General features: G+C 70.8%; 57 protein-coding genes (2 of these 57 cut by a window edge). 21 read left to right on the top strand and 36 right to left on the bottom strand.

The window, feature by feature from the left end:
- Together M1203_RS17770 and M1203_RS17775 are read right to left on the bottom strand one after the other, a co-directional pair.
- Positions 1 to 1955 carry the 5' portion of an endo-alpha-N-acetylgalactosaminidase family protein gene (locus M1203_RS17770; protein WP_249950708.1) on the bottom strand. Its footprint begins 1189 nt before the window's first position, so only the first 1955 of its 3144 coding nucleotides appear in the window; the start codon lies at positions 1953 to 1955; its stop codon lies off the left edge, out of view.
- A gap of 174 nt (positions 1956 to 2129) precedes the next feature.
- Positions 2130 to 2957 carry a trypsin-like serine protease gene (locus tag M1203_RS17775; protein WP_249950709.1) on the bottom strand — a complete coding sequence of 276 codons (828 nt, stop codon included), beginning with the start codon at positions 2955 to 2957 and terminating at the stop codon, positions 2130 to 2132.
- 372 nt (positions 2958 to 3329) lie between these two features.
- Here M1203_RS17775 and M1203_RS17780 point away from each other — a divergent pair, with 372 nt between their 5' ends.
- Complete coding sequence (locus M1203_RS17780; RefSeq protein ID WP_249950710.1) at positions 3330 to 4232, top strand: hypothetical protein; 903 nt, start codon at positions 3330 to 3332, stop codon at positions 4230 to 4232.
- A 73-nt stretch (positions 4233 to 4305) separates the two neighbouring features.
- Entirely contained in the window at positions 4306 to 5835 is a 1530-nt protein-coding gene (locus M1203_RS17785; RefSeq protein WP_249950711.1) for an ankyrin repeat domain-containing protein, read from the top strand.
- A 64-nt stretch (positions 5836 to 5899) separates the two neighbouring features.
- Here M1203_RS17785 and M1203_RS17790 read toward each other — a convergent pair whose 3' ends face one another.
- From M1203_RS17790 to M1203_RS17800, 3 genes are all read right to left on the bottom strand, one after another.
- A complete protein-coding gene (locus tag M1203_RS17790) occupies positions 5900 to 6286 on the bottom strand; it encodes a barstar family protein (RefSeq protein ID WP_249950712.1) in 387 nt (128 codons plus the stop codon).
- 39 nt (positions 6287 to 6325) lie between these two features.
- The gene (locus M1203_RS17795) at positions 6326 to 6715 is read right to left on the bottom strand and encodes a ribonuclease domain-containing protein (protein ID WP_249950713.1); all 390 of its coding nucleotides are present in this window, start codon (positions 6713 to 6715) and stop codon (positions 6326 to 6328) included.
- A gap of 86 nt (positions 6716 to 6801) precedes the next feature.
- Positions 6802 to 7260 (bottom strand): Lrp/AsnC family transcriptional regulator, encoded by a 459-nt coding sequence (locus M1203_RS17800; RefSeq protein WP_249950714.1) that lies wholly within the window; start codon positions 7258 to 7260, stop codon positions 6802 to 6804.
- Between the two features lie 62 nt (positions 7261 to 7322).
- On the opposite strand from M1203_RS17800, the gene M1203_RS17805 reads away from it, so the two are divergent.
- Both M1203_RS17805 and M1203_RS17810 read left to right on the top strand, forming a co-directional pair.
- Entirely contained in the window at positions 7323 to 8063 is a 741-nt protein-coding gene (locus M1203_RS17805; protein ID WP_249950715.1) for an AzlC family ABC transporter permease, read from the top strand.
- Positions 8056 to 8385 carry a branched-chain amino acid transporter permease gene (locus tag M1203_RS17810; protein ID WP_249950716.1) on the top strand — a complete coding sequence of 110 codons (330 nt, stop codon included), beginning with the start codon at positions 8056 to 8058 and terminating at the stop codon, positions 8383 to 8385. Before M1203_RS17805 ends, M1203_RS17810 begins: the two co-directional genes overlap by 8 nt.
- 90 nt (positions 8386 to 8475) lie before the next feature.
- On the opposite strand, the gene M1203_RS17815 is transcribed toward M1203_RS17810, so the two are convergent.
- The 5 genes from M1203_RS17815 to M1203_RS17835 form a co-directional block, all read right to left on the bottom strand.
- Positions 8476 to 10029, bottom strand: a complete 1554-nt coding sequence (locus M1203_RS17815; RefSeq protein ID WP_249950717.1) for a DEAD/DEAH box helicase — start codon at positions 10027 to 10029, stop codon at positions 8476 to 8478.
- Positions 10030 to 10135: 106 nt separating this feature from the next.
- The gene (locus M1203_RS17820; protein ID WP_015607926.1) at positions 10136 to 10339 is read right to left on the bottom strand and encodes a cold-shock protein; all 204 of its coding nucleotides are present in this window, start codon (positions 10337 to 10339) and stop codon (positions 10136 to 10138) included.
- 217 nt (positions 10340 to 10556) lie between these two features.
- Positions 10557 to 11060, bottom strand: coding sequence for a pyridoxamine 5'-phosphate oxidase family protein (locus M1203_RS17825; protein ID WP_249950718.1), 504 nt, complete (start codon positions 11058 to 11060; stop codon positions 10557 to 10559).
- Positions 11061 to 11111: 51 nt separating this feature from the next.
- On the bottom strand, positions 11112 to 11546 hold the full coding sequence (locus M1203_RS17830; RefSeq protein WP_249950719.1) for a DUF4180 domain-containing protein: 435 nt from the start codon (positions 11544 to 11546) through the stop codon (positions 11112 to 11114).
- 27 nt (positions 11547 to 11573) lie between these two features.
- Positions 11574 to 12020 (bottom strand): helix-turn-helix domain-containing protein, encoded by a 447-nt coding sequence (locus M1203_RS17835; RefSeq protein ID WP_249950720.1) that lies wholly within the window; start codon positions 12018 to 12020, stop codon positions 11574 to 11576.
- Between the two features lie 253 nt (positions 12021 to 12273).
- Between M1203_RS17835 and M1203_RS17840 the strand changes: the two genes are divergently transcribed.
- Together M1203_RS17840 and M1203_RS17845 are read left to right on the top strand one after the other, a co-directional pair.
- On the top strand, positions 12274 to 13518 hold the full coding sequence (locus tag M1203_RS17840; RefSeq protein ID WP_249950721.1) for a hypothetical protein: 1245 nt from the start codon (positions 12274 to 12276) through the stop codon (positions 13516 to 13518).
- Between the two features lie 125 nt (positions 13519 to 13643).
- Entirely contained in the window at positions 13644 to 15134 is a 1491-nt protein-coding gene (locus M1203_RS17845; RefSeq protein WP_249950722.1) for a sensor histidine kinase, read from the top strand.
- Between the two features lie 15 nt (positions 15135 to 15149).
- On the opposite strand, the gene M1203_RS17850 is transcribed toward M1203_RS17845, so the two are convergent.
- A complete protein-coding gene (locus M1203_RS17850; RefSeq protein WP_249950723.1) occupies positions 15150 to 15746 on the bottom strand; it encodes a TetR/AcrR family transcriptional regulator in 597 nt (198 codons plus the stop codon).
- 194 nt (positions 15747 to 15940) lie between these two features.
- Here M1203_RS17850 and M1203_RS17855 point away from each other — a divergent pair, with 194 nt between their 5' ends.
- The 3 genes from M1203_RS17855 to M1203_RS17865 are packed head-to-tail and all read left to right on the top strand — an operon-like array spanning position 15941 to position 18087.
- Positions 15941 to 16462, top strand: coding sequence for a cupin domain-containing protein (locus M1203_RS17855; protein WP_283958714.1), 522 nt, complete (start codon positions 15941 to 15943; stop codon positions 16460 to 16462).
- Between the two features lie 58 nt (positions 16463 to 16520).
- On the top strand, positions 16521 to 17381 hold the full coding sequence (locus M1203_RS17860) for an alpha/beta fold hydrolase (RefSeq protein ID WP_249950724.1): 861 nt from the start codon (positions 16521 to 16523) through the stop codon (positions 17379 to 17381).
- Positions 17382 to 17433: 52 nt separating this feature from the next.
- Positions 17434 to 18087 carry a response regulator transcription factor gene (locus tag M1203_RS17865; RefSeq protein WP_249950725.1) on the top strand — a complete coding sequence of 218 codons (654 nt, stop codon included), beginning with the start codon at positions 17434 to 17436 and terminating at the stop codon, positions 18085 to 18087.
- A 19-nt stretch (positions 18088 to 18106) separates the two neighbouring features.
- Here the strand turns inward: M1203_RS17865 and M1203_RS17870 are convergent, their stop codons facing one another.
- Positions 18107 to 18553, bottom strand: coding sequence for an ATP-binding protein (locus M1203_RS17870; protein WP_308404879.1), 447 nt, complete (start codon positions 18551 to 18553; stop codon positions 18107 to 18109).
- 204 nt (positions 18554 to 18757) lie between these two features.
- Here M1203_RS17870 and M1203_RS17875 point away from each other — a divergent pair, with 204 nt between their 5' ends.
- Positions 18758 to 19597, top strand: a complete 840-nt coding sequence (locus M1203_RS17875) for a helix-turn-helix transcriptional regulator (RefSeq protein ID WP_249950726.1) — start codon at positions 18758 to 18760, stop codon at positions 19595 to 19597.
- Complete coding sequence (locus M1203_RS17880; protein WP_249950727.1) at positions 19581 to 19796, top strand: DUF397 domain-containing protein; 216 nt, start codon at positions 19581 to 19583, stop codon at positions 19794 to 19796. The genes M1203_RS17875 and M1203_RS17880 overlap by 17 nt, the downstream gene beginning before the upstream one ends.
- A 28-nt stretch (positions 19797 to 19824) precedes the next feature.
- Here the strand turns inward: M1203_RS17880 and M1203_RS17885 are convergent, their stop codons facing one another.
- The 3 genes from M1203_RS17885 to M1203_RS17895 form a co-directional block, all read right to left on the bottom strand.
- Positions 19825 to 20019 carry a hypothetical protein gene (locus M1203_RS17885; protein ID WP_374403266.1) on the bottom strand — a complete coding sequence of 65 codons (195 nt, stop codon included), beginning with the start codon at positions 20017 to 20019 and terminating at the stop codon, positions 19825 to 19827.
- The gene (locus M1203_RS17890) at positions 19977 to 20495 is read right to left on the bottom strand and encodes a DUF6879 family protein (protein ID WP_374403268.1); all 519 of its coding nucleotides are present in this window, start codon (positions 20493 to 20495) and stop codon (positions 19977 to 19979) included. The genes M1203_RS17885 and M1203_RS17890 overlap by 43 nt, the downstream gene beginning before the upstream one ends.
- A 142-nt stretch (positions 20496 to 20637) precedes the next feature.
- Positions 20638 to 20919, bottom strand: coding sequence for a hypothetical protein (locus M1203_RS17895; RefSeq protein WP_249950729.1), 282 nt, complete (start codon positions 20917 to 20919; stop codon positions 20638 to 20640).
- A 168-nt stretch (positions 20920 to 21087) separates the two neighbouring features.
- Between M1203_RS17895 and M1203_RS17900 the strand changes: the two genes are divergently transcribed.
- Together M1203_RS17900 and M1203_RS17905 are read left to right on the top strand one after the other, a co-directional pair.
- Complete coding sequence (locus M1203_RS17900) at positions 21088 to 22452, top strand: diacylglycerol kinase family protein (protein WP_249950730.1); 1365 nt, start codon at positions 21088 to 21090, stop codon at positions 22450 to 22452.
- Positions 22453 to 22555: 103 nt separating this feature from the next.
- On the top strand, positions 22556 to 22978 hold the full coding sequence (locus M1203_RS17905) for an SHOCT domain-containing protein (protein ID WP_249950731.1): 423 nt from the start codon (positions 22556 to 22558) through the stop codon (positions 22976 to 22978).
- A gap of 79 nt (positions 22979 to 23057) precedes the next feature.
- Here the strand turns inward: M1203_RS17905 and M1203_RS17910 are convergent, their stop codons facing one another.
- A complete protein-coding gene (locus M1203_RS17910) occupies positions 23058 to 23987 on the bottom strand; it encodes an SDR family NAD(P)-dependent oxidoreductase (protein WP_249950732.1) in 930 nt (309 codons plus the stop codon).
- Positions 23988 to 24086: 99 nt separating this feature from the next.
- On the opposite strand from M1203_RS17910, the gene M1203_RS17915 reads away from it, so the two are divergent.
- On the top strand, positions 24087 to 24734 hold the full coding sequence (locus M1203_RS17915; protein ID WP_249950733.1) for a TetR/AcrR family transcriptional regulator: 648 nt from the start codon (positions 24087 to 24089) through the stop codon (positions 24732 to 24734).
- A gap of 35 nt (positions 24735 to 24769) precedes the next feature.
- On the opposite strand, the gene M1203_RS17920 is transcribed toward M1203_RS17915, so the two are convergent.
- The 4 genes from M1203_RS17920 to M1203_RS17935 form a co-directional block, all read right to left on the bottom strand.
- The gene (locus M1203_RS17920; RefSeq protein WP_249950734.1) at positions 24770 to 25525 is read right to left on the bottom strand and encodes a VWA domain-containing protein; all 756 of its coding nucleotides are present in this window, start codon (positions 25523 to 25525) and stop codon (positions 24770 to 24772) included.
- 215 nt (positions 25526 to 25740) lie between these two features.
- A complete protein-coding gene (locus tag M1203_RS17925) occupies positions 25741 to 27201 on the bottom strand; it encodes a glutamate synthase subunit beta (protein ID WP_249950735.1) in 1461 nt (486 codons plus the stop codon).
- The gene (gene gltB, locus M1203_RS17930) at positions 27194 to 31753 is read right to left on the bottom strand and encodes a glutamate synthase large subunit (protein WP_249950736.1); all 4560 of its coding nucleotides are present in this window, start codon (positions 31751 to 31753) and stop codon (positions 27194 to 27196) included. Before gltB ends, M1203_RS17925 begins: the two co-directional genes overlap by 8 nt.
- A gap of 648 nt (positions 31754 to 32401) precedes the next feature.
- Positions 32402 to 33130, bottom strand: coding sequence for a VIT1/CCC1 transporter family protein (locus M1203_RS17935; protein WP_249950737.1), 729 nt, complete (start codon positions 33128 to 33130; stop codon positions 32402 to 32404).
- Between the two features lie 252 nt (positions 33131 to 33382).
- Between M1203_RS17935 and M1203_RS17940 the strand changes: the two genes are divergently transcribed.
- From M1203_RS17940 to M1203_RS17970, 7 genes are read left to right on the top strand one after another with little or no spacing between them, the layout of a single operon-like run.
- Positions 33383 to 34411 (top strand): ADP-ribosylglycohydrolase family protein, encoded by a 1029-nt coding sequence (locus tag M1203_RS17940; RefSeq protein ID WP_249950738.1) that lies wholly within the window; start codon positions 33383 to 33385, stop codon positions 34409 to 34411.
- Positions 34408 to 35682, top strand: coding sequence for an ADP-ribosylglycohydrolase family protein (locus tag M1203_RS17945; protein WP_249950739.1), 1275 nt, complete (start codon positions 34408 to 34410; stop codon positions 35680 to 35682). The genes M1203_RS17940 and M1203_RS17945 overlap by 4 nt, the downstream gene beginning before the upstream one ends.
- Positions 35679 to 36905 (top strand): ADP-ribosylglycohydrolase family protein, encoded by a 1227-nt coding sequence (locus M1203_RS17950; RefSeq protein WP_249950740.1) that lies wholly within the window; start codon positions 35679 to 35681, stop codon positions 36903 to 36905. The genes M1203_RS17945 and M1203_RS17950 overlap by 4 nt, the downstream gene beginning before the upstream one ends.
- Positions 36902 to 38341, top strand: coding sequence for an ADP-ribosylglycohydrolase family protein (locus M1203_RS17955; protein ID WP_249950741.1), 1440 nt, complete (start codon positions 36902 to 36904; stop codon positions 38339 to 38341). The genes M1203_RS17950 and M1203_RS17955 overlap by 4 nt, the downstream gene beginning before the upstream one ends.
- Positions 38338 to 39222: a ribokinase gene (rbsK, locus tag M1203_RS17960; protein ID WP_249950742.1), complete on the top strand. Its 885-nt coding sequence runs from the start codon at positions 38338 to 38340 to the stop codon at positions 39220 to 39222. Before M1203_RS17955 ends, rbsK begins: the two co-directional genes overlap by 4 nt.
- Positions 39219 to 40463, top strand: coding sequence for a CaiB/BaiF CoA-transferase family protein (locus M1203_RS17965; RefSeq protein ID WP_249950743.1), 1245 nt, complete (start codon positions 39219 to 39221; stop codon positions 40461 to 40463). The genes rbsK and M1203_RS17965 overlap by 4 nt, the downstream gene beginning before the upstream one ends.
- A gap of 11 nt (positions 40464 to 40474) precedes the next feature.
- Positions 40475 to 41272 carry an aldolase/citrate lyase family protein gene (locus M1203_RS17970; RefSeq protein WP_308404881.1) on the top strand — a complete coding sequence of 266 codons (798 nt, stop codon included), beginning with the start codon at positions 40475 to 40477 and terminating at the stop codon, positions 41270 to 41272.
- A gap of 31 nt (positions 41273 to 41303) precedes the next feature.
- Here M1203_RS17970 and M1203_RS17975 read toward each other — a convergent pair whose 3' ends face one another.
- From M1203_RS17975 to M1203_RS18050, 16 genes are all read right to left on the bottom strand, one after another.
- Positions 41304 to 42071, bottom strand: coding sequence for a hypothetical protein (locus M1203_RS17975; RefSeq protein ID WP_249950745.1), 768 nt, complete (start codon positions 42069 to 42071; stop codon positions 41304 to 41306).
- A gap of 6 nt (positions 42072 to 42077) precedes the next feature.
- Positions 42078 to 42578, bottom strand: coding sequence for a PH domain-containing protein (locus tag M1203_RS17980; protein ID WP_249950746.1), 501 nt, complete (start codon positions 42576 to 42578; stop codon positions 42078 to 42080).
- 18 nt (positions 42579 to 42596) lie between these two features.
- Complete coding sequence (locus tag M1203_RS17985) at positions 42597 to 43619, bottom strand: sporulation-delaying protein SdpB family protein (protein ID WP_249950747.1); 1023 nt, start codon at positions 43617 to 43619, stop codon at positions 42597 to 42599.
- Positions 43613 to 44233: an SdpA family antimicrobial peptide system protein gene (locus M1203_RS17990; RefSeq protein WP_249950748.1), complete on the bottom strand. Its 621-nt coding sequence runs from the start codon at positions 44231 to 44233 to the stop codon at positions 43613 to 43615. Before M1203_RS17990 ends, M1203_RS17985 begins: the two co-directional genes overlap by 7 nt.
- A 116-nt stretch (positions 44234 to 44349) precedes the next feature.
- Entirely contained in the window at positions 44350 to 44961 is a 612-nt protein-coding gene (locus M1203_RS17995) for a hypothetical protein (protein WP_249950749.1), read from the bottom strand.
- Positions 44962 to 45058: 97 nt separating this feature from the next.
- Entirely contained in the window at positions 45059 to 45376 is a 318-nt protein-coding gene (locus M1203_RS18000; RefSeq protein ID WP_249950750.1) for a LuxR C-terminal-related transcriptional regulator, read from the bottom strand.
- Between the two features lie 213 nt (positions 45377 to 45589).
- Positions 45590 to 46558 (bottom strand): prolipoprotein diacylglyceryl transferase, encoded by a 969-nt coding sequence (lgt, locus tag M1203_RS18005; RefSeq protein WP_249950751.1) that lies wholly within the window; start codon positions 46556 to 46558, stop codon positions 45590 to 45592.
- Positions 46559 to 46627: 69 nt separating this feature from the next.
- Positions 46628 to 47494, bottom strand: coding sequence for a thioredoxin domain-containing protein (locus tag M1203_RS18010; protein ID WP_249950752.1), 867 nt, complete (start codon positions 47492 to 47494; stop codon positions 46628 to 46630).
- A 76-nt stretch (positions 47495 to 47570) separates the two neighbouring features.
- Complete coding sequence (trpA, locus tag M1203_RS18015; RefSeq protein ID WP_249950753.1) at positions 47571 to 48383, bottom strand: tryptophan synthase subunit alpha; 813 nt, start codon at positions 48381 to 48383, stop codon at positions 47571 to 47573.
- Positions 48380 to 49618: a tryptophan synthase subunit beta gene (gene trpB / locus M1203_RS18020; protein ID WP_249950754.1), complete on the bottom strand. Its 1239-nt coding sequence runs from the start codon at positions 49616 to 49618 to the stop codon at positions 48380 to 48382. Before trpB ends, trpA begins: the two co-directional genes overlap by 4 nt.
- A 325-nt stretch (positions 49619 to 49943) precedes the next feature.
- Positions 49944 to 50123 carry a tryptophan biosynthesis modulator TrpM gene (gene trpM / locus M1203_RS18025; protein WP_249950755.1) on the bottom strand — a complete coding sequence of 60 codons (180 nt, stop codon included), beginning with the start codon at positions 50121 to 50123 and terminating at the stop codon, positions 49944 to 49946.
- Between the two features lie 7 nt (positions 50124 to 50130).
- Positions 50131 to 50940, bottom strand: coding sequence for an indole-3-glycerol phosphate synthase TrpC (gene trpC / locus M1203_RS18030; protein ID WP_030353557.1), 810 nt, complete (start codon positions 50938 to 50940; stop codon positions 50131 to 50133).
- A 147-nt stretch (positions 50941 to 51087) separates the two neighbouring features.
- Positions 51088 to 51552 carry a DUF2752 domain-containing protein gene (locus tag M1203_RS18035; RefSeq protein WP_374403280.1) on the bottom strand — a complete coding sequence of 155 codons (465 nt, stop codon included), beginning with the start codon at positions 51550 to 51552 and terminating at the stop codon, positions 51088 to 51090.
- Positions 51553 to 51667: 115 nt separating this feature from the next.
- A complete protein-coding gene (locus M1203_RS18040) occupies positions 51668 to 51985 on the bottom strand; it encodes an HGxxPAAW family protein (protein ID WP_374403372.1) in 318 nt (105 codons plus the stop codon).
- A gap of 101 nt (positions 51986 to 52086) precedes the next feature.
- Complete coding sequence (locus M1203_RS18045; RefSeq protein ID WP_374403282.1) at positions 52087 to 52758, bottom strand: TIGR02234 family membrane protein; 672 nt, start codon at positions 52756 to 52758, stop codon at positions 52087 to 52089.
- 46 nt (positions 52759 to 52804) lie between these two features.
- On the bottom strand, positions 52805 to 54051 hold the 3' portion of the coding sequence (locus M1203_RS18050; protein WP_249950757.1) for an anthranilate synthase component I. 241 nt of this gene lie beyond the right edge of the window; 1247 of the gene's 1488 nt are visible here — the last part of the coding sequence; the start codon falls outside the window, past its right edge; it ends in the stop codon at positions 52805 to 52807.

Genomic DNA, 54051 nt, shown 5'->3' on the forward strand with positions numbered 1-54051 from the left:
AGCCTGTCCGGGTCGGTGGCCCTGCGCGGCTCCCAGGGCAGCAGATAGCGTCCGTCCTCGTACACGACCCGTCCGTCGGTCGTGATGCGGCGGATGCCGTCCGCGTCGGAGACCACGGTCCGGGTCGGTCCCGAGAACCGGATCTCGTGGTCGCTCCAGCGCGCGATGGGATACGCCTGGAGGTATTTCGCGGGAAGGGAGTGGGTCCAGATCAGCCGGTAGAAGTCCGTCCAGTCGGTCTTGCCGACCCAGCCCTCGAAGTTGCCCGTGCGCGGGATGCCCAGCAGTGTCGGCCACTTGTCGGCGAAGACGTCCTTCTGGTGGTTGCGCAGGAAGCGGATCAGCTGTGAGTTGATCCCGCGCGAGGTGTCGCCGCCGTAGTCGGTCTCGGTCGCCCAGTGCGCCCAGAGCGAGGAGCGCTCCAGGCCGTGGCCCCATTCGGTGGTGATCTGCCAGCCCTGCTCGCGCAGCGCGCGCTGGAGCCGGTCGGAGTTCCAGCCGGACTCCCGGAAGACATCGATGTAGAGGGTGTTCAGCGCGGGGTCGGTCTGGTCGCGCAGATCCTGGAAGCGCTTGACGATGTCACCGGAGACCAGATCGCGGCGGGCGTCGATGCGATAGCTCTGGTCGAGCCAGTCCCACTGTTCGTCGTTCTTGTCCACGAGCGTCTCGGAGAAGGCGTGGGCGACGGGGTAGGACTCGGTGGCGTTGACATGCACCCCGAAGTCGCTCTGCCACTTCTTCCCTTCCCTGACCAGGGTGTTGAGATCGTCGAGGCCCCCGGCGCGCTGGTTGTAGTTGCCCGCGTAGTCGGGGTGGGCCGAGTCGTGTCCCTCCGACTGGTAGCCCTTGAGCAGGGTGTACTGCCGCAGCCCGTCCGTGGCCAGCGAGATCCGCTTGACCTGGTCGAGGGTGGCCAGGAAGGGGTTGGTGGCCTGGCTGGCGAAGTTGAAGGGGATGTGCGGGACGACCCGCAGATGCTGCCGGTCGGCGCCGAGCGGGCTGACCATGATGTCGCGGAAGGCGGTGGCCGCGTCCTGCCAGTCGACCGGGCGGCCGGCTCGCCCGGCACCGTCCTCGTCGGCGTCTTCGGCGTCGTCACGTTGGCGGGTGACGATGACGGTGGCGTACGGCAGCGGTTCGGTGGCCGCCACGGGTGAGGTCGCCGCGCGGTGGGTCCACTGCCCGCACCGCAGCCGCCCCTCCGTCACGCCGTCGTCGGCGCGTACGACACGATGCCAGAGCCGGCCGTTGTCCCAGGTGGCGCCCGGGGTGTCGGCGGGCCGGTCGTAGCAGGTGTTGGTCTCGACCGCGCCGCCAAGCCGGTCGTGCACCACCACGGCGTAGGCACAGCCCGCCGGCGCGCGTTCCGGGGTTGCGGCGGTGATCGCGGTCAGGGTGTCGCCGCTCTTGGCCTTGTCCAGCTCGACGCGCGCGGTGAGCAGTACGGCGCCGGGCTGGTCGGCGCGTACGGACAGCAGCGCCAGTCCGGGCAGTTCCAGGGTGCCGACGCGCAGGGCGGGTGTGTCGGCGATCCGGGTGACCCGCCAGTCGACGCGCCATCCGGAGACCGCGATCTCGATGTCGATCTCGGTGCCGCCGTCGAAGGCGAGGGTGTACGCGATCCGGCCGCCGGCGCTCCCCGTCTTCCGGGTGCGCACGGCCGGGGTGCGGTCCGTGCCGTCGATCCGTACGGAGGTGACCGGGTCGCGCTGCCCGTACAGCAGGGCGCCGGTCTCGCGGTCGGTGTACGAGACGACGCGCGGGAAGCCGCTGTCGACCCGTACGTCCAGCTCCCGGGAGCGCAGTACGGTCCCGGTCCCCGGCGCCCCGCCGGACGACGGGGAGGCGGCCAGCCCGGGGGACGCGCCGAGGGCGACGCCGGCGCCCGCGAGTGCGGTGGCGGCGACGACGGTTCTGCGGCGGGGGCCGCGGTCTGCTGCGTTGGCGTGCACGCTCGCTCCTCTTCGTTCACGGATTCGACAGACGGATGGGGGGATCCGTGCACGTCAATCTCCGTCGCGAGGTGCGAGCGCGCCCATGGACAAAGGCGGGGCAGGTGTTGGACTAACGCGTCCGGCCACCTGCCCCGCCCCTCGGGCGAGGTCCTACGAGGTCACGTCAGAGCGTCAGAGAGTCGACGCGGCCGAGGCGATCTGGGAGGCGAAGGTCGAGACCTCGGTGTAGACACCGGGGTAGTTGGGCCGGGCGCAGCCGTTGCCCCAGCTCACGATGCCGACCTGGATGAAGGCTCCGGCGTTGTCCTTGCGGAACATCGGACCGCCCGAGTCACCCTGGCAGGTGTCCGTGCCGCCCTGCGGGTAGCCGGCGCAGATCTCCTCGCTCGCTATGATCTCGCCGCCGTACGACGCGTTGCAGCTGGCGTCGGAGACGAACGGAACGGTGGCCTTGAGCAGGTAGCGCTGCTGGGCGCCGCCCTCGGTGGCCGCACCCCAGCCGGCGACGGTGAAGTTGCCGTTGTTGTACGCCGTGGTGGTGGCGATCTTCAGCGTCGGCAGGTTGATGGGCGCGGCGAGCTTGATCAGCGCCCAGTCCTTGCCCACGCCGTTGTAGCCGGGGGCCTGGAGCACCTTGGTGGACTTGACCTTGATAGCGCTGGTGCTCTGGAGGTCGACCACACCGGCGGTGGCGGTGATGCTCGTGTTGTTGCCGGACCCGCTCACACAGTGCGCGGCGGTCAGCACGATGGTCGGCGAGTACAGCGCGCCACCACAGCCCATGGAGAGCCGGACCATGAAGGGGAATTCACCCTGAGCGGCGCGGGTGCCGCCGACGACGGGCGGAGCGAGCGGCGCCGCGGCCTGGGTCTTGGGCGCGACCGGCGCGGGCGCGGCGGAGGCGGACGACGGCTGGAGGCTGATGGCGGCGAGCACGACCGCGCCGGCGGCGGCGGTTCTCTTGAGGACACCCAGAATGCTCAACGGTCTGCCTTTCATGGGGGGAACTGAGGGATTCGCCCGCAGGGCGGGCTCCGGTCAACGCGCGTTGCGCAGTGCTGACATGAGCCCGACAAGAAAGCGTGATCCGGATTATGCGGAGGGGATCAGCCACGCCACAAGAACCGGCTTTCGGCCATCCGGCAGGGCCATCCGTCGGCCACCGTCCTCTGTTCGGACCCACCGTCCGATCACAGGACGCACCGTCCGCCGGTCAGACACACCGTCCACCGATCAGACGCGCCGTCCGCTGAACGGACGCCCCCCACCGGCCACGACCCTCCGGCGCCCGGAGCGCGCCCGTACAGTTGAGGCGAGCGGGCTCGGCCGTCCCGCGCGGGGGACCGGACGCGGGACGCAGGGGGTAGGGACGTGACGAACGGCGGCGAGGTCCAGCACGGCTATCCGCATCTCGACACGGCGCGCGCGGCCATCACGGCCCTCTACCGACGGCTCTCGGCCGACGGAATCCGCGCGTACGCCCCCAGCGTGGCCCCCGCCGATGTCGCCTTCTCCGACGTGGACGATCTGTATCTGGGCACCCAGCGCGTGGCCCACGCCCTGGTCCAGCAGCTGCGGCTGCCGGACGCGCGCGTGATCGTGAGCTTCCGCGACATGGACCACGCGGCGAATGTCGAGCTGACCGCGGGGCCCGAGTACTTCATCGAGCTGAACAACCGCTTCCGTACCCACCGCAGGGACATCGGCGCCGCCCTCGCCCACGAGATCACCCATGTCGTGCTGCACCGCCTCGGCCTCTCCTTCCCCGGCACCCGCGACAACGAGATCCTGACCGACACCGCCACGACCTATCTCGGCGCGGGCTGGCTGCTTCTGGACGCCTACCGCGAGGACCGCGATTCCAGCCAGAAACTCGGCTATCTCACCCCCGAGGAGTTCGGCTATGTCCTGGCCAAGCGCGCGCTCGTCTTCGACGAGGACCCCCGGATCTGGTTCACCAGCCCGCAGGGGTACACGTCGTATACGAAAGGCAGGGCGCAGTCGCTGCGTGACGAGCAGCAGCCGCCGCTGACCACCGCGGGCTGGTCGGGGCGGCACCGCTACGCCAAGGACCGCCGCTACGCGATGGACCACCCGGGCGTCGCGCCCGCCCCCGCCGCGCCGTACACGCCCTACGCCTTCGAGCATCTGGCGGACGGTCTGCGGGTCTCGTTCCCGTGTCCCACCTGCCTTCAGCGCATCCGCGTGCCGGTCCGCGGCCGGGTGCGGGCGCGGTGCGGACTGTGCGGGAGCGTGCTGGACTGCGACACCTGAGCCGGATGGGGGCAGCCGCCTCTCTCCCGTATCCCGGACGACGGCGCGGCCCGGGCGAACGTAGGGTCGAAGCATGACGAATGAGCCGACGACGGGCGCGGGCGTCGACGAGCTGTTCGCGGCGGTGAGCGGCGGCGCCGCCGACACGGTGGTACGGCTGCTCCGCGCCGGTGTCTCACCCGAGTCGGCCGACGAGACCGGCGAAACGATCCTCTACCGCGCGGCGGTCAGCGATGTGCCGGGGCTTGTCCGGCTGCTGCTCACGGCGGGCGCCGACCCCCGCAGGGCCAGCGGCCGGGACGGCGGCGATCTGCCGCTGTGCGGGGCGGCCTGCGGCGGGCACACCGAGGTCGTCCGCGCGCTGCTCGCCGCCGGGGCGCCGCCCGACGGCCGCGAGGAGTTCGGTTTCACGGCGGTCGCCTGGGCGGTCGTGCAGGGCTTCGCGGACACCGTGGAAGCGCTGCTGGAGTACGGCGCCGACCCCGATCTGCCGGGCCCCGGCGGCGAGCCTCCGCTGCTGCTGGCCGCCCGCCGCGGCTCCGCGCCCGCCGTGCGGGTCCTGCTCCGCTACGGCGCGGGCGCCCCCGACGGCGTCCACGCGAGGACGCGCGACGCGGCGCTCGCCGAGGCACGGCGCTGGCTGACCCGCGATGTCGAACAGGAGCTGCGGGCCGGACTGCTGAACGCCTACGGCGACGGTTACGAGACGGTGGTGCGCCGGATCGAGGAGGACGGCTCGGGGACCGTCATCGTCGAACTGCTGCGGGACGGCGAGCCGGTGGCAGGCCGTGAGCAGCAGACCGGGCACGCGGCCGTCGCGACGATACTCGAAACGGAGCTGGGCATTGCGACGCCGTACGAGGAGCTGGCGGCGCGGGCCCTGCGCTGCGGTGACCCCGGCCGGGACGACTGGACGGAGTCGGTGTCCGCGCTGTGGCGGCGCGGTGACGAGGAGACGTTCCAGGCCGCCGCCGCGTGGTGCGTGAGTGACGAGCCGCTGCGACGGGCCTTCGCCGCCGATGTGCTGGCGCGGCTCGGCGCGGCGGACGGGGAGACCCCGTTCGCCGCCCGCGCGGTGCCCCTGCTGCGCGAACTGTCCCGGCGGGCCGTGGAACCGGAGCTGGTCCGCGCGGTCGTGGTGGCCCTCGGCCAGTACGGCGACCCGGCCGCGCTCCCGGAGATCCTGCGCCACTCCGGCCATCCGGACTCCGGGGTACGGCGCCGGGCGGCGCTCGCGCTGACCGGGCTCGTGCCGGGCGACGACCGCGACGCGCTATGGGCGCTGACGCTGCTGAGCAGGGACGCGGACGCGTCGGTCAGGGAACGCGCGGTCGTGGCGCTGGCGGGCCTGGACGCGGACACGCGCGAGCTGCGCGAGGCGCTGGCGGCCCGGCTGAACGACCCGGAAGCGCATACGGCCGCCGAGGCGGCCAAGGGGCTGGCGGCCCGCCGCGATCCGCGCGCGGTCGACGCGCTGGCCCGGATCCTCGGCGACGAGGACCCGGAGGGATACGCGCGCAGGACGGCGCTGGAGGCCGTGCGGTACGTACCGCACGGACCGGAGCGACGGCGCCTGGAACGCACGCTCCCGCGCCGCCGCTGAGGCATGTCCGGAGGCAGGGCGCTTTCCAGGGGCGCTTTCCGGGGACGCTTTCCGGCGGCGCTTTTCAGCGGAGCCGGAGCACCCCGGGCGCCTCGTTCTCGATCAGTCGCACCAGTTCATCGAAGACGGTCGGGCCGCCACCGGCCAGGACGGCGTCCAACTGTCCTTGGACCGCGGCCCTGTTGGTGGGGTGCGCACGCTCCAGCCGCCGCTGGAGCGTACGCACGGTCTCTTCCCGGCCGAGCGCCCGGCGCGAGAGTTCGTGCCGGCGCCATTCGATGACGAAGTCGCCGTCGTCCGGCGTGCCGTACCCGCCGTGCAGACAGTCGGCGAGCGCGTCGAGATTGGACCCGAAGTATCCGCCGGGCCCGTTCACGGCCTCGCCGATCACCTGCCAGAAGCGTTCGAGGCCGGTGACCTCCGCCCCATCGATCACATACGTCACCGTCATGGGACGGAGGTTACCCTTCCGATTACGGTCGACGACCGGTCAGCAGCTGTAGTTGACGAGCGAGAACGACGCGTAGTGGTCGGCGGTGTAGTAGTCCTCGTTGGTCTTGTTGCCCGTCACGATGCGGCGCGCGCCGCGGGTCGAGGAGCCGGGCGTCTTGACGGTGTACTCGTGGTAGTAGCCGTTCGACTGGCTCGGCAGGATGCCTTCCCGGTTCTGGAAGACTCCACCGTCCTGCGGGTACGGGTAGGGCCCGCCCCGTTCGATGAGGTTGAGGGTGTCATGGGCCTGGACCGGCAGCCTGGAGTAGCAGATGCTGCCGACCGCGGTGGGGGCGGCGGAGGCGGTGGCGGTGACTCCGCCGACGAGGAGAGTCGAGGCCAGAGCGGCGATGCCACCGAGGGTGGCGATCCGTGGGGGAATTCGCATGCCCCCATGATGACGCGCGTAGACGCGTACACGTCAATGCCAACTCCATGGAATTTCCCGTACGTTAACCGGCCGGCTCGGGCCGATCAGGAGCTTGTCTTGATGTTCTTCATGGTCAGGTGGGATTCGAGGCGCAGGACGCAGGGCAGGCCGCTGAGCTTGCCGGTGAGGAACGCCTCGTAGGCGGCGTGGTCGGCGACGGCGACGCGGACGAAGTAGTCGGGTCGGCCGAACATCCGGCGGAACTCGATGACCTCGTCGAAGGACGCCACGGTGTCCTCGAACTCCTCGAAGGTCTTACGGTCGTTGGCACTGACTTCGACATCGATGAGCACTTCCAGCCCGCGGCCGAGGGCTTCGGGGTCGACGACGGCCCGGTACCCCGTGATGACACCGGCTTCCTCCAGCCGCTTGACCCGGCGCAGGCACGGCGGCGGAGTCAGGCCCACCCGCTTGGCCAACTCGACGTTGGTCAGCCGTCCGTCCTGGCGCAGATGAAACAGAATTTCGCTGTCGATGCGGTCGACATGCACTTCATTGCCCATAGTCAGATTCTAGAGCCACTATCGGCAACCATATAAGGCCGATTCTTTTCTAATATTTCCACATGGAAATACCTCCGTCCGTGGTCGGCGCTCCGGCCGGGCCCGCCACCGCGTCGGCCGCGTCGGCCGCGTCGGCCGCGTTCAAGGACTCCGCGTCCGTGGGCCTGGGGCTGGTGCCGCTCGGTCTCGCCTTCGGAGTCCTCGTCACGCAGTCCGGTCTGGCCTGGTGGTGGGCGAGCGTGTTCACCGCCCTCGTCTATGCCGGATCGTTCGAGTTCCTGCTCGTCGGCCTGGTCGCCGGCGTCGCACCGCTGGGGACGGTCGCCCTGACCGCCTTCCTGGTCAACATCCGGCACGTCTTCTACCCGCTCTCGTTCCCCCTGCACCGTGTGCGCGGACGCCTCGCGAAGGCCTACAGCACCTTCGCCCTGACCGACGAGGCATACGCCCTGGCCACCGGCGAGCGGGCCCGCTCCTGGCCCGGCCGCCGCATCCTGTGGCTCCAGCTGTACATGCACCTGTACTGGGTGGGCGGCGCCACCGCCGGCGGGCTGCTCGGCTCGCTGGTCCCCGAGGGCGTCACCGGCCTGGACTTCGCCCTCACCGCCCTGTTCGCCGTGCTGGCCCTCGACGCGATCCGGGACCGCCGCGGCGACCTGCCCACTCCCGTCCTCGCCCTGCTCAGCGCGCTCGCCGCCCGCCTTCTCCTCCCCGGCCAGATGATGCCGGTCGCCTGCGCCCTGTTCACCGCCGCCCTGCTGACCCGGTGCCTCGCCACCCGCGGGAGGACCCGCCATGCCTGACACCCCCTATCTGATCGCCGCGGTCGCCGTCTCCGCCGCCATCACCTGGGCCCTGCGCGCCCTGCCCTTCGCGGCCCTGTCCCGGCTGCGCGCGAGTGGCACCGTCCAGTACCTCAGCACCCGGATGCCGGCCGGCATCATGGTGATCCTGCTCGTCTACTGCCTGCGCGATCTCCCCCTGACCGCATCACGGGCCATCGCCCCGCTGGTGGCCCTGGGCGTCACCGTCGGCCTGCATCTGTGGCGACGCGACGCCCTGCTGAGCATCCTCGGTGGCACCGCGGTCCATGTGGTCCTCGCCAGCACCCTCTTCGCGCCCTGACGGGGGGGCCGTCGCCGGTCCTGCGGACGCGCGGAAGCCCGGCGTCGCGCCGAGCGCGTCACCGGGCTTCCGTTTCCCGTCCGTTGAAACTCAGGCGGCGGTGCGGCGTCCGCCGTCGGCGCCGCGGTCCGGACGGCCGCGACGGCCCCGGCTGCCGCGCGAGGCCCCGCCGAGACGGGCCCCGCCGCCCCCGGTGGCCGAGCCCCCGCCGGCGCCCCCGCCGGTGTTCTTCCTGGCCGGGCGCGACGCGCGCGTCTTCGGCTTCGCCTGGACGGGCTGCTGCTGCGGCACCTCGATGGTGACGGCCACCCCCGAGGGCACCCGCGCGCCGGTGAGCGTCGCCAGCTCCTCGTCCGTGGACTTGATCCGCGCGGACCGGGGAGCGATACCCGCGTCCGACATCAGCCGGGTCATCTCGCGCCGCTGCTCGGGCAGTACGAGCGTCACGACACTGCCGGACTCCCCCGCCCTGGCGGTGCGCCCGCCGCGGTGCAGATAGTCCTTGTGGTCGACCGGCGGGTCCACGTTCACGACCAGGTCGAGATCGTCGACATGGATGCCGCGCGCCGCGACATTCGTCGCGACGAGGCAGGTGACCAGCCCCGTCTTGAACTGTTCCAGCGTCCGGTTGCGCTGCGGCTGCGAACGGCCGCCGTGCAGCCCCGAGGCCCGCACACCGCTCGCCAGCAGCCGCTTGACCAGCCGGTCCACCGATCGCTTGGTGTCCAGGAAGAGCAGCACCCGGCCGTCGCGCGCCGCGATCCGCGTGGTGACTTCCTTCTTGTCCGTCTCGTCCAGGACGTAGAGCACATGGTGCTCCATCGTCGTCACCGCGCCCTGCGAAGGATCGACGGAGTGCACGACCGGGTCCGTCAGATACTGCCGCACGAGCCGGTCGATGTTCTTGTCCAGCGTTGCCGAGAACAGCATCCGCTGGCCGTCCGGCTCGACCTGCTTGAGCAGCGCGGTGACCTGCGGCATGAAGCCCATGTCGGCCATCTGGTCGGCCTCGTCGAGCACGGTGATCGACACCTGGTCGAGCCGGCAGTCGCCGCGCTCGATGAGGTCCTTCAGCCGCCCGGGGGTCGCGACGAGCACTTCGGCGCCGCGCCGCAGCGAACTCGCCTGCTTGCCGATCGAGAGCCCGCCGACGACTGTCGTCAGCTTCAGATTGACGGCGGTGGCGTATGGGGTGAGCGCGTCGGTCACCTGCTGCGCCAGCTCACGCGTGGGTACGAGCACCAGCGCGAGCGGGGCGCGCGGCTCGGCGCGCCGGCCGGCCGTACGGGCGAGCAGCGCCAGCCCGAAGGCGAGCGTCTTGCCGGAGCCGGTACGTCCACGGCCCAGGATGTCGCGGCCCGCGAGGGAGTTGGGGAGAGTCGCCCCCTGGATGGGGAACGGCGTGGTCACCCCCTGGGCGGTGAGTGTCTTGAGCAGTCCCGCGGGCATGTCCAGCTCGTCGAACGCCTCGACGGCCGGCAGCGCGGGGGTAAGGGTCTCCGGCAGCGTGAACTCCTGCGGGCGCGCGGCGGGGCGGCGGGCGGCCTGCCTCGCCAAGCCCTTCGCGGGCGCCTTGGCGCGGGAGTTCACCGGGCGCTTGCCGGCGGGGCGGGCAGCGCGAGCCGGGCGTTCGGATCGAGTCATTCGGGAAAAGCCTTCCTGGGCCTGAGAACAGCGGCCTGAGAACAGCGCGAGCCGGGACCCGCACCTGCACGGTGCGGGCCCCGGCTGCGAGGTACACGTCCGGGAATTAGGCCGGGACGATGTTCTCCGCCTGCGGGCCCTTCTGGCCCTGCGTGACGTCGAACGAGACCTTCTGGCCCTCCTGGAGCTCACGGAAGCCCTGGGTGGCGATGTTCGAGTAGTGGGCGAAGACGTCGGCGCCGCCGCCGTCCTGCTCGATGAAGCCGAAGCCCTTTTCCGAGTTGAACCACTTCACGGTGCCAGTAGCCATGTCATTCTCCTAAAACAGGTGCAGAGCCGGAAATCCGCACTTTACGGATTCCTCGTCGCCGCATTGAGCCCCATCCGGAGAAGCCGGCAAAAACAATAATGCGCCTGAGGAACATTCCCGTCAGGCGCACATAAAGTTCATGGGTACCAAAACTGCAACGCGGTCAGCCTAGCACGCCCGCGCACCGGCGTGACGATCAGGCGCACCCGCGTGACGATCACCCGTGATCCTCGCGCGGCGGGTCCTCGCCGGAGCCGCGCCGTACCGTGCGCAGCGGCCGATCCGGCCGCCAGACCTGTACGACCAGGTCTTCTCCGTCGAGTCCGGTCCGCACCACCTCGCCGAGATCCACCTGAAAGAGGTGAAACGGAAGCGGAGGTTCGACCTCCGCGGCGAACCGTACGAGCGTTTCCTGGTCCGTGACCTCGATCGCCCGTCCGGCGACCCTGACGTCCCCGTCCGCCATCTCGGCACCCTCCCCCGGATTCGCGTGCACGGCGAAGCGCGGGTCACGCCGCAGGTCCAGCGCCTTCCGGGAATTCGGCATCATGCCGAGCCACAACTCCCCGAATTTGAAGGAGACTTCGAGCCCTGTCACGCGCGGGGAGCCGTCCTTGCGGAGCGTGGCCAGGACATGGTGGGTGTGCTTCTCGAATCGCCGCTGAACGGTCTCGGCGAAGCGCGGCTCCGCCGAGACGAAATCGGCCCAGGTGAATGTCATGCGTCCAGCCAACACGGGATACCGGACACCTTCTGTCGCCTTTTACGGCCCTTACGGCTCCGGGATCTCTGTCGGCCGGGGGGCGAGGCGGGCGCTCAGGGCCTCGATGTCGGGGACGAACCAGAGCTGTGTGCCGCGGTTGCTCTCGCGAACGAAGTCCCGTAGCGCGGCACTGCCGGCCGTGTGCCGCGCGATGTCGCCGACGACGGCGACGCGCAGCCGGTAGTTGACGAACTTCTGGACGATGTCACCGGCGACGCGGGTGCTCAGTTGGAAGAAGGCGTCCTCGAACCGGCCGGCCGGGATGACGACCCAGGCGGCACCGAGGGAGAACGCGTCACCGATGAGGTCGAGCGCCTCACGCTCACCGCGCAGCGGCTCACCGTCGGACGGACAGAGGAGAACGGGTATGCCGTGGAGGTGCTGGAGGGCCTGGGGGGCTTGAGGGGTCTCGGTGGCCTGAGGGGTCTCGGTGGGTTCTGGCATCTCCGGCTTCCTGTTCGTTCCGGCCGTTCATTCCGGTTGCCCGATCAGGGCGTTGATGATCTTGAGCAGTTCGGCGGTGCTCTCCAGGCCGCCCAGGATGATGACCTTCAGCACGGCCCGTTCCTCGTCGTAGACGGTCTCCACCCGCAGGCGTTCCCCGCCGTCCTGGCCGTGGGCGATGGCGGCCATGACCGTGTTCGTCAGACGGATGGCCGCCTCGGGGCCGATCTCGTCGATCCGGGCGATGACGGATGCCTCGGCATGGCGCCCGCCCCGGCGGGCTGAGGGCACGGAAGCGGGGGAAGAGGGCGCCGTACGGCCGGTGAACGCCTCCAGATCCTCGCGCGCGATCCGGTACTGCTTGCCGATACGGGTCGCCTTCAGCCGGCCGTCCCGTACATAACCGCGCACCGTCCGCACATGGAGATCCAGCAGCTCCGCCACCTGATCCACCGAGTAGTACTGCTGTGGCACCGCTTTCGCTTCCTTCTGAATACATCCCTATCACTCCCTATGCTAGCACCCCATGAGGAAGTTCAGGGAAGGATAGGGATGGGTGGCCTAACGTACCGGTGCCGATCGGATCGCGAGTGTGGCCGGTCGGACGGCGGGCCTGGCCGGTCGGCCGATGCGTCGGTACGGGACCGGCACCTAGCGTCGCTCACGGATCAGATACCGCACCGGCCGGCGTCGGCGCCGACCACCCGTACCCGAGGGGAACCGTCCGATGGAGAACGACACCGTGAACCAAGCGCCCGCCGATCCCGAGCGAACCGCCGCGGAAAGCCCTTGGTTCGACACGGAGTTCGGGTTCGACGTCATCGAACTTCTCGCGGAAGTGCTGGTCTCCGCGGTCAAGGGCGAATCGCGGACCGTCGGCACGGAGGACCTGCTCTCCGCCCTGGTACTGGGTGACTCGGCGGCCGGCGAGGCGATCGCGCCCGGCATGCGCAACGCCGGCGGACTGAGCGGAATGATCCGCGGCCGGGCGGGGAGCGCATGGGCGAGCGACGACCAGGACGACGAGACGCCGGGCGAAGCCGCCGATGAGTTCGAGGTCACCGCCGCGTGGCGGCTGGCGCGGTGGCAGGCCGCACACGGCCTCCGCAAGAAGTTCCCGGAGGGCGTCCCGGAGTGGCCGGAGCCGTCCGGGGCGCTGCGCGCCTGCCTGTTCCTCGCTCTCGGGCTGACCCGCCGGGAGGGAGCGCAGGAGGTGTATGTGCGGCATGTGGCCCGTGCCTTGCTGGACCTCCCCAGCACCAGGGCCCGGGAAGCGTACGCACTGAGGCGGCTGGACCAGACCGCCGCGTACGCCGCGCTGGACGCGCTGGACGCCCGGGACACCCCGGCCGCGCCCGCGTCCGACCGGCCCCGTTCCCCCTCGGTCACCGTCCTGGTCCGCGCCGGGCTGCTGGAGGACCGGAGCAACTGGCTGGCGCGCAAGATGATGTCGTGGACGTGCCTGCACCCCGGCGACGGCACGCTCGTCCTCTTCGCGGTGAGGGTCGAGTCCAACCGCCGGGCCCTGCGGTCCGGACGGGGCACGGTGGAACCGATCGACCAGTTGCTCGCCATCCTGGCCCTGGACCGCGCGCTGTCCTCCGCCGGACGGACGCTGCCGGACGAGGTCGCGGCCGTCAACGAGGCCGCGAATCTGCTGCGTACGCACGGAGTACGGCCGGGCGTGCCGGCCCTGTCGGCCGTCTCGGCCCTCGCCTTGTCCCCCGTGTCCGAGGTGACCGATGAGGTGGAGCTCTCCCCCGCCGCCGAGCGGACCTTGGCCTCGGCACGGCTCCTCGCGGCCGAGCACCACGCGTCCTCGGCCGGAACGGTGCATCTCCTGACCGCACTTCTCGACGACGCGGCGGACGGCGAGGAGACAGAGGAGACACCGGTCCGCCAGTGGCTGCGGGACCGGAGTGTGGACGTCGACGCGCTGAGGGCGGATCTGACTCCGCGACTGTCCGCGTGAGGAACAGCCCCCACCAGGCACCCCGCGGTCCGGCCGACGCTACCGTTGCGGCGCGGGGATCCGCCGGTCGGGGGGCCGGGCGGGAGCCCCGACGAGGGGCGAGGGGACGAGAGGCGAGAGCGGGGATGGATGTGAGGCGGCTGCCGCCCGAGCGCGCGCGGCGGGCCCGGACACGCGTGGGGATCGCGCTGGCGCACACCGCGCGGTCGGTACGACGCGAGGCGACGGACGGGTGGGCCACCGCCCGCCGGACCCCGCGCCGTACGGTCGCCGCCGGAACACTGGCGGCGGTGTCGGCGGCGGCCCTCGGGCTGATCCCCTTGCTGCTGTTGCCGCCGGAGCGGCCGGTACTGGCCGTGCTGGAGGCGCTGTACGCGGCGTGCCTGATACCACTGCGGCGATACCGGCCGGTGGTGGCGGTCCTGGGCACGGGACCGCTGCTGGTCGGCCCCAATGTGTGGGTGCTGGCGCTGGTACCGCTGATCGTGGTGTCCGCCACCCGCCGGATCACCCCGCCCCGCCGGGCCTGGCTCGCGGCCGGGACCGCCTGCGCGGTGTGTGTCGTACTGACGGTCGCGGGAAGCCTGATCGTGCCCGGCCCCTGGCTGACGAACATGGCCGGGAACGCCGTCTCGGCCGTTCTCCTCGTACTGCTCCCCGCGCTCGCCGGAACACTGCTGGGGCGGCGCCGTCCCCTGGTCAGTCTGCTGCGGGAACGCAACGCCTATCTGGAACAGGCCCGTTCGCTGACGGCGGCGGCGGCGCGGATGGAGGAACGTACCCGTATCGCCGGTGAGATGCACGATCTCCTCGGCCACCGGCTGAGCCTGATCTCGGTGCACGCCGGGGCGCTGGAAATGGCCGCCGCGCGTCAGGCGCCACCGCTGGCGGACCAGGCCGAGCTGCTGCGTACCACCGCCGGTACGGCGATGGAGGAACTGCGCGACATCCTGGGCCTGTTGCGGCGCGAGGAGGTGACATCGGAGCCCGAAGCGGGCCGGCCTGAAGCGGCCCGGGGAACGCGTGAGGACGTCGCCGACCTGGTGGCGGAGTCCCGCCGGGCGGGTGTCGCCGTCGAGCTGATCTGGTCGGTCCCCGACACGGCCGATCCGAGCCCGCGCACCCGCCAGTCGGTGCACCGCGTGGTCCGCGAGGGGCTGACGAACGTACTCAAGCACGCGTCAGGGGCGCCCACGCGCGTGGAAGTCGTGGCGGTCACGGGCACCGCCGGCGAGATCGAGGTCTCCGTCACCAACACGGCGCCGCGCTCGGATCGTCACCCATGGCCCGGCAACCGCAGTGGGCTGGTCGGCCTGGAGGAACGGATCACCCTGCTCGGCGGTTCGTTCACGGCGGGCCCGCTGCGGGGCGGCGGGTTCCGGGTGGCCGCGCGGCTGCCGTCGCGTCCGAACGGAATGCCCCCGCTCGCCGTCCCCCCGCCGCCCGCGAACGATCCGGCCGACGGCCCGACGGACCGCACGGGAACCCGCCCTCCCCTGTCGACGGAAGTCCTCACCTGGCCACGGGTGTTGGGCGCGGGCTGCGCCGCCGCGCTCGTCGTCCTGCCCACCGCGGCGTTCCTGTTCCTTCTGCTGGCCGTGGCCGTGCTGAAATGACGGCGCCGACGGCTGTCAGGCCGCTGCTCTCGTGGGAAAGCACGCCAGCATCTGGTCGGCGATACCCCGCAGTTCATCCCGCGACGCTCCCGAGGCCGCCTGAACGGCCAGCCCCTGGATGACGGTCATCAGGAGCCGTGCCAGGCCGGAGGGGTCACAATCCGACGGAAGCTCGCCACGGTCGCGGAAAGCTCGCAGCCGGTGGCTCAGCAGATCGAGTTTGCTCCCGCTGACACGGGCCAGGACCTGCTGCGCGGTCCCCGAGCCGGCACCCACGAGAGCGCCATGGACGGACAGACAGCCGTGCGGGGTGTGGTCGCCGGCGACCGTATCGATGGCGGCGTCCAGGAGAGCGCGTACGAGCGCCGAAGCGGTCGGCTGTTCCAGGGCGGCTTCCAGGTATGCGCCTGGCCCGGCGAGGTAGCGCTCCAGGACACGCCTGAACAGAGTCTCCTTGTCGCCGAAGGCTCCGTAGATGCTGGGGGCGCTCATACCCATGGCCGACGTGAGGTTGGAAACGGAGGTGCCCTCGTAGCCATGGGTCCAGAACATCAGCATGGCCGCGTCCAGGGCGGCATCGGGGTCATAGCTGCGGGGACGGCCACCTGGCATGGGGATGCCTCACCTTTCAAGCAGGTTTTCCCACGCTAACACGCCGGCGCGAACCCGACGCGGCCCCGACGCGGCCCCCAACTGGCGTGCGTCTCCCGGCGATCCGCCCCCCGAGTGATTGACACGGAAGTCCCCCATGGCTAGTTTCCTAGCGATCGCTATAAAACTATCGATCCGCTGAACGAGGAGCAGGAATGAGCCTGTTACAGCCCGCCGCCAGTGACCCCCGGTACACCACGAGGAGCGCCGTCTACGTACCGCCCGGGGCAGGGAAGAACATCTGGGCCGCCGGTGACACCTACACCCTCAAGGTCGGAGCCGAGGAGACCAACGGATCCCTCACCTTGCTGGAGGCGACCGTGCCGCCCGGCGGAGGACCCGATCCGCATGTGCACAACGACCACGACGAAGCCTTCTACCTCATCTCCGGCGAGCTGGAATTCCTCAACGGGGACGAGTGGGTCAAGGCGGGCGCCGGAGGGTTCTTCTTCGTTCCGCGCGGCACCAGGCACCGCTTCATCAACCGCGGATATCACGCCGCCCGGATGATCTTCTTCTTCACGCCCGGCGGCATAGAGGAACTCATGGTCGGCACCTCGACCCCCGCCAGGCCCGGCGTCAGCCCGTCCGTCGAGGAGATCGGCATGCCGACCCTCATACCGGAGCTCATGGAACGCTACGCCACCGAGCAACTGCCGGATCTCGGTACGTCCTGAACGGGCCGTCCGCGCTCCGGTACCCGCGCGGACCGCACCGGCGACGAAAGGGAGCGACATGCCGACCGGAATCGATGGTTTCGAACACGCCTATGCCCAGGTCAACGGCGTGACACTGCACTATGTGAGCGGCGGCTCGGGAGATCCGCTGGTGTTGCTGCCGGGCTGGCCCCGCACATGGTGGCAGTACCGGAAGATGATGAGGGCTCTTTCCGAGCACTTCCGGGTCATCGTCTGCGAATACCGGGGCATGGGCGACTCGGAGAAGCCCGAGACGGGGTACGACAAGGCCACCATGGCGCGGGATGTCCGCGAACTCGTCCGGCATCTCGGCTATGAACGGGTCAACATCGCGGGCGAGGACGTCGGTTCCTGGATCGCCTACTTCTTCGCCGCCAGACATCCGGACGCCACCTCGAAGCTCGCGATGTGGGATCCGGGCGCCCCCGACCGGCTGCTGGCCAGTGTTCCGGCCCTGCCCGCCGCGGAAGAGGGCAACGCCTGGCATTTCGGGTTCAACCAACTCGACGGCCTCCCCGAGCGCCTGCTCACCGGCCGGTACCGCATCTTGATCGACTGGTACGCCGACAAGATCTCCGGTGATCCTGAAGCGATCGACGAGGAAAGTCGCGCCATCTACGCCAGGGCGTACGACTCCCCCGAAGCGATCCGAGCGGTCGCCGGCTGGTACCGGACACTCCACCAGGACATCCAGGAAGCGGCCGGCTACCCGAAACTCACCATGCCTCTGCTGGTTCCGGGCGGGCGTTTCATGGAGATGTCCCGCGCATCGAACGAACACCGGGCGAGCGATATCACGTTCGTCGAATTTCCCGGAGCGGGACACTACCTGGCGGAGGAGCGTCCGGAGCAGTTGAGCCGGGAACTGATCAACTTCTTCGGCCGTCCCACGGCATGACGGGTATCGCCCGGGCGTCCGGCATCCGGCGCTCCCCACCTAGGATGAGGGCGTGATACGTGTCCTCATAGCCGACGACGAGACGCTGATGCGCGCCGGCATCCGGCTGATCCTGGAGAACGCCGAGGACATCGAGGTCGTGGCCGAGGCGGCTGACGGCCGCGAAGCCGCGGCTGCCTGCCGCGAGCGAACCATCGACGTGGCGCTCCTCGACATCCAGATGCCCGGCACGGACGGGATCGCCGCCGCCGAGGAGATCGCCCGTATCTCGCCCGCCACATACGTGGTGATGCTCACGGCGTTCGGCGAGGAGCAGAGCGTCACACGCTCCCTGCGGGTCGGCGCGAGCGGCTTCCTGCTCAAGGACACCGGCCCCATGGATCTGATCCAGTCGGTACGGCTCGCCGCGAACGGCGAACCGGTGCTGTCGCCCCGGATCACCCGGCGGCTGATGGAACAGCACGTACGGTCCACCAAGGACACCCAGGCCGCCCTGCGCCGAACAGAGAATCTGACCGCCACCGAGCGGGAGGTCCTGCGGCTGGTCGGGACCGGTCTGTCCAACGCGGAGATCGCGGATCGGCTCTATCTGAGCGCCGGTACGGTCAAGGCGCACATCAGCCGGATCCTCACGAGCACGGGCTGCGCCAACCGCGTACAGGCGGCGGTACTGGCCCACGACGCGAACCTGCTCGCCGACCGCTGAGGCGGGCCGGGTGAGGGGTCTACGACACCCTCGGCGGGAGCGAGAGATGCGCCCAGACCGTCTTCCCGGGCCCGTGCCGCTCACTGACGCCCCAGACATCGGCCAGCGCCTCCACGAGAACGAGCCCCCGCCCGTCCGTGGCATCGGGCGCGGGTACCCGCGGTCGCGGCTGCTCGGGCGACGCGTCGTGCACCTCGATACGGAGCCCGTCCGGACGCGGCACATAACGGGTCTCGATCTCGCGCCCCGGCGATACGCGGGCGTGCCGGGCGGCATTGGTCAGCAGCTCGGAAAGAATCAGCACGGCGGAATCCTCCAGCGCGGAAAGCCCCCACCCGGCGAGCGCTTTGCGCAACTCCAGCCGGGCGAGCCCGACACAACTCGGATGACGGCTCCAGCGCAGTACGACGGAGCCGTAGTAGGGGGAGTTGGGATGGCTGGTGTCCGGCCGGCCTTCCATCACCATGGTGCGCACCTTTCCGTTTCGGCCATGCGAAATAGACCCCATGGCGTCTATTGAATTCCCGACGGAATAGCCACACTTCGGCGGTCTGAATGTCGGGAAGGGGTGGCCATTACGATCCCCTATCGGGCACACTGGAGACATATCCGAGCTGTCACCAATTGCCCGCAGTGGACGGCGGGTTGACCGAAAGAGGGTTCGATCCCAGTGGAGCTGAACAACGAATCGGACAAGCTCACACCACGATTGAGGCTGGGCAAGCGAGTGCGTCGCCTGCGAGAACGGAAGGGACTGTCGATCCGTCAGCTCTCCGAACAGGTGGGTGGCTACTCGCACAGTTATCTTGGCCGCGTGGAGCTGGGAGACCAGCTACCGTCCGAGGCGCTGGTGAAGTCGCTGGACAAGTTCTTCGACACCGACGGGGTGTTGGCCGATATGCTGGAAATGGCCCACGACAGCTCAATTCCCGACTACGGGAGGGTGGTTGTGACCAAGGAGGTCGAGGCCGAACGGATCCAAGTGTTCACGAGCAGCCTCATTCCAGGGCTTCTCCAGACCGAAGAGTACGCGCGCGAGTTGTTCCGCACGTCTCTTCCGGGATCCTCCGAAGGGAGAGTGAACGACCTCGTTGCCGTTCGTATGGGTCGGAAGGGCATCTTCGACCGTGCTGAGCCGCTCCTCTATTGGGCAATCATCGATGAAGCGGCCCTGAAGCGCCCAATGAAAGGGGCTAAGCTGATGTCGAGGCAGCTCAATCATCTGCTGAAGGCTGCCGAACGCTTCCACTCCACGATTCAAGTGCTCCCGTTCAGCGAGGGGGCGCACCCCATGCTGGGCGGTTGCCTCACCCTGCTCACCCTGCGCGACGGCGGAATGATGGCCTTCGTCGAGAGCTTCAAGTCTGGTGAAACAGTAGAGTTGCCGAAGAGGCTGATCGAGCTGACACAGTGTTTCGATGTCGCCCGATCTCTGGCTCTGCCGGAAGACAAGTCCCTCAACCTGATCCGCCGATACCTGAGAGAGTACGAAAATGAAGACGATTCCTGACGCGTCCGCACTGTCCGAGTGGCGCAAGTCGAGCTACAGCAACAACGGGGACGGCGCGTGCATCGAGGTATCCGACGGCCACCCCACCACCGTCCCCGTACGCGACAGCAAGAACCCCCACGGCCCCGCCATCCTCGTCCCCACCCACCACTGGACCACCTTCGTCACCGCCGTCAAGCACGGCGACCTCCCCGCCTGAACCACCCGGGGCGGGTGCGGGGTTGGGCTCACGGAACGACGAGCGCGTCCGGGGTGTCCAGCCACACCCGCTCCTCATCGGCGTCCACGGTCAGCCCGAAGCGGTCGAACCCGGGGCGGCCCTGCCCCTCCCACCACCGGAACGCGGTCTCGACCTCGTCCCGGCCATAGCGCCGGCCCGTCAGACGGGCCGGTACTGCGTGTGAGGGATCGCCCGCTCCCACGCTGCCTCGTACGCCGTCACATACTGCTTGGCCAACGCGGGGTCCGGGCAGACCTCCATCCCCGGGCCGGTCCACTGCCCCTCACCGCTGAAGTGGTGCAGGATCAAACGACGTTCGTCCATGACCCAGCCGTCCAAGGCGGGAAGCAGCAGGTCACGAGTTCGTGAGCGCGGGAGCCAGCGCACGATCTCACCCGCCGCGACGTTGGTGAACGTTCCGTCGTACTCGTACCGCAGATAGTCACTCAGCGGCTCGGAGACGACCCGCAGGCGACGCATGACAACGCCTCGGCCGGTCGCCTCCGTCACCACGTCCAACCACGGTCTCCACCAGGACGCTCTGTCGTCCGGATTCTCCCGGTGGCCTTCCTGCCAGCGGATGAACGCGGGGTCGTCGAGCATGTAGCTGTCCCGCATCTCAAGATGCAGCGCTGAGTGCTGAGCTTGTGCCAACGCCTCACGTACCGCTGTTGCCACTGGTGACCTCACTGTCCGGTCGCGGGATGAACTGACACAAGTCGGCCGGGCAGCCGGATCATTCGTCTCCCCTGCCGAGCGCACTGCACCGCTGTGCACGACTGTCGGCCCCAGGGCACAAACCGTCAAGAATGCCGCCGGACTACTTCCCGCCGAGCCTGACGGCAGCGCGTCGGCCGACGTCGGCCCGTACTTCCGTCACCGACACCACGATCGCGGCCAGGATCAGGGGGAACGCGACAGCGTTCGCGACCTGGGGGATGTCGACGGCGCGCAGCAGGCTGGCCGCGGTGGACAGCAGTATGAGGACCAGGGGGAGGAATCTGCGCCACGTGGGCAGGTCGCGCAGTCTGGTCACGCGCCACGAGGACCACAGGGCGAATCCCAGGATGGAGATTCCGACGAGGGCGACGACGAACAGCATGTGGTGTCTCCGGTGCGAGGCTGCGGGGCGGCGGGGCGTGAGGGGACTCGCGCCACCCTACTCAGGGTCGGTCGACCATCCCCCGGTCCGCGCAGGGTAATGCGCGTACCGCGCCACGCATGTCCAATGGAAAGGGGGGCGACGGCGTCGGACGGGAGGTTCGATCGCATGAACAGGCGCTGGGCCGCACGCCTGGCTCTGGTCGCGGGCGCCGGCGCGCTGCTGGTGCCGCTCGTGTTCGCCGGGCTTCGGAGCGTCGTGCTGGTGGGTGTGGGGCTGGCCGGGGTGGTCGTCGCGGTGGCCGGGGTGTGGTGGGTTCTCGCGCACAAGGGCGTGATCCGGGTGCTCGCTCTGCTGCTCGCGATCCTCGCGCCGGTCACCGTCCTCGTGCTCTACGCGTTCGCCGGACTGCTGTGGGTGGTCCTCGTCTCGTTCGCCCTGTGGGCGCTCGCGGTCTCCGTCGGCAGATCGGCCCTCGCGGAGGACACCGGACGGCTGCCAGAACGCCCGGCCGCTCCTCCGGAACACCCTTTCCTGATCATGAATCCGCGCTCCGGTGGGGGAAAGGTGGCACGCTTCCGCCTGGTGGAACGGGCCAGGGCCCTCGGCGCGGAGGTCGTCGTACTGGATCCCGGGCATCCGGCGGACGTGGCCGAGCTGGCGGGGCGGGCCGTCGACGCCGGAGCCGATCTGCTGGGGGTGGCGGGAGGGGACGGTACGCAGGCACTGGTCGCGGCGGTGGCGGCGGAGCGCGACGTTCCGTTCGTCGTGGTCTCCGCCGGGACCCGCAACCATTTCGCCATGGACCTGGGCCTTGACCGGGAGGACCCGTCGAAGTGCCTGGAAGCGCTCACCGACGGCGTCGAACTCCGCGTCGATCTGGGGTACCTCGGGGCGGCGGCGCCCCAAGCTGTGGCGGCGCCCCAAGAGGAGGGCGCGGAACGCGTCTTCGTCAACAACGTCTCCTTCGGCGCCTACGCGGCCGTCGTACAGAGCCCGGCCTATCGCGGGGACAAGGCCCGGACGACGCTTCAGATGCTCCCCGACCTGCTGACGCGCCACAGCGGCCCCCGGCTGACGGTGCGCGCCGGTGCCACGACCATCGACATGCCCCAGGCCGTTCTCGTGAGCAACAACGCGTACCTGATGGGAGACCCCGCGGGCCTGGGGCGCCGGGAAGCGCTGGATGCCGGGGTACTCGGCGTGCTCGGTGTCACGGTCGACAACGCGGTGCAGGCGGCCCTGCTGCTGCGCGGCAAGCACGGCCCCGGGCTCACCTCGCTCACCGCCCGGGAGGTCGTCATCGACGCCGACGCGCCCGACATCCAGGCCGGTGTCGACGGCGAGGCCCTTACCGTGCCCACTCCGGTGCGCTGCCGTATCGAGCCGGGAGCCCTGCGGGTACGGCTGCCGCGCGACCGTCCCGGCGTACCCGGCGCGGGTCCGCCGACGGACTGGCGCAGGGTGCGCAGGCTGGCCCTCAGCCTGGGGCGGACCGCGGGGAGACGGGAAGGCAGCCCGCGTGGGCCCTGACGGGCACTGACAGGCGCTGACGCCCCACAGCATTCCCGTGTGGCGTCCGAGTGCGGACGGTGCGACGATCGATGCGAAGATCCCCCACCGTCAGGAGAGGGTCATGGCAGGAAACGTGAACCTCGCGTACGACTACCCGATCCTCGGCGCGTTCTGGACGGTTTTCCTCGTCGGCCTGACCGTGCTCTGGTTCTTCCTGCTCTTCCGGGTCATCTCCGACATCTTCCGGGACAGCGCAATGAACGGCTGGGTCAAGACCGGCTGGCTGCTGTTCGTGATCCTCCTGCCGTTCCTCGGCGTCTTCGTCTACGTCGTTGTCCGCGGCCGCAGCATGGGAGAACGCGAGCTGCACGAGGCGCAGAAGCGGCGAGAGGCGTTCGATTCCTACGTCCGTGAGACAGCCCACGGGGACGATCGGCCGGCGCGGTCCCACGCGGCGGAACTCGCCGAACTCACCGCGATGCACGACAAGGGCGCTCTCTCCGACGAGGAGTTCCAGCGGGCGAAGGCGAAGGTCCTGCACTGACACCGCCTTCGGGCGCGACTGACACCCGCCTTCGGGCGCGCGCCTCGGCCCTCGGCCCTCGGCCCTCGGCCCTCGGCCCTCAGCCGGCACCGGGGGCCGGGTCCGTGCCGGTCAGGGTGGTACTGGCCGTCCATAGGCGCCGTGCCGTGTCGCGGTCCGCAAAGTGCTCGCGTACCGGCTCGAACCGCGGCCTGCCGCGCAGACCGAACACGCGGGGGCCGATCAACTGGCCCCCGCGTACGGCCGGGTCGAGGACGGCCCGGACCGTCGGCCACGCGCCCGCTTCCTTGCCCTGGAGCAGGAGTCCCAGCGGCAGACCGCGCAGCCGCTGGGCCGTGGTGCGCGGGTGCAGTGGGGCGCGTGACGGTGTCAGAGAGTCCAGGGCGCCGCCGGGGTGGGACACCACGCTGATGGTCGTGCTGTGCGCCGCGCGCAGCCGGCGGTCGAGTTCGAGACCGAACAGCGTCTGCGCCAGCTTCGAGCGTCCGTACGTGCGCTTGGGCCGGTAGTCGCGCGTGCTCTGGAGGTCGTCGAGGTCCAGCCGTTCGCCTCTGGCGGCGAAGCTGCCCGTGGTGACGACCCGCGCGGCGGGCGCGGCGTGGAGCAGGGGGGCGAGACGCGCCGTCAGGGCGAAGTGCCCCAGGTGGTTGGTGGCGAACATCAGCTCGTGCCCGGCGGCCGTCTCGCGGCGCGGGGGATCGTCCAGCAGGACACCGGCGTTGAGGACCACCGCGTCGAGGGTTTCGGTGTCGAGCGCGCACACGCTCCGCTCGATCGAGGCGGGATCGGCGAGATCCAGCGGTACGTGGCGCACGCGCGCGCCCGGCACGCGCGAGCGGATCGAGGCCACCGCCGCTTCCCCTTTCGGCGCGCTGCGGCCGGCGATGACGACCGTGGCCCCGGTCGTGGCGAGCTGCTCGGCGACGAAGTAGCCGATCCCCGCGTTCCCGCCGGTGATCAGGAAGGTCCTGCCCTCGGCGCGCGGCAGACGGTGTACGTCCCAGGTCATGACAGGTCCCCTTCGGACGGAAGAAGTAACGAACGGCGTTCGTCAACGAGGGACAGACTGCTCTTAACGAACGGCGTTCGTCAAGCTAGGATGTGGGGCATGCCCGCCCGCCCCCGGACCCGGTCCGAGAAGACGACACTGAGCCTCGACGCGATCGTGGCCGCCACCCTGGCCCTGGTGGACGAGCTGGGGTGCGAGGCGGTGAGCATGCGGCGGGTCTCCCAGGCCGTGCAGACGGGACCCGCCTCGCTGTACGTGTACGTGCCCGACCGGGGCGCGCTGATGGCCCTCGCCCTCGACCTGGCAGTGGCGGGCGTCCGCCTGCCCACCGACTCGGACGGGGACTGGCGCGCCAGGCTCGAACTGCTCGTGGACCGCTCGGTGACCGCGCTGGCCGCCCACAACGACATCGCGACCGTCGGTATGGCGGGCGCCCTGCCCGGCCCGCACAGCCTGCGTATCACCGAGGAGGTGTTGCGGCTGCTGCGCACCGGCGGGATCGGCGACGCCGCCTGCGCCTGGGCCGCGGACCTGATCGGCCAGTACATCGCCTCGTCCGCGCTGGAGGAGAGGGAGAAGGCGGAGGAGGCGTTCGCCGCCCGGCTCGACACCCTTTACCGGTCACTGCCCACCGGGCGCTACCCCACGATCCACGCGCTGGCCCCGCTGCTCACCAGCGGCGACGGGGCGACGCGCGGCGCGTGGAAGCTGCGCGTGCTCATCGACGGGCTGCTCGCCGGAGCGTGATCCGGCCCAATCCGCGAAGACCGGCCGGACAGGACCTAGGCGACGATGCCCAACTCCCGTGCCCGGCCCAGCCATTGGGGGAACTCCTCGATCAGCCGGTCGTACAGTACGGCGTCCTCGACCCGGCGCGGGTCCTTGCCCGCGTGGAAGAACCCGGCGTTGTCGACGCGCCGTTTCGCCGGGACGGCGAGATCGTCGAGCTTGCGGAGGAAGTCGAACTGTCTGCTGTCCGGGTCGCCGAAGCCGATGAACTGCCAGAACAGCGGCAGTTCGGCCGCCTTGCAGAGATACCGCTCGGCGGCCGGTTTGCTGATCGGGCCGCCGTCCGTCTGGAAGACCACCAGCGCCGGAGCGGTGGACCCGCTGTCCAGATAGTGGTCGATGACGGCGTCCATCGCCAGGTGGTAGCTGGTCTTGCCCATATGGCCGAGCCCGGCGACGATCGCGTCGATCCGGCCGTGGTGGTTGGCCAGGGAGATGTCCGACTCCGCGTCGATGTCCGTGGAGAAGAGGACGACGGGCACGATCCCGTCGTCGTCCAGATGCGCGGAGAGCCCCAACACCCGCTCGGCCAGGGCCTGGACGCTGCCGTCCTTGTAGTACTCCCGCATCGAGCCCGAGTAGTCCAGCACCAGATAGACGGCCGCGCGCTGGCCGCTCAGACCGTTCTTCGTCAGCGAGACCGCCGCGCTCTTGTAGAGGCTGACGAGCGCCGGGGCCGTCTCCTCCACCTTCCGGAGGCTGATGGCCGGTCCGGAGGGCGCCGTTTCCGGGGCGGATGCGGTGACCATGCGGGGTCCTCTTCGGTCGACGACTGAGCAGGTGGACGGTGACAAGTCCCGTGATTATGCCAGCCGTTACGCACGCCACGGCGCCTGCCATCGTCCGGTCGGGGACTGGGGCAGGCGCCGCGTCCTGCGGGAAGGCCCGGGAGACGCTCCCCGAGCCGACACCGCCCGTACGCCGTTGTACGGGAGTCTTTGAAACCGATGAAACCGATGACGTATCAGACCGTCAGCGCACGGTCCGTCGGACGGATCGGGGCCGGCAGATCGCTCGCACCGGTCAGCATCCGGTCCACACCGCGCGCCGCCGAGCGGCCCTCGGCGATCGCCCACACGATCAGGGACTGGCCACGGCCCGCGTCCCCGGCGACATAGACGCCGGGCACATTGGTCGCGAAGTCCGCGTCACGCGCGATGTTGCCGCGCTCGTCGAGCTCCAGACCGAACTGCTCGACCAGACCGTTCTCCTGGTCGGTGCCGGTGAATCCCATGGCGAGCGTGACCAGCTGGGCCGGGATCTTCCGCTCCGTACCCGGCTTCTGCTCCAGCTTGCCGCCCTTGAACTCCACCTCGACCAGGTTCAGGCTCTGGACATTGCCGTCCTCGTCGCCCTCGAAGTGGGTGGTGGAGACGGAGTAGACCCGCTCGCCGCCCTCCTCGTGCGCGGAGGTGACCTTGTAGAGCATCGGGAAGGTCGGCCACGGCTGGTGCGCGGGGCGCTCCTCGCCCGGCCTCGGCATGATCTCCAGCTGGGTGACGGAGAGCGCGCCCTGGCGGTGCGCCGTACCGACGCAGTCCGCACCGGTGTCACCGCCGCCGATGACCACGACATGCTTGCCCTCGGCGGAGATCGGGGAGACCGTCAGGTCGCCCTCCCGCACCTTGTTGGCGAGGGGCAGGTACTCCATCGCGAAGTGGATGCCGTTCAGCTCACGGCCCGGGACGGGCAGATCGCGCGAGACGGTGGCGCCCGCGGCGATGACGACGGCGTCGTACCGCTTGCGCAGCTTCGCCGCGTCGATGTCCCGGCCGATCTCGATCTCGGTGCGGAACTTGGTGCCCTCCGCGCGCATCTGCTCGATACGGCGGTTGATGTGCGACTTCTCCATCTTGAACTCGGGGATGCCGTACCGCAGCAGTCCGCCGATCCGGTCGGCGCGCTCGTACACCGCGACGGTGTGACCGGCCCGGGTCAGCTGCTGGGCGGCGGCCAGTCCGGCCGGTCCCGAGCCGATGACGGCGACGGTCTTGCCGGAGAGCCGCTCCGGCGGCTGCGGGGTGACATCGCCGCTGTCCCACGCCTTGTCGATGATCGAGACCTCGACGTTCTTGATGGTGACGGCGGGCTGGTTGATCGCGAGGACACACGCCGACTCACAGGGGGCCGGGCAGAGCCGCCCGGTGAACTCCGGGAAGTTGTTGGTGGCGTGCAGCCGCTCGCTCGCGGCCGTCCAGTCCTCGCGGTAGGCGTAGTCGTTCCACTCGGGGATCAGATTCCCCAGCGGACAGCCGTTGTGGCAGAACGGGATGCCGCAGTCCATGCAGCGTCCGGCCTGCTTGCTGATGATCGGGAGCAGCGAGCCCGGAACGTAGACCTCGTTCCAGTCCTTGACGCGCTCCTCGGCGGGGCGGGTCCTGGCGACCTCGCGGCCGGTGGTGAGAAAGCCCTTCGGGTCAGCCATTGGTCGCCGCCTCCATCATCTTCTCGGTGGTCTCGGTCTCCGAGAGACCGGCCAGCTCGGCGGCGTCCTTGGCGGCGAGCACTGCCTTGTACGTGGTCGGAATGATCTTGCTGAAGCGGTCGACGGCGGTGTCCCACTCGGCGAGCAGCTTCTCCGCGACGGTGGAGCCCGTCTCCTCCTGGTGGCGGCGCACCACATCGTGCAGCCATCGCTTGTCGGTGTCGTCGAGCTGTTCGACGGCGCCCAGGTTTCCCGCGTTGACGTTGTCGGCGTCGAGGTCGACGACGTACGCGACGCCGCCCGACATACCGGCCGCGAAGTTGCGGCCCGTCTCGCCGAGGACGACGGCGTGGCCGCCGGTCATGTACTCGCAGCCGTGGTCGCCCACGCCCTCGGAGACGACGGTGGCGCCGGAGTTGCGGACGCAGAAGCGCTCGCCGGTACGGCCGCGCAGGAACAGTTCGCCGCCGGTGGCGCCGTAGGCGATGGTGTTGCCCGCGATGGTGGAGTACTCCGCGAGGTGGTCGGCGCCGCGGTCGGGCCGTACGACGACCCGACCGCCGGAGAGGCCCTTGCCGACGTAGTCGTTGGCGTCGCCCTCCAGGCGCAGCGTGACACCGCTCGGCAGGAACGCGCCGAAGGACTGGCCGGCGGAGCCGGTGAAGGTGATGTCGATGGTGTCGTCGGGCAGGCCCGCGCCACCGAACTTCTTGGTCACCTGGTTGCCGAGCATGGTGCCCACGGTCCGGTTGATGTTCCGGATGCCGATCTGGGCGCGTACGGGCTGGGCGGCCTCGGCGCTCTCGGCGCCCAGAGCGTCGGCGGCGAGCTTGATCAGCTCGTTGTCGAGCGCCTTCTCCAGGCCGTGGTCCTGGCCGATGACCTGGTGGCGTACGGCGTTCTCGGGCAGCGCGGGCACATGGAAGAGCGGCTTCAGGTCGAGGCCCTGCGCCTTCCAGTGGTTCACGGCCCGCTCGGTGTCGAGCAGTTCGGCGTGGCCCACGGCCTCTTCGAGGGTGCGGAAGCCCAGCTCGGCGAGGAGTTCGCGGACCTCTTCGGCGATGAACCGGAAGAAGTTGACGATGTACTCGGCCTTGCCGGAGAACCGCTCGCGCAGCACCGGGTTCTGGGTGGCGATGCCCACCGGACAGGTGTCCAGATGGCAGACGCGCATCATGACGCAGCCGGAGACGACGAGCGGCGCGGTCGCGAAACCGAACTCCTCGGCGCCCAGCAGCGCGGCGATGACGACATCGCGGCCGGTCTTCAGCTGGCCATCGGTCTGGACGACGATACGGTCGCGCAGGCCGTTGAGCAGCAGGGTCTGCTGGGTCTCGGCGAGACCCAGCTCCCAGGGGCCGCCCGCGTGCTTGAGCGAGGTGAGCGGCGAGGCGCCCGTACCGCCGTCGTGTCCTGAGATCAGGACGACATCGGCGTGTGCCTTGGAGACACCCGCGGCGACGGTGCCGACGCCGACCTCGGAGACCAGCTTCACATGGATGCGGGCCTGCGGGTTGGCGTTCTTGAGGTCGTGGATCAGCTGGGCGAGATCCTCGATGGAGTAGATGTCGTGGTGCGGCGGCGGGGAGATCAGCCCGACGCCCGGGGTGGAGTGCCGGGTCTTGGCGACCCACGGGTAGACCTTGTGGCCGGGCAGCTGGCCGCCCTCGCCGGGCTTGGCGCCCTGCGCCATCTTGATCTGGATGTCATCGGCGTTGACCAGGTATTCGCTGGTGACACCGAAGCGGCCGGAGGCGACCTGCTTGATGGAGGAGCGGCGGGCCGGGTCGTAGAGCCGGTCCGCGTCCTCGCCGCCCTCACCGGTGTTGGACTTGCCGCCCAGCTGGTTCATGGCGATGGCGAGGGTTTCGTGCGCCTCGCGGGAGATCGAGCCGTACGACATGGCGCCGGTGGAGAAGCGCTTGACGATCTCGGAGGCGGGCTCGACCTCGTCCAGCGGGACCGGCGCCCGGCCGGAGGCGAAGTTGAACAGGCCGCGCAGCGTCATCAGCCGCTCGGACTGCTCGTTCACCCGCCTCGTGTACTGCTTGAAGATGTCGTAGCTGCGCGAGCGCGTGGCGTGCTGGAGCCGGAAGACGGTCTCCGGGTCGAAGAGGTGCGGCTCGCCCTCGCGGCGCCACTGGTACTCGCCGCCGATCTCCAGCTTGCGGTGGCTCGCGGAGATCCCGGAGGCCGGGTAGCCCCTGGCGTGCCGGGCGGCGACCTCCTCGGCGACGACATCGAGACCCGCGCCGCCGATCTTGGTGGCGGTGCCGTTGAAGTACTTGTCGACGAAGGACTGGTCCAGGCCGACGGCCTCGAAGACCTGCGCGCCCCGGTAGGAGGCGACGGTGGAGATGCCCATCTTGGACATCACCTTCAGGACGCCCTTGCCGAGCGCGTGGATCAGATTCCTGATCGCCTGCTCGGGCGCCAGGCCCTCGATGAACGTACCGGCGCGGACCAGGTCCTCGACGGACTCCATGGCGAGATACGGGTTGACGGCGGCGGCGCCGTAGCCGATGAGCAGCGCGACATGGTGCACCTCGCGGACATCGCCGGCCTCGACCAGCAGCCCGACCTGGGTGCGCTGCTTGGTGCGGATGAGGTGGTGGTGCACGGCGGCGGTCAGCAGCAGCGAGGGGATCGGGGCGTGCTCGGCGTCGGAGTGCCGGTCGGAGAGCACGATGATCCGGGCGCCGCTCTCGATCGCGGCGTCCGTCTCGGCGCAGATCTCGTCGATGCGGGTCGCGAGGGCGTCACCGCCGCCACCGACCCGGTAGAGACCGGAGAGCGTGGCGGCCTTCATGCCGGGCATGTCGCCGTCTGCGTTTATGTGGACGAGCTTGGCCAGCTCGTCGTTGTCGATCACCGGGAAGGGGAGGGTGACGCCCCGGCAGGACGCGGCGGCCGGCTCCAGCAGATTGCCCTGGGGGCCGAGCGAGGAGCGCAGCGAGGTGACCAGCTCCTCGCGGATGGCGTCCAGCGGCGGGTTGGTGACCTGCGCGAAAAGCTGGGTGAAGTAGTCGAAGAGGAGTCGCGGCCGGGCGGAGAGCGCGGCGATCGGCGAGTCCGTGCCCATGGAGCCGATCGGCTCGGCGCCGGCCCGTGCCATGGGTGCGAGCAGGACGCGCAGCTCCTCCTCGGTGTAGCCGAAGGTCTGCTGGCGGCGGGTGACGGAGGCGTGCGTGTGCACGATGTGCTCGCGCTCGGGCAGGTCGGAGAGCTCGATCTCGCCGCTCTCCAGCCACTCCTGGTAGGGCTGCTCGGCGGCGAGGGACGCCTTGATCTCGTCGTCCTCGATGATGCGGTGCTCGGCGGTGTCGACGAGGAACATCCGGCCGGGCTGGAGGCGGCCCTTGCGGACGACCTTGGCCGGGTCGATGTCCAGGACGCCGACCTCGGAGGAGAGCACGACCAGCCCCTCGTCGGTCACCCAGTAACGGCCCGGACGCAGTCCGTTGCGGTCGAGGACGGCGCCGACCTGCGTGCCGTCGGTGAAGGTGACACAGGCCGGACCGTCCCAGGGCTCCATCATCGTGGCGTGGAACTGGTAGAAGGCCCGCCGGGCCGGGTCCATGGAGTCGTGGTTCTCCCACGCCTCGGGGACCATCATCAGCACGGAGTGCGGTAGCGACCGGCCGCCGAGGTGGATCAGCTCAAGGACCTCGTCGAAGGACGCGGAGTCGGAGGCGTCGGGCGTGCAGACGGGGAAGATCCGCTCCAGCGCCTCGCCGCCGAAGAGGCCGGACGCGAGCTGGGACTCACGGGCACGCATCCAGTTGCGGTTGCCCTTGACCGTGTTGATCTCGCCGTTGTGCGCGACGAAGCGGTACGGGTGGGCGAGCGGCCAGCTCGGGAAGGTGTTGGTGGAGAACCGCGAGTGGACCAGCGAGATCGCGGTCGCGAAACGGCGGTCGGAGAGGTCCGGGAAGAACGGTTCGAGCTGCCCGGTGGTGAGCATGCCCTTGTAGACGATGGTCCGGGCGGAGAGGGACGGGAAGTAGACCCCGGCCTCGCGCTCGGCGCGCTTGCGCAGCAGGAACGCCTTGCGGTCCAGGGCGATGCCCGCGCTCGTTCCGTCCGCGACGAACAGCTGGCGGAAGGCCGGCATCGTCGAGCGGGCGGCGGCGCCGAGCAGCTCGGGGGCCACGGGGACCTCGCGCCAGCCGAGGACGTTCAGGCCCTCCTCGGCGGCGATCGTCTCGATGCGTGAGACGGCGTCCGTGGCGTCGTCGGCGGGCAGGAAGCCGATGCCGACGGCGTACGAGCCGGCCTCGGGCAGCTCGAAACCGGCGACCTCGCGGAGGAAGGCGTCCGGGACCTGGAGGAGGATTCCCGCGCCGTCGCCGGAGTCGGGCTCCGAGCCGGTGGCGCCGCGATGTTCGAGATTGCGCAGTACGGTCAGCGCCTGCTCCACCAGCGCGTGGCTGGCTACACCAGTGAGGGTGGCCACGAACCCGACGCCACAGGCGTCGTGCTCGTTACGGGGGTCGTACATCCCCTGGGGGGCGGGGCGACCGTCCATGGGCGACCAGGCGTCGAAACGCATCGGCTCTCCCGTCGTCGTCGTGGCATATGCGAGTACCGAGGGACGACGTTGGCCCTCCAAGAAATTTCGTGCAGGTTACATGATGGGCAGCTTCTCGGGTAGCGGATAGCTTGTTCCAGCATGTGGACACCGCTCATAGCGGTGAAGGGGGGCGCAGACGGACAGATCGTCGTCCGGTCGGCTGAGACGGAGCAGGCTTCATTGCCCGCGGCGCCTACGGCTCATGCCCGGTGATTACCGACTCGAAACCGCTGGGTAACGGCTGCTGGTATGGCGCTGGCAAAGTGTCGCATCCCGGGGGCCGGAACGCGCGGGGACGGACATGACAGGGCGGGCGTTTCCGCCCGCCCGCCCTCGGGGGCCCTCCCCAGGTTAGAGCCTCGCACCCGAATTCGGGATATCCCGGACCAGGGGAAAAATCACCCGAAAGTACACCCGGAAGTACACCCGCTAGGGCGTGTCTTCAAAGTAGCGCCGTCCGCCCGCAGGGCGGGCCCGGCGCCCGCCGCGGAGCGGCTGATGTCACCGCGGTGCGTGCGATCGCAAGGCGGAGGGTCTCCCCAGTACTGGACGTACTGGGGTGACCCGACAACGCGGCGAGCGTGCGTGCCGGGCGTCGCCGGGCAGGCGGGACTTCGAAGACACGACCTAGAGTGCCGCGCCGAACAGCGCCCCGAGCCCGTAGGTGAGCGCCGCCGCCGCTCCGCCGAGGAGCAGCTGGCGCAGTCCGCTGTACCACCAGTTGCGCGCCGTCACCCGTGCCACCAGCGCGCCGCAGGCGAAGAGCCCGGTCAGCGCGAGCAGCACGGCGGGCCACAGCGCGGCGGCGCCGAGCAGATACGGCAGTACGGGCAGCAGCGCGCCCAGGGCGAACGAGCCGAACGACGACACGGCGGCGACCAGCGGCGACGGCAGATCGTCCGGGTCGATCCCCAGCTCCTCGCGCGCGTGGATCTCCAGCGCCAGCTCGGGGTCCTTCGAGAGCTGCCTGGCCACCTCGCGGGCGAGCTCCGGCTCCACGCCGCGTGACACATAGAGCGCGGCCAGCTCCTCCATCTCGTCGGCGGGGTGCTTCCTCAGCTCCCCGCGCTCCACCTCCAGTTCGGCCTGGACCAGCTCGCGCTGGGAGGCGACCGAGGTGTACTCGCCCGCGGCCATCGAGAAGGCACCGGCCGCCAGGCCCGCGAGCCCGGTGATCACTATCGTCTGCTGGGAGACCGCGCCGCCCGCCACACCGGTCATCAGCGCCAGGTTGGAGACCAGTCCGTCCATCGCGCCGAACACCGCGGGACGCAGCCAGCCGCCATTGACATCGCGATGCGTGTGATTGTCGCGGTGGGCCTCGTGGAGCGTCGCCTCGGTCTCGATGATGGACATGTCTCTCCCCTTCTCACGGGGGCGGAACCCGGTCCGCCGGAGACCGGCGCCACCCCTCTCAATGCTTCGAAAATACGCACGAAAAATGGCTCCCGCCAGCAAGGAAGGCCGTACTTACCGGCCTTGGGCCGGGCCGCGCCGGAGATGTCACCCGGGTGACAGCGGGGTTTCTCGGACTCCCCCGGCGCTCCGTGTGGCACAGATGCGGAGACACCGACGCGGTGACACGGGCTCGCGCGAAAGGGCCACACCATGGAGTCAGTCCGTCGCGATCCCGAGGTTGACGCGATCGCCGTGCTACGGGACCGGGCGCGCGGTGCCCTGCTCGGGCTCGCCGTGGGCGACGCGATCGGCGCCCCGGCGGAGAACATGCGGCCCTCCGAGATCCGCCGCCGATGGGGCCGTATCGAAGGGTTCGTGGCCGACAGCCCGGCGGGCACCGACGACACCGAGTACACGATCTTCTCCGGGCTGCTGCTCGCCCGGCACGGCTCGGCCCTGACCGTCGCCCATGTCGAGAACGCCTGGCACCACTGGCTCGCCGACCATGACGAGGGCCCCTTCCGCGGGGCCGGTTTCAGCGAGCGCGGCACGCTGGAGAATCTGCGGCGCGGGCTCGCCGCGCCCATCACCGCCCAGCACCGGCACGCCTGGAGCGACGGGCTCGCCATGCGCGCGGCGCCCTTCGGTGTCTTCGCCGCGGGCCGGCCCGAGGAGGCCGCCCGGCTGGTCGCCGTCGACGGCCGGGTCAGCCATGACGGCGAGGGCATCTACGGCGGCCGGGCGGTGGCGGCCGGGGTCGCCGCCGCGATGGGCGGCGCCGGGGTCATGTCGGTGATCGCCGCCGCTCTCTCCGTGGTCCCCATGGACTCCTGGACGGCCCGCACCCTGCGGCGCGGAGTCGTCGCCGCGCGGCGGGCGTACCCCGACGCGCTCACGCTGGAGCGGGCCGTCCGCTCCTCGGTGGTCATCGGCGGCTACCCGTGGACCGATCTGGCCCCCGAGGCGGTGGGCCTGGCCTTCGGCGCCTTCGCGGCGGCGCGCGGTGACTTCCGTACGTCGGTGCTGACGGCGGTCAACATGGGCCGGGACGCCGATACCACCGGGGCGGTCGCGGGCGCCCTGGCGGGGGCGATGTCGGGGGCGGCGGCGATCCCCGAGGAATGGTCCTCGGTCATCGGCCCGGTCCGGGGCAGCTGTCTGCCCTCGATGCGCGGCTACCACGTACTGGACATCGCGGACCTGCTCATGCCGGACTACGACGAAAGGGTGGCGTCATGACAGCGACCGAGCGGGACCGGGCGCGCGGCGGGGGTGCGTGGGCCGACGCACCGCACGCGGACGCACCGCACGCGACGGAGGTCCCCGCCGCCCCGGACACCCCCGGCTCCCCCGCCCCCGGCTCCCCCGCCGCTCCCCTCCGCCGGATCGAGGGGCTGCTCCTCGGGCTCGCCGCCGGGGACGCCGCCGGGTGGCCCGCCGCCCGGCACCGGGCCGCGCGGATGCCCGAGTGGACGCGCCGGCTCACCCGGGAACTGGACACCTTCGCCGAGCAGAACGCGACCACCACCCTCCCCGTGCCCATCGCGCTCAACCAACCCCCGGAACCGCTCAAGCTCGGCCCCTCCGACGACGCCGAGTGGGCCGCCTTCGCCGCCGAGTCGGTGCTCACCGCCGCCGGCGATCACTTCCACTCCCTCGGCGCCGACCGCCGGATGCGGGGCGCCGTCGATCTCGCCTGGAACGCCCTCGCCGCCGAGATCGCCGCCGCGGCGGCCCGCGCGCCCGAGGTGGAGTCGGCCGTACCGCCCCTGCGGGCGCGGATCTCCGTACGCGCGGGGCTCGGGAATCTCGCCACCGGGCTGCGCCCGCCCGCCACCGGTCATGACAACCCGCACTACTTCGACGACGCCGCGTGCGTACGGGCATCCGTTCTCGCCGTCGTCCACCCCGGTGATCCGTCCGCCGCCGCCGAACTCGCCGAGTTCGACGCCCGGTACACCCAGGACGGCGACGGGGTGCACGGCGCCCGCGCCATGGCGGCGGCCGTCGCGACCGCGCTCGGCGGCGGGGACCCCGAGACCGCCGTCGAGGCCGCTCTCGACCAGCTGCCCGAGTGCACCGAGATCGGCCGCAACGCCCGCCACGCCGTCAAGCTGGCCCGCGACTTCGCCGGGGAACCGGCCGGCGCCTTCGCGCTCGTACCGCTGCTCGAGCATCAGATCGTCGACCATGTCTACAGCTACGGCATCGCCGCGGCCGAGACCGTCCCGGTCGCCCTCGCCCTGACCCTCGCCGCCGGTGGCGCTGTCGCCGGAGCGGTGCCCGCCGCCGCCTGTCTCTCCCGGGTCGCCGACTCCGCGCCCGCCTTGGCCGGCGCGCTGACCGGCGCGCTCGGCGGGGGCGACGCCGTGCCGGCCGCCTGGCGGGACGCCTGCCGGACCCTGGCGGGATGCGCGCTCCCCCGGCTCGCGGGGACCGATCTCGTCGAACTCGCCGGACTGCTCGCAGCCACGGAACTGACCACTCCGGGTGGACAATTCAGGACATGACACCACAGAGCGCAACTCCGACGACCCTCCCCCTCACGGACCGGATCACTGGCTGTCTGATCGGCGCGGCCGTCGGTGACGCGCTCGGAGGTCCGGTCGAGGGGTACTCCCCCGAGCAGATCGTGGAGCGGCACGGCGGCCGGGTGTCCGGCATCGTCGGACCGTGGAACGAGGACTGGCGCACCGCCCGCCCGCTCGCGCCGTACCACAAGGGCGACGGGCACATCACCGACGACACCCTGATGACACACGCGCTGATCCGGGTGTACGAGAAGGTCCGCGACCATCTCGACGCGTACGCCGTCGCCGACCATCTCGTCCCCGACCTGATCTCCACCCCGCGCTGGATCCCCGAGCTGGAGACCGAGGCACTGCCGCTCCAGCGGATCTTCCTCGCCGAGAAGTGGCTGGTCACCCGGTTGCACTACGGGCATGTCGATCCGCGCGAGGCGGGCACCGGAAATATCGTCAACTGCGGTGCGGCGATGTACATGGCGCCCATCGGCCTGGTCAACGCCGCGCATCCGGCCGCCGCCTACGCCGAGGCGATCGAGGTGGCGGGCGCGCACCAGTCCTCGTACGGGCGGGAGGCCGCCGGGGTGTTCGCCGCCGCCGTGGCCGCCGCGTGTCTGCCGGACGCCACGCCCGCGTCGGTCGTGGCGACCTGTCTGGGCCTGGCGAAGGACGGCACGCGCGCGGCGATCGAGGCGGTGTGCGCGGTGGCCGCCCGGCACCGCGACACGGAGTCCTCGCTGCGCGGGCTGCGCGAGGCGGTCGCGCCGTTCGACACGGTCGGCCCGCACTACCGCGCCCCGTCGCTCGGCGCCCGCCGCCCCTCCCGGCTGCACTCCATCGAGGAACTGCCCATCGCGCTCGGCATGCTGCTGATCGGCGCGGGCGACTACCGCCGTACGGTCCTCGGCTCGGTCAACTACGGCCGGGACTGCGACTCGATCGCCACCATGAGCGGCGCGCTCGCCGGGGCGCTGGGCGGCGAGGCGGCCGTTCCCGCCGAGTGGGCGCGCGACGTGGCAGCGGCGAGCCGCCTCGATCTGCACACGCCCGCGCGGGCGCTGACGAAGGTGGCGTACGAGGTGTTCGCCCGTGACACGGAGCGCCGCCGCGCGCACGAGGCGGCCTTCATCCAGCTGACTCCCTCCCGGGTGACCGGTCCTGGCGCCCCTCACCCAGCCCCGGCCCAGCAGTCGGCGGGCGCCCGATGACGGATCTGCGTCTCACCTGGGTGCAGCCCGAGGATCTGATCGGCCATGAACTGCGCGAGGCCGCGCGGGACGGCCGCGACGCGACCCGGATCGCCGACCGCTGGCGCGCGGCGGGCGGCCGTCCCGCCCCGGACCGCGCGGGCGCCTCATCCGCACCGGCCGGCCCGCGGCTCCGGGCACTCGCGGGTGAGCTGCTGGACGAACTGGCCCTGCTGCCCTCACCGCTCGCGGAGCGGGAACCGACGGATCTGCCCGCGATCAGGGCCGCGTGCCCCTCCTGGCCCGACTCCCCGTCCGAGCCCTCGCCCGCGCTCTCCGTCCCCCGGCTGCACGCCGCCTGGCTCGGCCGGGCCGTGGGCTGTCTGCTGGGCAAACCCGTCGAGAAGCTGCCGCTCTCCGGCATCCGCGCCCTCGCCCGCGCCACCGGCAACTGGCCGCTGCGCACCTGGTTCACGGCCGAGGGGGTGCCGGCCGAGCTCGCCGCCGCGTACCCGTGGAACCGCCGCTCCGCGCCGACCTCGCTCGCCGAGAACATCGACGGGATGCCCGAGGACGACGACCTCAACTACGCCTTGCTCTCGGTGCTTCTGCTCCGGCGCCACGGCCGCGGCTTCACCACCGCCGACGTCGCGCGGCTCTGGCTGGAGGAGCTGCCGGCCGGGCGTACGTTCACCGCCGAGCGCGTCGCGTACCGCAATCTGCTCGCCGGGATCGAGCCGCCGGAGACCGCTCGGTACCGCAATCCGTTCCGGGAGTGGATCGGGGCGGCCATCCGCGCCGACGCGCACGGCTGGACGAACCCCGGCGATCCGGCCGCGGCCGCCGCGCAGGCACATCGCGAGGCGACCCTCACCCACACCGCGAACGGGGTGTACGGGGCGATGTTCGTCGCCGCCGTCATCGCCGCCGCGGCCGGGACCGACGACGTGCACAGCTGTCTGCGGGCCGGGCTGTCCGTCGTACCACCGCGCTCCCGGCTGGCCGGTGCGATCACCTCCGGGATCGAATCCGCCCGCGCCCACCGGGACTTCGAGACCGTGGCCGACGCGCTGCACGCCGCGTACGGCCACTACCACTGGGTCCATGTCCTGCCCAACGCCGCGCTGCTCGCCGCCGCGCTGACCCATGCGGACGGCGACTTCGGCGGCTCCATCTGCCGTGCGGTGTCGGGGGGCTGGGACACCGACTCGAACGGCGCGACGGCCGGTTCCGTCGCCGGACTGCTGGCCGGCACTCCGGCCAGGCTGCCCGAGCGCTGGACCGCCCCGCTCAAGAACCGGCTCGCCACCTCGGTCGCCGGGTTCGACGGCACCGGCTTCGACGCGCTCGCGGAGCTGACCCGCGCGGTGACCCACGGCCCGGCCGAGCAGAAGCCGCCGAGGGAGCCGCGGGAGGACCCGTACAGAGAGCCGCGGGGGGAGGCACGTCGCACATGAGCGGCATCGTGGTGCTCGGCAGCAGCAACATGGATCTCGTCGTGTATGTCGCGCATGCCCCGAAGCACGGGGAGACCGTGACCGGACGGGATTTCCGTACGATCCCCGGCGGCAAGGGCGCCAACCAGGCCGTCGCCGCCGCCCGCGCGGGCGGCGAGGTCGCGATGATCGGCGCGGTCGGCACGGACGAGTACGGGGAGCTGCTGCGGCACACCCTCGAAGCCTCCGGCATCGACACGGATCTTCTGCGCACCCACGAGGGCGCCTCGGGCACCGCCCATATCGTCGTCGACGACGAGGGCGGCAACGCGATCGTCGTCATCCCGGGGGCGAACGGCACGGTCAGCGGGCTCGGCCCCGGTGACGAGACCGTGATCGCCGCCGCCGACGCCCTCCTCCTCCAGCTCGAACTCCCGCTGAGCGCCGTGCTGGAGGGCGCGGAGGCGGCGCGCCGGCACTCCGTACGCACCATCCTCACCCCGGCGCCCGCCCAGCCCCTGCCGCCGGAACTCCTCGACGCCGTCGATCTGCTGGTCCCCAACGAGCACGAGGCGGCCACCCTCACCGGGATCGCCGCCCCGCACGCGGCGGCCGAGGCCCTGCTCCTGCGGGTCCCCGAGGTCGTGATCACCATGGGAGCGGCGGGGAGTCTGTACGCGGCCAGGGACGCGGCGTCCGTCATGGTGCCCGCGCCCCGGGTGTCCGCCGTGGACACGACCGGCGCCGGTGACACCTACGTGGGCGCTCTCGCCGTCGCGCTGTGCGAGGGCCGCCCCATGCCCGAGGCGATGCACTGGGCGTCGGTCGCCGCCGCGCTCTGTGTGCAGCGCCCCGGGGCGTCCACCTCCATGCCGTACCGCACCGAGATCGAGGCCCGATGACCGCGCCCGCCGCCGACAGCAGCACCGCCCCCCAGCAGCCCGGACCCGACAGACCGGCCCCGCCCCTCGCGGGACTTCGCGTCCTCGACCTCGCGACGCTCTTCGCGGGCCCGCTCGCCGCCACCATGCTCGGTGACTTCGGCGCCGAGGTGATCAAGGTCGAGCACCCGCGCCGCCCCGACCCGTCGCGCGGGCACGGCCCCGCGAAGGACGGCGTGGGTCTGTGGTGGAAGCTCCTCGGCCGCAACAAACGCACCATCACCCTCGATCTCGCCACCCCCGGCGGCCGTGATCTGCTGCTCGGGCTCGCCGCCGGAGCGGATGTGATCATCGAGAACTTCCGGCCCGGCACCCTGGAGAAATGGGGGCTCGGCTGGGACGAGCTGTCCACCGCCAACCCCCGGCTCGTGCTCACGCGTGTGACGGGCTTCGGGCAGTTCGGCCCGTACTCCCACCGCCCGGGGTTCGGCACGCTCGCCGAGGCGATGAGCGGGTTCGCCGCCGTCACGGGCGAACCCGACGGGCCGCCCACACTGCCGCCGTTCGGCCTGGCCGACTCGATCGCCGCGCTGGCCACGGCGTACGCGGTGATGACGGCGCTCAACGGCCGCGCCGTCACGGGCCGGGGTCAGGTGGTGGATCTGGCGATCATCGAGCCGATCCTCACCGTCCTCGGCCCGGGGCCGCTCTGGTACGACCAGCTCGGCTACGTACAGCCGCGCACCGGCAACCGCTCCCGCAACAACGCCCCGCGCAACACCTACCGCACGGCCGACGGCTCCTGGCTGGCGGTCTCCACCTCGGCGCAGTCCATCGCCGAACGGGTGATGTGCCTGGTGGGACGCCCCGAGCTGATCGAGGAGCCGTGGTTCACCACCGGCAGCGGGCGCGCGGATCACGCGGATCTGCTGGACGCCGCCGTCGGCGACTGGATGGCCCGGCACACCCGCGAGGAGGCCATGGCCGCGTTCGAGAAGGCCGAGGCGGCGGTCGCCCCCGTCTACGACATCCGCGAGGTCATGACCGACCCCCAGTACCGGGCGCTGGACACCGTCACCGAGGTCCCGGACCCGGAGCTGGGGCCCCTCAGGATGCAGAACGTTCTCTTCCGGCTCTCCGAGACCCCCGGCTCCATCCGCTGGGCGGGCCGTCCGCACGGCGCGGACACCGACACCGTCCTGGCCGAGCTGGGCCTGTCCCGGGCCGAGATCGCCGCGCTGCGCTCGGCGGGCGCGCTGTGAGCGCGCCGGTCATCCGGCCGGCCCCTCTCACCTGGCTGTATGTGCCCGGGGACCGTCCGGAGATGATGACGAAGGCGCTGTCCTGCGGCGCGGACGTCGTGATCGTCGACCTGGAGGACGCGGTGGCGCCGGAGCGCAAGGAGTACGCGCGCGCCGCCACCACCGAGTTCCTGTCGTCCTCCCACGAGACCCCCGTCCATGTCCGGATCGCCGACGAACGCGACCTGCCGTCGCTGGCCGGTCTGCCGGGGCTCGCCGGATTGCGCGTTCCGAAGGTCGACCATGCCTCGGACATCCACCGCGTCGCGTCCCGCGCGCCCGATGTCGCGCTCTACGCGCTGCTCGAATCGGCCCTGGCCGTGGAACACGCCCACGCCATCGCCACCGCCCACCCGGCGGTCCTGGGCATCGCCCTGGGCGAGGCCGATCTCCGCGCCGATCTGGGGGTACGGGACGACGCGGGCCTCGACTGGTCGCGCAGCCGGGCCGTGGTCGCGGCCCGGGCGGCGGGCCTGCCACCGCCCGCCCAGTCGGTCTACCCCGACGTACAGGATCTGGACGGTCTCGCGTCGTCCTGCCGCCGCGGCCGGGCGCTGGGACTCGTCGGCAGGGCGGCGATCCACCCGCGCCAGCTGCCGGTCATCGAGCGGGCGTATCTGCCGACGGCGCGGGAGATCGTCGAGGCCGAGGAGATCATCGAGGCGGCGGCGGCCGACGCGGGCGCGCACGCGCTGCCGGACGGCCGTTTCGTGGACGCGGCGATCGTGGCGGCGGCCCGCAGAACCCTGTCACTGGCCACGCGTCGATGACGCCCGCCGGGAACGCTCCGCCGGCCCGCGGTCAGGGTTCGTCCGCCCGGTACAGCGGTGTCCAGCCCGGGGCGCCGCCCCGGCTCCCGTCCGCGCCCGGTGTTCTCGTGGCGCGCTGGAGGTGCTCGAAGACCAGCGCGAGCAGCACGAGTCCCGCCGGGAACCAGAGGGGGAGGAGCCAGCCGGGAAGAGCGACGACCTGGTCCAGGAAGGCGCCGAGGTTCAGCAGCGTGTGCAGGGCGACGGCGGCGGCGTATCCGGCGAGACGACCCCGCCTGCCGCCGAAGAAGCCCCGCAGCACCACCGCGGTCATCACCCCGTGCCCGAACGAGGCGAAGACGCGCTCGACGGCGTACCCCGAGAAGTGCCACCACGGTGTGGCCCCGTAGGCGTCCCCGGCGGCGATCACGCCACCGACGAACCCGGCCTCACCGATACCGAAGCCGGTCCCGAGCGCCACCCCGGTGAGCAGCCAGGAGTCCCGCGCCCGCGCACGGACGGGACGCAGCAGCGCGGGGGCGGCCTTGATCGCCTCCTCGGTGAGAGGGGGCAGCAGCAGGGCGAACCCCAGGAACCAGAGCGGTGAGGCGGCGTCCACCTCCGCCCGCGTGGAGCCGAGCGACGCCACCCCGTGCGCCAGCGGCTCCTTCACCGCGATATTGACGAGTGCGCTGGAGCCGAGGCCGCAGCCGAGGAGCCACACATAGCGGCGGTCCCGCCCGGCGAGATACCAGAGCAGCCAGGACGCCGTGGCCGCCGTCAGCAGGACGGCGGCCACGGCCATGGGAACGATGGACACCGCGGATCACCCGCGGGGCCCGCCGGAGGCCGCGGCGACGAACCGCTCCTCCTCCCGCGGGCTCACGCCGTACCGCCGCCCGTCGCCGGTCTCGATCACCAGGACCCCGTGCGCGGCGCGCGTGGAGCACATCCTGATGGCTCCGGTTCCGGCGTACCGCACGGTGTACAGCGCGAGGCCGGGGAGGCGGAGGGCGGCCCAGAGCGTGGGCGTCAGATCGGCCCGGCTGATGGCGACGATCTCGGACCTGCGGATCCGGTAGGTGAGCAGCGGACCGTAGACGAGCCGCACCTCGTCGCCGTCGACCGCGTACCGCATGGCGGGGAAGAACGCGACGACCGCCAGGATCAGCAGGGCCAGTACGGTCCCCGCCACCCGGATCCCGCCGCCTGCGGGCCAGCCCCCGAGGACGACCAGCACGGCGAGGCAGGCCATCCACAGCCAGCCCAGCGATCGGCGTGGCTTGAAGGTCCCCTGTCCGTCACTCTCGCCGTGCCATATCCGCATAGGTCCTTCCACAGCCTTTCATCGCATCGTCGGGCGGTCCTGAGTGGTCAGTTCGCGGCCGGCCGCGACCGGCACGGCCGGTCTCCGTTCCTGGCTCTCGTCGCGCCGTACCACCGCCGGGGACTTCCTGGCCGACCACCACGACGCGATCCTGACGGGGAACTCGAACGGCTGGTCGAACGGGCGCAGATGCAGGACGAGACAGCCGAACATGGCGAGGGCGAAACTGCCCAGGCCCATCAGCAGACCGATGGAGGCATGCAGCGCGACCCCGGCGACCAGCAGATACGGCCGGACCGAACGCTTGGCGATCAGGCCGAGCACGATCGCGAACTCGATGACGAGAGGCATCCAGGTGAAGGCCACCACACCGAGGCTGGTGCGGGTGATCGCGTCCGTCAACGGCGCGATCCAGCCGGGGGCGCCGAAGTAGGGGTCTCTGAGCCAGTAGAAGAGCGAGGTGCCGTCCGCCCACTCCGTATGACTGAGCTTGGCCACCGACGACTGGAAGTAAAGCCCGGCCACCTGCACCCGGATCACCAGCGAGGCCGACCAGGCGAACAGGGCCCACTGGGTGCGCCCTGTCGTGCCACCCGCCTCCTGGGGCGCGCCCCAGTGCCACCTGCGGCCGTCGGTGAGGGCGATGGGCAGGAGCAGCAGCACCATGACGGCGGTGATCTGGTCACCGCCGTCGGGCGCGGTGACATTGGCCTGGAAGCTGAACGCGATCCACCAGTGCGGAATGGCCGTGTAGCGCGGACGCCAGCCGCTCGCCGCGACCAGCAGAATGGCGATGGCCGCCAGACGGGCGGCCCAGAGACCCGATTCCGGTACGACACAGAAGATCCCGACAGTGGCGACGTTGTCGCATTTGGGATAGTCGGGAACTCCCTGCGCGGGCAGGAAAAGGGAGTCGGTGCCGGTCGCGAGAAGCGTCGACAATGTGCCCAGGGCGAGCAGCGTCCTTGCGACGCCGTACACATTGGTCCAGGGGGATACGGATCCGATACGAGCCGCGAATGCGTCGAGTTTCGTCAGCATGTCACCTCCAGAACCGCCACCTTGCCCGGCATTTCCACCGAGTCCCCGGACCCCTCGGAATCGGCCCACGCCCAGGGCAGGACTTCCTGCCGGGTGACACCAATACGGCCGCAGAGCAATGGCTCGGGCACGGGAGTATTCACCTCGACAGGGCTTTTCGCTTCGGCGAGACAGGTGGCCAGCGGACGGTCCTCGCACGGAATCCATGCGTCAGCTTTGACCCGGGCCTGCAATTGCCCCAGCTCAACGCCCTGGGCCCGCGACTTCCGGTTCAGACCGAAGAAGTTGCGCGGTTCCGAATGCGGGGCCAGCATCGCGTCACGCCAGACGCCGCCGGAATCCTCGGACCAGACGGTGATCTTGGCGTCGCGCGGGGACTTCGTGAAGAAGGCCCATCCCTGCGGGGTGACGACCCGGACCGTGCGCTCCAGGCTCTGCTGGCCGGGCAATTGGACGGCATTGCTCGGGAGTTGCGTATGCAGTACATAGCCCGCGACCACCGTCCAGAAGAGGCCGATGGCGATCAGAACACGTCCCGGCCGGGCTCTCTCACCCGACGCGTTGTTTCCCGCGGCACCCGCTCTGCTGCTCTGCCGCGGCACGGTTTCCTTCATTCCTCCCCCTGTTTACGCGGCAGGGCCGGCCCGCCGCCCGGCGGACCGGTCCTGCCTCACCGTGAGGTGTGAAACCGCTCGCCCGTGGGGCGTGCGGCTACCAGATGGCGCCGCTCTCAGGCACGCAGCGCCTGTGCGGCCTGGTGCACCCAGCGCTCGCGGCTGATGGTGTCCCCGGCCTTCGGGCTGGCGCTGTCGACCCAGTTGACCTGGTAGGCGACATTGGCCGACTCGTACACATTGACGAAGTAGACGAAGTTGCCCACACCGAGGACGACCACGAGCACGACGCACTGCGCACCGAGGTTGTCCTCGGCCTTGACCGGGTCACCGAACTCGGACTTCATCGCCGCGACGGTCTTGGTGTTGGTCTCGGCCAGGATGCGGTTGACCCGCACCTCGTTGCCGCTCTGCATGGCCGCGGCGAACCGGTCGAAGAACGTCGCGTCCTTGGCCTTGATGGTCGCCACGACCTTGTCCGCGACCTTGGCGGAGTTGGCCGAGCCCGTCTTGCCCCGGGCGAGCACGAGATCGGGGTGGGCCTTCGCCACCGCGCCCTGGCCGAAGAACAGCCCCTCGTACAGGGCGACGCCGTCGGCCTTCGCCGCCGGAGCCGCGGTGCGCTGCTCCTGCTTGTCGGCCGCCGCCGCGGAGACCGTGACGGCGGGACCTACGCCCGCGATCAGCAGGGACACCGCGACGCTGGCCGCGACTTTCTTGCTGGTCATTCTCATTTGTTTTCCCCTCGTAGTGCGCACGGTTACCGGGATATCGCGCAACCCGGTTCGCTCACCCATGCAGGCTTTCAGCGAAAGCCGCTCGGGGCTACGGCACTTTAGGGAGGGGTGCCGGATCTTCCGTACAGATACGCTGATGGTGGAGAATGGCGACGGCGACCACCTCCACCCGGGACACCAAGCCCAGTTTCGACACCAGGCTCGCCACATGCCCTTTGACGGTACGCTCGGCTATGCCGAGGCGTCGGGCCACCAATCGGTTGGGGCTACCTGTACCGAGCGCCAGCAGCACTTCTCGCTCGCGTTCGGTCAGTTTCGCCAGATCCAGAGTCTCGTCCGCTGTTCTCAGCACACCGCAGCCGCATTGGCAGAGCAGCCGAGTGTGCTCCTTCAGAACTATCCGCACCGCTTCTTCTCCCCCGTAGCAGTAACGCAGAAGGTGAGATCATCACCCGGCGATCACTGTATCGAGGGCGGCCGGAGACGCGATTACATTTGCGACAGCCGAAAGCCCCGGGGGGCGCGGATGTCGATCACGCGCCCCCCGGGGCCGAAAAAAGTGCTTTCATGCAGGCAGATCAAGGATCCGGCAAGATCAGCCGGGCCCGCCCTTGGTCACTCAGGACACCGGCTTCTCGTCCTTCTCAGCAGTTCCGGGCGTTTCCGCGGCCACCCGGATCTGACCGGAATCATTCCCTGCGGATTCCTTTCCTCCGGAATCCGCGTCTCCGGAATCCGCGTCTCCGGAATTTACATTCTTGGAATCCTCGTCGGCATTCTCGGGTTCCACGATCTCCTCACGGCCGGGCCGCAGCTTGCTGGAGACCACGAGGTAGGCAACGGCGAGCAGGAAGATGATCATCGAGGTCCACAGGTTGAGCCGGAGGCCCAGAATGTGGTGCGCCTCGTCAACCCGCATGTACTCGATCCAGCCGCGGCCCGCGCAGTACGCCGCGACATAGAGCGCGAAGACCCGTCCGTGTCCGAGCTTGAAGCGGCGCTCGGCCCAGATGACCAGCGCCGCGACCCCGAGGCACCACAGCGACTCGTACAGGAACGTCGGGTGGTAGAGGCCGGCCTCCCGGTTGGGGCCCTCGCTGATCTTCAGCGCCCACGGCAGATCGGTCGCCTTGCCGTACAGCTCCTGGTTGAACCAGTTCCCCCAGCGTCCGATGGCCTGGGCCACGGCGAGGGCCGGGGCCAGCGCGTCGGCGTACGGCGGAAGCGCGATCCCCCGGCGGCGGCAGCCGATCCACGCGCCCACGGCGCCCAGCATCACCGCGCCCCAGATGCCGAGGCCGCCTTCCCAGATCTTGAAGGCGTCGACCCAGTCGCGCCCCTCACCGAAGTACAGCTGGTAATCGGTGATGACGTGGTACAAGCGACCACCGAGCAGACCGAACGGTACGGCCCAGACGGCGATGTCCGTGGTCGTTCCCGGCTTGCCGCCGCGGGCGACCCAACGCCGGTTGACGATCCAGAGGGCGACGAACAGCCCGACGAGAATGGCGAAGGCATAGCCGCGCAACGGGAGCGGTCCGATGTGGAGCACTCCGGTCGACGGGCTGGGAATGTATGCAAGGTCCATGGCAGAACCGACGCTACAGTGCCGGGCGGGATCTACGACAACCCGCCCGGCAACTTCTGGATAACGAGCTCAGGGCGACGGGGTCCCCGCGGGCGCCGATTCGACCGGGATCGAGGCGGCCGCGGACGGCGTGGTCGTACCCGCCTTCCTGCCCTTGTTGGCCTGGGTGACCCACTTCTTCAGATTGGCCGGGGTGATGTTCTCGGCGCCCTTCTTCGGGAAGACCGACTCACCATTGAGCAGCACCGTCGGCGTCCCGGAGAATCCACCCGTCCGGAACGCCTCGGCGGACTTGTTCACCCAGTCGTCGTGCGTACCGCCGTCCACACACTCCCGGAAGCCGGGCGCGGACTCCAGCCCGTCGACCTTGCCCGCCAGATCCAGCAGATGGCTGTTCTTGGCGAAGGCGTCGTCCGTCTCCGCGGGCTGGTTCTGGTAGAGCACATCGTGGTACGGGGCGAACTTGCCGACGTCCTGCGCGCACGCCGCCGCGTTGGCCGCGCGCAGCGAGCCCGTACCGCCCATATTGCCGTCGATGAGCGTGGCGAGGTGGTACTCGACCTTGAGCTCCCCCGCCTTCTCCAGCTCCTGGATCGTGCTCCTGAAGCCGTTCTCGAACTGGGCGCAGGCCGGGCAGCGGAAGTCCTCCCACACAGTGAGCGTGGACGGCGCGTCCGTCGCTCCCACGGGGATCGCCAGATCGTCCTTGCCCGTCAGCCCCGACGGCGCGCTGACCGGGCCCCCCGCGCTGTCGGCCTTGTCCTTGCCGACATTCGCGACGACCAGCCCGACCACCGCGACCAGGCCGAGAACCCCGACCACCGCCGCGGAGACGACCAGCGTCCGCCGGCGCTTCTCCCGCGTCCTGTCCGCCGCACGTTCCTGCTGGAGCCGCTCTCTCGCGCTCCGTTTTGCCTCACGGTTCTTCTCGCTCACGCCCACAGCAACGAACCGGGGAGGCGCCTGCGCACCTCCCCGGTCCCAGGTCCACCCGTACGGGTGAGGTCACCCGTCAGCGCTTGCGAACGCCCTCGGCCAGCTCGGCGGCGAGCGCGCGGACCGCGGCCAGCCCCGCCACCTCGTCCTCGGCGTCCAGCATCCGCTTCACGAACGCGGACCCGACGATCACACCGTCCGCGAATCCGGCGACCTCGGCCGCCTGCTCCGCGTTGGACACCCCGAGCCCGACACAGACCGGCAGCGCGGTCGTGGCGCGCGTACGCCCCACCAGGTTCTTGGCCTCCAGACCCACCGAGGCCCGCGTACCGGTGACGCCCATCAGCGACGCCGCGTACACAAAACCACTGCCCGCCGCCGTGATCTTCGCCAGCCGTTCGTCCTTGCTGCTCGGAGCCACCACGAATACGGTCGCCAGCCCGTGCTTCTCGGCGTGCTCACGCCAGAGCGCGGACTCCTGCACGGGCAGATCCGGCAGAATGCACCCGGCGCCGCCCGCCTCGGCCAGCTCGGCGGTGAACCGCTCGACCCCGTACCGGTCGATCGGATTCCAGTAGGTCATCACGAGCACCGGCTTACCGGTCGCCTCGTACGCCTCGCGGACCGTACGCATCACATCCGCGATCTTCACACCGCCCCGCAGCGCGATGTCGTCGGCGGTCTGGATGACGGGCCCGTCGAGCACCGGGTCGCTGTGCGGCAGCCCCACCTCGACCACGTCCGCGCCACCGTCGAAGACGGCCTTCACGGCCTCGATCCCCCCGTCCACCGTCGGGAATCCGGCGGGAAGATAGGCGATCAGCGCGGCGCGGTTCTCGGCCTTCGCCGCCGCGAGCGCGTCACTCAGCAGCTGGATGTTCCCGCTCACTTGGTGCCCTCCCCGTCGTACAGCCCGAAGTAGCGGGCGGCCGTGTCCATGTCCTTGTCGCCGCGCCCGGACAGGTTGACGACGATCAGCCCGTCCTCGCCCAGCTCCCGCCCCACCTCCAGCGCGCCGGCCAGCGCGTGCGCGCTCTCGATCGCCGGAATGATGCCCTCCGTACGCGACAGCAGCAGCAGCGCCCGCATCGCGTCGTCATCGGTCACCGCCCGGTACTCCCCGCGCCCGCTGTCCTTGAGATACGCGTGCTCGGGGCCGATGCCGGGGTAGTCGAGACCGGCCGAGATCGAGTACGGCTCGGTGATCTGGCCCTCCTCGTCCTGGAGAACGTACGACCGCGACCCGTGCAGGATGCCGGGCTCGCCCGCGGTCAGGGTGGCGGCGTGCTCCCCCGTCCCGATCCCGTGCCCGGCCGGCTCACAGCCGACCAGCCGTACGCCCGCGTCGGGGATGAACGCGTGGAAGAGCCCGATCGCGTTGGACCCGCCGCCCACACACGCCACAGCGGCATCGGGGAGCCGCCCGGCCCGCTCCAGGATCTGCCGCCGGGCCTCGACGCCGATGACCCGGTGGAAGTCCCGCACCATCGCGGGGAAGGGATGCGGCCCCGCGACCGTCCCGAACAGATAGTGCGTACGGTCCACATTGGCGACCCAGTCGCGGAACGCCTCGTTGATGGCGTCCTTCAGCGTCCGGCTCCCGGACTTCACGGGCACGACCTCGGCACCGAGCATCCGCATCCGGGCCACGTTCAGGGCCTGGCGCTCGGTGTCGATCTCGCCCATATAGATGGTGCACTCAAGCCCGAACAACGCACAGGCGGTCGCGGTCGCGACCCCGTGCTGCCCGGCCCCGGTCTCGGCGATGACCCGGGTCTTGCCCATCCGCTTCGTCAGCAACGCCTGCCCGAGCACATTGTTGATCTTGTGGGAGCCGGTGTGATTCAGATCCTCGCGCTTGAGGAACACCCGGGCACCGCCGGCGTGCTCGGCGAAGCGCGGAACATCGGTCAGGGCGCTGGGGCGCCCGGTGTAGTGGACCAGGAGGTCATCGAGCTCGGCGGCGAAGGCGGGGTCGCCCTTGGCCTTCTCGTACTCGACGGCGACCTCGTCGACGGCGGCGACGAGCGCCTCGGGGATGAACTTGCCGCCGAAGGCACCGAAGTACCCTTCGGCGCTCGGGACATGCCCGTCAGGGTCGGGGATGAAAAAAGCACTGGCCATGCCAGATCTCCTCAGAAGCAAACGAATACGGGAGCACCGTGTTGCGTCAAGGCGAGGCGAGGCGGCCCCGCACCCGGCAACGGACGCGAGGGGACGGGCCGCAGTGGCCGGTTTCTGGACGTAAAGCGTCGCAGCTCGCGCGAAGCGCGGTGAGGAAAGCAGTCCAGGAACCGGCCACGGAGGCACGGCACCGTACGCACAACGCACAGCCACCGCACCCCGGGGCACGGCACCGCACAACGCGCGGTCACCGCACCCACAACCACCCGCGCACGGCGCGGCACCGCACGCGCAACGCGCGCTCACCGCACCGCGAAGGCCACGCCTAACGCGCGGCCCCGCGCCATCGCATCCCGTTGACCTGACCGGGCTCGTCACCGATCACGTACCGCACCCGCCGTCCGTGCACCCGCCGCGCCGGCGCCCGGCAGCCGCGCGGACGGCACCCGCGCGCGAGAGGCGCGTGGGTGTCCGGCGTCATGGCTGCGGAGCGGGCGGCGGGCATGGCGGGGTCAGTCCCTCCCGTGCCGCAGCGCCGGATGCGCACCCGCGGCCACCAGGTCGGCCACCGCCGACTTCGGGTCCCGCCCCGTCACCAGCGACTCACCGACAAGCACCGCGTCGGCCCCGGCGTTCGCGTACGCGATCAGATCGTGCGGCCCGCGCACCCCCGACTCGGCGATCTTCACGATGCCGGCCGGAATCTCGGGGGCGACCCGCTCGAACGTGCTCCGGTCGACCTTCAGCGTCTTCAGATCACGCGCGTTGACACCGATGATCTTCGCCCCGGCGTCCACGGCCCGCTCGACCTCGTCCTCGTCGTGCACCTCGACGAGCGGGGTGAGCCCGATCGACTCGGCGCGCTCGATGAGCGAGACCAGGGCCGGCTGCTCCAGCGCGGAGACGATCAGCAGCACCAGATCGGCGCCGTACGCCCGCGCCTCCCACAGCTGGTACGAGGTGACGATGAAGTCCTTGCGCAGGACCGGGATGTCGACCCTGGCGCGCACCGCCTCCAGGTCGGCCAGCGAGCCGCCGAAGCGCCGCTGCTCGGTCAGTACGGAAATGACGGCCGCGCCGCCCGCCTCGTAGTCGGCGGCCAGCGCCGCGGGGTCGGCGATCGCGGCGAGCGCGCCCTTGGACGGGCTGGAGCGTTTCACCTCGCAGATCACATGGACGCCCTCACCGCGCAGCGCGGCGACACCGTCCTTGGCCTGGGGCGCCTTCGCCGCGCGCTCCTTGAGCTCGTCAAGGCCCACGCGCGCCTGCCGCTCTGCGAGGTCGGCGCGTACGCCTTCGATGATCTCGTCGAGCACACTCACGCGAGCGGCCCCCTTCCGGGACTGGTTCGAATCAAGCTCTGTCGCTGATCAGATCGGCCATTGGATCAGGATCAGCCATATCGATGCTAGCCGGAACTGGCCGCAGGACCCGCATCCGGTGGGCCGAGCATGACACTGCCTGGACCATCATGGCGCGAGCGACGAGCCGAAGGGCAAGTTTCTGACGACGCTGAATGTCAGGATCACCCCGCCGAGGGCCCACCACCAGACGGGCCGCAGGGTGATCACCACGGGGAGCGCCTTCCTGGCACGTACGAGCCACACCACCCACAGAACGGCGAAGACGGGGTAGCCGAGGGTGGCGAGGGCGTTGTCGCCGAGGGCGGCGATCCAGTCGCCGTGCGCGACGGCGTGGGCGCTGCGCAGCCCGCCGCAGCCGAAGCAGAGGATGCCGGTCAGGCCGTACAGCGGACAGACCGGATAGTGGCCGGTTTCGTTGGGGTCGACCAGCCCGACGTAGGTGAAGGCGGCGGCCACCGCGGCGAGGGTGGCCAGCGGCGGCAGCAGCAGCCGCGCCGTCGACGGGCGGGCCGGCCGGGCGGGCGCGGGCACAGACAGGGCGTCATCCACCCGGTGATTGTCCCCGCTCATACGGAAAGACGCAGCCCGGTCCCGCCGGACTGCGTCTCGGTGCGTCTCAACGCGCGGAATGAGTGCGTGCGGAACCGTGTCTGTGGAGAAGGACGCGGCCCGCGGCCCCCGTCCGTCAGACGGCCTGCGTCTGCGGTGCCTGCGCCTGGCCCTGCGCCTCGGGCCGGACCTGCGTCCCCGCGCCGTTCTCGACCTGCTGCTGCACCGCGGCGGCCCTCGCCTGCGCCATCGCGGCCGACTCCTTCGGCATGCCCAGGCCCGCGGCCCGCATCGCGAGGCCGACGACACCACCGAGGAAGACCACGCCGATACCGGCCCAGAACCCCGGCTGATTCGCCGCCACCATGAAGACTCCCGCGATGCAGAAGCCGATGAAGGCGATAGTGACGCCGGTCCAGGCGGCCGGGGTGTGTCCGTGGCTGGTGCCCGCCATGAGTTGCTCCTCGTTGCTGTTGCGCTGGGTGAGTCGGACGCTCAATCCACATTGTCCCGCATGCGGAACCCGTACCGGCCCCTGGGGTCCTCGGGTGTGAGTCAGCTCTCGCGCGTGGGATCCTCGCCCCTGTCCAGGGCCTTCCACAGATCCTCGGGACGGTCGGGGTCCACCGCGGGAGCCCGACGGGCCCCGCGGCCGCGCGCGGCCGGACCTCCGCCGGGCCGCTCGTACCGGCCCGACATCCCCGGCCAGCGCCGCCCGTACAGCAGGGCCAGAGCGCCCGCGAGCAGAATCAGCACACCACCGGCCGCGGTCACATAGGGCCACGCGGTATGGGTCAGGGCGTCGACGGTGGCCGAGCTGTCGCCGGTGGTCTTCGCGGCCAGCTCGTCGAGGGCCGCGCTGTCCGACGCGCCGAGGAACGCGGCGACGGCCGCGCCCGCGCCGCTCAGCGCGAGCAGCGCCGAGACGAGGACGCGCCCCGCTCCGCGTACGGCGAAGACGGCGACGAGCGCCGCGAGTCCGACGATGCCGAGCGCGGCCGGAACGCCGGTGACATCCCGGCCGTCGGCGTCGAGCGGCACGGAGCCGCCGCCGACGGCCGCGGTGCCCTCGGCCCAGATCTGGCCGGAGGCGATCAGCGCGATCGCGGCCCCGGCGGCGCCGAGCAGCAGCGCCGCGGCGAGGGCACGACGGCCCCCGCCGCCGCCGCTCCTGGCGGTGGCCGCGGGTCCTGCGGTACGGGGCTGGGGTACGGGTACGGCACTCACGCACCCCACTATCCCCTACGGCTCCGACCACCCGGCCGCCCGGGGGTTACCCGGCGTTCAACCGGTTGGCGGTGTGGACGGCGCGGAGCACGGCGGCGGCCTTGTTCCGGCACTCGGTGTCCTCCGAGACCGGATCGGAGTCGGCCACCACACCCGCTCCCGCCTGCACATACGCCGTGCCGTCACGCAGCAGGGCGGTACGGATGGCGATGGCGGTGTCGGAGTCCCCCGCGAAGTCGAGATAGCCGACGCAGCCGCCGTACAGTCCGCGCCGGGTGGGCTCCAGCTCGTCGATGATCTGCATGGCGCGCGGTTTGGGGGCGCCGGAGAGGGTGCCCGCCGGGAAGCAGGCGGTCAGCACGTCGAAGGCGGTGCGCCCCTCCGCGACCCGTCCGGTCACCGTGGACACGATGTGCATGACATGCGAGTAGCGCTCGACGGACATGAAGTCGACCACCTCGACGGTGCCGGGCTCGCAGACCCGGCCGAGATCGTTGCGGCCGAGGTCCACGAGCATCAGATGCTCGGCGCGCTCCTTGGGGTCGGCGAGCAGCTCGTCGGCGAGGGCCTGGTCCTCCTGGGGCGTGGCGCCGCGCGGCCGGGTGCCGGCGATGGGGTGGACCATCGCCCGGCCGTCCTCGACCTTGACCAGCGCCTCCGGGCTTGAGCCCACGACATCGAAGCCGTCGAAGCGGAAGAGGTACATGTACGGCGACGGGTTGGTGGCCCGCAGGACCCGGTAGACGTCCAGGGCGCTCGCGGTGACGGGGGTCTCGAAGCGCTGGGAGGGGACGACCTGGAAGGCCTCGCCCGCCCTGATGCGCTCCTTGATGTCCTCGACCGCGGCCTGGTAGTCGGGGCCGCCCCAGAGCGCGGTGTAGTCGGGCAGTTGGGAGGCGGGCAGCGCGGTGGGCGCGGACCGTACCGGCTCGGCGAGATCCGCGGCCATGGCGTCGAGCCGGGCGACGGCGTCCGCGTACGCCTCGGCCACCCCGGTGTCACGGTCGTTGTGGTTGATGGCGTTGGCGATCAGCAGGACGGTGCCGTCCCAGTGGTCGAGTACGGCGAGATCCGAGGTGAGCAGCATGGTCAGTTCGGGGATGCGCAGATCGTCCCGGCCGTGCTCGCCGATCCGCTCCAGCCGCCGGACGATGTCGTAGCCGAGGTAGCCGACCATGCCGCCGGTGAAGGGCGGCATGCCGGAGGAGAGGTCGCGGGGGGTGTGCAGGGCCTCCACGGTGGCGCGCAGGGCCGCCAGCGGGTCCCCGTCGACGGGGACCCCGACGGGCGGGG

Source organism: Streptomyces sp. 35G-GA-8 (assembly GCF_023534745.1).
GTDB lineage: Bacteria > Actinomycetota > Actinomycetes > Streptomycetales > Streptomycetaceae > Streptomyces.

What these genes read in the sequence shown, in the direction of transcription:
- M1203_RS17775 (WP_249950709.1), bottom strand. Translation starts at nt 2,957, where the DNA reads ATGAAAGGCAGACCGTTGAGCATTCTGGGTGTCCTCAAGAGAACCGCC.
- M1203_RS17785 (WP_249950711.1), top strand. Translation starts at nt 4,306, where the DNA reads ATGACGAATGAGCCGACGACGGGCGCGGGCGTCGACGAGCTGTTCGCG.
- M1203_RS17790 (WP_249950712.1), bottom strand. Translation starts at nt 6,286, where the DNA reads ATGACGGTGACGTATGTGATCGATGGGGCGGAGGTCACCGGCCTCGAA.
- M1203_RS17795 (WP_249950713.1), bottom strand. Translation starts at nt 6,715, where the DNA reads ATGCGAATTCCCCCACGGATCGCCACCCTCGGTGGCATCGCCGCTCTG.
- M1203_RS17800 (WP_249950714.1), bottom strand. Translation starts at nt 7,260, where the DNA reads ATGGGCAATGAAGTGCATGTCGACCGCATCGACAGCGAAATTCTGTTT.
- M1203_RS17805 (WP_249950715.1), top strand. Translation starts at nt 7,323, where the DNA reads ATGGAAATACCTCCGTCCGTGGTCGGCGCTCCGGCCGGGCCCGCCACC.
- M1203_RS17810 (WP_249950716.1), top strand. Translation starts at nt 8,056, where the DNA reads ATGCCTGACACCCCCTATCTGATCGCCGCGGTCGCCGTCTCCGCCGCC.
- M1203_RS17815 (WP_249950717.1), bottom strand. Translation starts at nt 10,029, where the DNA reads ATGACTCGATCCGAACGCCCGGCTCGCGCTGCCCGCCCCGCCGGCAAG.
- M1203_RS17820 (WP_015607926.1), bottom strand. Translation starts at nt 10,339, where the DNA reads ATGGCTACTGGCACCGTGAAGTGGTTCAACTCGGAAAAGGGCTTCGGC.
- M1203_RS17825 (WP_249950718.1), bottom strand. Translation starts at nt 11,060, where the DNA reads ATGACATTCACCTGGGCCGATTTCGTCTCGGCGGAGCCGCGCTTCGCC.
- M1203_RS17830 (WP_249950719.1), bottom strand. Translation starts at nt 11,546, where the DNA reads ATGCCAGAACCCACCGAGACCCCTCAGGCCACCGAGACCCCTCAAGCC.
- M1203_RS17840 (WP_249950721.1), top strand. Translation starts at nt 12,274, where the DNA reads ATGGAGAACGACACCGTGAACCAAGCGCCCGCCGATCCCGAGCGAACC.
- M1203_RS17845 (WP_249950722.1), top strand. Translation starts at nt 13,644, where the DNA reads ATGGATGTGAGGCGGCTGCCGCCCGAGCGCGCGCGGCGGGCCCGGACA.
- M1203_RS17850 (WP_249950723.1), bottom strand. Translation starts at nt 15,746, where the DNA reads ATGCCAGGTGGCCGTCCCCGCAGCTATGACCCCGATGCCGCCCTGGAC.
- M1203_RS17855 (WP_283958714.1), top strand. Translation starts at nt 15,941, where the DNA reads ATGAGCCTGTTACAGCCCGCCGCCAGTGACCCCCGGTACACCACGAGG.
- M1203_RS17860 (WP_249950724.1), top strand. Translation starts at nt 16,521, where the DNA reads ATGCCGACCGGAATCGATGGTTTCGAACACGCCTATGCCCAGGTCAAC.
- M1203_RS17870 (WP_308404879.1), bottom strand. Translation starts at nt 18,553, where the DNA reads ATGGTGATGGAAGGCCGGCCGGACACCAGCCATCCCAACTCCCCCTAC.
- M1203_RS17880 (WP_249950727.1), top strand. Translation starts at nt 19,581, where the DNA reads ATGAAGACGATTCCTGACGCGTCCGCACTGTCCGAGTGGCGCAAGTCG.
- M1203_RS17895 (WP_249950729.1), bottom strand. Translation starts at nt 20,919, where the DNA reads ATGCTGTTCGTCGTCGCCCTCGTCGGAATCTCCATCCTGGGATTCGCC.
- M1203_RS17900 (WP_249950730.1), top strand. Translation starts at nt 21,088, where the DNA reads ATGAACAGGCGCTGGGCCGCACGCCTGGCTCTGGTCGCGGGCGCCGGC.
- M1203_RS17905 (WP_249950731.1), top strand. Translation starts at nt 22,556, where the DNA reads ATGGCAGGAAACGTGAACCTCGCGTACGACTACCCGATCCTCGGCGCG.
- M1203_RS17910 (WP_249950732.1), bottom strand. Translation starts at nt 23,987, where the DNA reads ATGACCTGGGACGTACACCGTCTGCCGCGCGCCGAGGGCAGGACCTTC.
- M1203_RS17915 (WP_249950733.1), top strand. Translation starts at nt 24,087, where the DNA reads ATGCCCGCCCGCCCCCGGACCCGGTCCGAGAAGACGACACTGAGCCTC.
- M1203_RS17920 (WP_249950734.1), bottom strand. Translation starts at nt 25,525, where the DNA reads ATGGTCACCGCATCCGCCCCGGAAACGGCGCCCTCCGGACCGGCCATC.
- M1203_RS17925 (WP_249950735.1), bottom strand. Translation starts at nt 27,201, where the DNA reads ATGGCTGACCCGAAGGGCTTTCTCACCACCGGCCGCGAGGTCGCCAGG.
- gltB (WP_249950736.1), bottom strand. Translation starts at nt 31,753, where the DNA reads ATGCGTTTCGACGCCTGGTCGCCCATGGACGGTCGCCCCGCCCCCCAG.
- M1203_RS17935 (WP_249950737.1), bottom strand. Translation starts at nt 33,130, where the DNA reads ATGTCCATCATCGAGACCGAGGCGACGCTCCACGAGGCCCACCGCGAC.
- M1203_RS17940 (WP_249950738.1), top strand. Translation starts at nt 33,383, where the DNA reads ATGGAGTCAGTCCGTCGCGATCCCGAGGTTGACGCGATCGCCGTGCTA.
- M1203_RS17945 (WP_249950739.1), top strand. Translation starts at nt 34,408, where the DNA reads ATGACAGCGACCGAGCGGGACCGGGCGCGCGGCGGGGGTGCGTGGGCC.
- M1203_RS17950 (WP_249950740.1), top strand. Translation starts at nt 35,679, where the DNA reads ATGACACCACAGAGCGCAACTCCGACGACCCTCCCCCTCACGGACCGG.
- M1203_RS17955 (WP_249950741.1), top strand. Translation starts at nt 36,902, where the DNA reads ATGACGGATCTGCGTCTCACCTGGGTGCAGCCCGAGGATCTGATCGGC.
- rbsK (WP_249950742.1), top strand. Translation starts at nt 38,338, where the DNA reads ATGAGCGGCATCGTGGTGCTCGGCAGCAGCAACATGGATCTCGTCGTG.
- M1203_RS17965 (WP_249950743.1), top strand. Translation starts at nt 39,219, where the DNA reads ATGACCGCGCCCGCCGCCGACAGCAGCACCGCCCCCCAGCAGCCCGGA.
- M1203_RS17980 (WP_249950746.1), bottom strand. Translation starts at nt 42,578, where the DNA reads ATGCGGATATGGCACGGCGAGAGTGACGGACAGGGGACCTTCAAGCCA.
- M1203_RS17985 (WP_249950747.1), bottom strand. Translation starts at nt 43,619, where the DNA reads ATGCTGACGAAACTCGACGCATTCGCGGCTCGTATCGGATCCGTATCC.
- M1203_RS17990 (WP_249950748.1), bottom strand. Translation starts at nt 44,233, where the DNA reads ATGAAGGAAACCGTGCCGCGGCAGAGCAGCAGAGCGGGTGCCGCGGGA.
- M1203_RS17995 (WP_249950749.1), bottom strand. Translation starts at nt 44,961, where the DNA reads ATGACCAGCAAGAAAGTCGCGGCCAGCGTCGCGGTGTCCCTGCTGATC.
- lgt (WP_249950751.1), bottom strand. Translation starts at nt 46,558, where the DNA reads ATGGACCTTGCATACATTCCCAGCCCGTCGACCGGAGTGCTCCACATC.
- trpB (WP_249950754.1), bottom strand. Translation starts at nt 49,618, where the DNA reads ATGGCCAGTGCTTTTTTCATCCCCGACCCTGACGGGCATGTCCCGAGC.
- trpM (WP_249950755.1), bottom strand. Translation starts at nt 50,123, where the DNA reads ATGCCCGCCGCCCGCTCCGCAGCCATGACGCCGGACACCCACGCGCCT.
- M1203_RS18035 (WP_374403280.1), bottom strand. Translation starts at nt 51,552, where the DNA reads ATGAGCGGGGACAATCACCGGGTGGATGACGCCCTGTCTGTGCCCGCG.
- M1203_RS18040 (WP_374403372.1), bottom strand. Translation starts at nt 51,985, where the DNA reads ATGGCGGGCACCAGCCACGGACACACCCCGGCCGCCTGGACCGGCGTC.